We start from the raw sequence: 57,671 nt of genomic DNA on the forward strand, positions 1-57,671 counted from the left end.
GCGTGGAGGGTGAGGGCAAACTCGATGAGTGGTGTGCGGACAATGTAAAATGGTTGAGGGAAACCTATGGAGCAGATAATCTTGTTTCAGCAGTCTTGCACATGGACGAGGAAACACCGCATATCCATGCCACTATCGTGCCGATAGTACAGGGAGAACGTAGGAAGCAGAAAAAGGAAGAAAATGTGAAGCGCAAGTACAAGGTAAAAGCACCTGCCCCACGCCTGTGTGCAGATGAAGTGATGAGCCGTGCCAATCTTATACGCTATCAGGATAGCTATGGCGATCACATGGCAAAGTACGGGCTAAAAAGAGGCATCAGAGGCTCGGTTGCCAAGCACCTCTCCACGCATGAATATTATCGCAACCTTATCATACAGGGTGAGGACATACAGGCGAACATCGCTAACTTGTTGGCAAGGGAGGCAGAAGCACGGCGCATCATAGCAGAGGCAGAGAAAGCTAAGCAGGAACTCGCACGCATCAAGGCAGAGACAAAGACGGTGGAACTGAAGAACTCCGCTGCCAGGACTGCCACCGCAGCACTCAACGGAATTGGTTCTCTTTTGGGAAGCAACAAGATGAGCAGGCTCGAAAGCGAGAACAGGCAGTTGCACGGTGAGGTGGCGGAACTGAAAGAGAACATTGGACAGATGCGCATGGATATGCAGAATATGAAAGACAGCCACACCGCAGAGCGATTGCGAGCATCGGAGCAGCATCAGCGAGAAATCGGCAATCTCAGGCGCATCGTCGACAAGGCGAAGGAGTGGTTTCCCATGCTTGCCGAGTTTCTCAAGATAGAAAGGCTTTGCCGTTCGGTTGGATTGTCCGAGAAATACACGGACGAACTCTTGCAAGGCAAAGTTCTCGTTGTTACGGGAAAACTGCGGTCGGAGGAATACAGGCGTTCGTTCGCCGCTGAGAAGGTTCGTTTGCAGGTGGGTAGGACGGAGAAGGAAGGCAAGACCATACTCGACCTGCTTGTGGATAGAGTGCCGATTGCCGCATGGTTCAAGGGGCAGTGGGAGAAAATCAGACAGACGTCCATCCTTTCCTCAAAAGAAAACAGGAGCAAGGGAGTCAGGCTGTAACCATGTCTCCGCATGCTCCTTGTTTTCTGCATCTCATTCCATGACCTTTTCAGGCAAGGTTGCTTCCTTATAAGATATTTCCGCCATGATATGCTCTTCCATGTCATGCTCGTCAAGAAAGACAGGATAGATGAATTTCTCTTCATCCGGAAGTAGGCCGAGCTTTCCTAATTTCCCAAGCCTTTCCAAAGCCTCTTTCTTATTTTTCACTGTTAGGGTGAAATCACGGACAAACTCCTGTTTCTTGCTTTTCAGGCGCAAGTTCGTCGGAATGCCGTCTTTCATGACAATCTCATATACCCCCGAGAGAACGGCAGGCCCGACATGCCGATATACAGTAGGGGTGTAACGGCACAGATAAAAAGAATGCGCTGCGTTCTGGACAAGGAAAAGTCCCGAAACTCCGCTTCCTATTGACCATACAGGGTCTGAGCCTTCGTGAATTTCCAGTAACAGATAAGGCGGGAGGACTTTAACGGTCAGTTGCTGTCTTTCCTTTGTGAGGTTGTCGGTCAGTGAGACCTGAAATTCTCCCACTTGCAGGGCTTGGATTGAAAGAACACCTACATGCCCTGCCTGTTCGGGAGTTCTCGCATAGGCAATTCTAGCATAGTCCTTAAACGCATTGGAATTGCTTATCTGCAAGTCTCCACTGCCACTCGTGATGAACACACGGAGCGTAGAGCCTTGCATGATTTCCCTATAAGGTTTATCCAATTGAAAAGTCAACTTCTTATCCTCATCAGAAGAGGTGCAACTTATTATAAATGCAAACAAAAGGCAGGCCAAAGAGAATCTAAAATATCTACCCATAATAACTGTCAATCATTAGAAAGTGTGAAATGAATTTGGAATTATTTCCTTTTTACCATCGGAAATAAGCGAAGTCTTTGATTATAATGTCCTTCTACCGGTCTTGTATCGAAAGAGAGTGAAGTCTCATTTCTGTCAACCATATAGTATCCACTTGCATATCCTTTCCAACCAAAATTGGCATGAACATAGACATCGTGTGATTTTATCATTGCCTTTAGTTTTGTTGGGGTAGAACGCGTCCGTACCTGATAACCGTCTAAAATCCAGCAATGTCCCCCTTTCTTATTTCCAGAACTTCTTGTTTCGGAAGGCTCCTCATCTCCTGTTATCAACACAGGACAACCGCGGTCTAAAGATGCAATTATTATGGCCGCATCCATATCATATCCTTTATTTCTTTTTCCCAAATTAAAAGTTACTCCCATTGTTTCCAAATATTTATGACTATTAGTCATGGAGGCACCGCCTGTTCCATCCATATTCCATTCTGTTTTGATGCCGTATGCAACATGCTTGCAAAGCAGTGCGACTTGGTGTTGAATATCATCATCCGTTAAGGCATCTATGCCTGCGCGTTCTTTTATTAAATTCCAATCTAAAGTATGACCATATACAGAAGACATCGCCTCATAATGTGCAACAATCTGGGCAATAGCCGTCCCCACACATCCAACAACCTTTGGAATATCATTATTAATATATCCAAGTTCATTATTGTAAGGCCTATTTTGTCCCCATTCTGTACGCAACATGGGCTTAACTTCTTTTACCAAAATCCCCATTGTTGGTTCAGGTATCCATTGCCCACGAGTAAGAGGTGTTTGGACTACCTTTATTTTTTCTTTCACATCATGATATGTAATGTCATTTGTATGAAAAGCAGTTTTAAGTTTACATAATGTTTTATCATGAAGAGAGTCTCTAATAGCATTATAATAACGCAATTTGCTCTTGATGGCATTTTCTGCTTCCCTTACCATCAAAGCAACACTTTTATTTTGTGTTGTATCCGCTAAATTACCTTTTTCAGCGAATGCAATAACTGTTGCAAACCTCTCATCCCCAGCAACAAGAGCAAACCCTTCTTTTTCTGATAATTTTAACTGATATATAGGGATGGAAGAAACTGTGTCTTCTACGCTTTTGGAAGAAATTCCACCAATATAGTACTTCTTTTCGATGATAGGGGATTGAGATATACTTCTTGTCGCTTGTTTCCCCGAAAAGTCTTTGACAAGAGTTATCGCTTGGTCCTCTGTTATTTCTTTTGGATGTTCAAACGCTATACTAATATACTCTTCTTGAGAAAGGTTTAAGAAACTGCTGTCTGTTGCTTCTTCAAAACTTTCTTGTGTAGTGCAGGAATACAAATTTATTAGCCCACAAGCAATAATTCCTAATACTGTAAATTTTCTCATTAATTCCATATTAAATTAGATTAGATAAGTTATTTTGCAAAGATAGGCAATTTTTATATTTAATACAATCCCCATTGTTGGGTATTTTACAACATTTCAAAGCATTTTGTACAAGTTTTGCCCTACGAATGTTTTGAGTTTTCCAAACATCTTACTATCTTTGCTCACATAAAGAGTTCTTTGCAAGCAAAACAAAGCAGAACATAGCAAAAGGAACGGTTGCCAAATCGTTACCCGAAAATCAACCAATCGCATGGAACACTCTTGTATAAAGGGTTGTCGCTTTCCTATCCAAAGTTACTGAAATATTTTGTATGGCAGACGACTTCTGCAAGTTTTTTGATGCTATGACGGCAAAATATACGCTAAAACCTGCCGGGAAAAGAAAATATCATCGCAGTTCCACGATGTCAAAGGCCGAAGTCATGATGATAATGATTCTTTTCCACGACTCCGGTTATCGCTGCTTTAAACATTTCTATCTTGAAAAAGTATGCAAGCATCTTCACCATCTGTTTCCCAATGTTGTTTCTTATAACCGTTTAGTAGAATTGGAAAGGGAGGTAGCCGTACCCTTAACCTTGTTTATCAAGAAGGTCCTCTTGGGAAAATGCACGGGCATAAGCTTTGTTGACAGTACACTATTGCGTGTCTGCAAGAACCAAAGAATACATATTCACAAAGTTTTCAAAGGCATAGCCCAAAGAGGAAAATGCTCTATGGGTTGGTTCTTCGGTTTCAAATTGCATTTGATTTGCAATGAGAAAGGAGAACTTCTCAACTTTATGATAACGCCGGGAGATGTTGATGACCGTAAACCTTTGGAGTACAAAGCTTTTATCGAGTTCATACAAGGTAGGCTGTTCGGTGACAAGGGGTACATCGGCAAGAACCTCTTTCAAAGGCTTTTCGTTGACGGAATACAGCTTGTTACCAGGTTGAAAAGTAACATGAAAGGAGCTTTAATGAGTGTTTCTGACAAGCTGTTACTCAGAAAAAGAGCCATTATAGAAACGGTGAATGATGAACTTAAGAACATTGCACAAGTGGAACACTCCAGGCATAGATGCTTTGACAATTTCATCGTCAACTTATTAGGGGCTATTGCTGCCTATTGCCTGTTTCCAAAGAAACCGTGTATCAATTTACAAAGGACCATTGATACACAGCTTGCATTGTTCTGAATTCGTCGAACTCACGTTATTTATATAAGGCAGCAAAGCATACCATTCTTATTCATAGCTCATCAACTTTTCAAGAAACGAACCTGCCTCTACAAGACATTGAGACACAGCAGCTTACAAACCATCTTTTAAAAGCTAAGGTTTTGTAATGCATTTTCTTAGCTTTCACATTCCATTTTCTTAGCTTTTGCAACTCGAAAGCTAAGAAAATGGAATGTTCTTTGTAACACCGGCTAAAAATATATTTCAAATACGTTTGTGCTAACAATCGCATTGTGATGGGCCTGCATCCCTATTTGTTCGGGTTCAATCTCAAATATTTTTGCGTCAACAATCGCATAACGGTCGATCTGTTGGTAGGGTAGGCTTGACAAACGGAACGAGTCGACCCTGTCTCAACGAGCCGAATAGAGAACCATCTTATCGGGTTTGGTTTCTCCGAGTCCCTCAATTAAGGGATTGGAGGTCTGTTTTGACCTTCTGGGTTAGAGGAATGAACCGTCAAAACAGACCAACCTCAATGGAGTTGAAGAGAGTGACGAGAGGCGGAATGGTTAGCAACGACGACCAATTTCGTCGGCATGAATCATCACATTGGCCGGCGGACGTTGGTGAAGAAGTTCTCCTTTCATGAAGTCCATATAAGGGGCGGTGTGGCGATAGAAGCGGCGGTAGCCGGCGCAAAGATAGTTGAGACCGGGATTTCCATAGCGATCGTGTGCGAAACGGTTTTTGGGACATTCGCCGTGACAGGCAAACAACACGTCGCACTCTTGGCATTGCTGCGGCAGGGAGCGGTGTTTGAGCAGACTGAAACGTTGTTGTTGCTCGCCGTAGAGCATCTCGATGAGGGTGTTTTGATAGATATTGCCGAGCCGATACTCGGGAAAGACGAAGTGGTCGCAGGAATAGACGTCGCCGTTCTGCTCCATCACGCCAGCGTGTCCACAGTGTTCGGCATACACGCAACAGCCTGGAGAAAGGCCCATCCAGTTGGCCAGCGTGCAATCGAAGAGCTGAACGAAGACGCGCCCGACGTCGTGCCGCACCCATTCGTCGAAGATGGCACAGAGAAAGCGACCCCATTGCTCGGCCGACACCGAGAAAGGGGCGATGGCACAGGCCTCATCATCGTGCGGAGAGGCCAGATGCCGACCGTCTGGATGCGCCTTAATGCGTTCGACGATGGGAGTAAATTGCAGGTAGGTGCAACCGTGCTGTTTAAAGAAATGATAGAATTCGAGAGGATTGTCGGCATTAAAATCGTTGACAACGGCCATGGCATTCCATTCCACACGGTATTTTTTGAGCAGTCGGATACCGTTCATGACCTTTAGCCAAGAGGGTTTTCTACTCTGTGTCAGGCGGTATTCGTCGTGAAACTCTTGTGGTCCGTCGACAGAGATGCCCACCAGCCAGTGGTTTTCCTTCAAGAATCGGCACCATTCATCGGTGAGAAGCGTGCCGTTGGTTTGTAGAGCGTTATCGATTCTTCTCCCTCCGGCGTATCTGCGCTGTAGTTCCACCGCCTTTCGATAGAACGAGAGCGGGCGCATCAGAGGTTCTCCGCCGTGCCAGGTGAAGAGGATATCGGAGGAGGTTTGGGCTTCGATATACTCACGGGTGAACCGTTCGAGCAGTTCTTCGCTCATCACGTGCTGCGGAAGATGACCGTAGAGATGAGCTTTCTCTAAATAATAACAGTATTGGCAGGCCAAATTGCAATGTGCGCCCACGGGTTTGAGCATCACATAGAGCGGATGAGAGAAGGCCTGGTGGTTGATTCGTTCCATCATTCGTCTACACGGAGTTCCCTGCGATACTGCCGGAGGCGTTTCATGAGTTGGCGAGTGATGGCCTCTGTGCCTTTCTGTCCATAGATGTTATGCAGCTCGTTAGGGTCGGTTTGCAGGTCGTACAGCTCGTAATAGTCCACGTCGGCATCGTCGCGAAAATAGTGGATAGCCTTCAAAGCCTGGTAGGTGCCATATTCGCTTGTGCCCGGCATGCGCTGGAATTTGTTTTCCTGAACAGCTCTGTCGCCGCCTTTCCCATAGAAGTGGATGAGCTTATAGCGTTCGGTTCGCACGCCGTCGTGTTTGCGCACGAGGTGATAAGTGGGGTAATCGTAGTAATGATAATAGAGATCTTTTCGCCAATTTTTCACCGTCGTGCCTGCAAAGAGAGGTTCTATCGTGCGCCCCGGCATCTCTTTGGGTTGCTTCACGCCGGCCAGGGAGAGGAAGGTGGGCGCAAAGTCAATGTTCTGCACCAGTTGATGACAGACAGCCCCCTCCTTGATATGCCCCGGAAAGCTGATGATGAGCGGTGTGTGCATCGACTCTTCGTACATAAAACGCTTGTCGAACCATCCGTGCTCGCCCATGTAGAAGCCTTGATCGGAGGTGTAAATAACGATCGTGTTCTTGTCTAAGTCGTGCTGTTCGAGATAGTCGAGCAGGCGTCCCACACTCTCATCTACCGAGTGTATCACGGCTACATAGTCTCGAATATAGTTCTGATACTTCCATTTCACCAATTCCCGACCCGTGAGTTTAGCCTCGAGCAGCCGTTTGTTTCTTGGCATATAGTAGCGATCGAAGGCAAGTCGTTGCTGCGGCGTGAATCGATTGACTTCGCCCATGAGAGCGTAATACGAATCAAGACTCTCGGCATCGGTGGCATCGAGCGTCTCGGGCACCTTCAGGTCTTGAATCATTCGCAGGTCGTCGTCCACGCGCATCTTCTGCGTTCGTGCGGCCGAACCTCGTGTGGCATAGTCGTCCCAGAAAGTGTCGGGGAGCGGAAATTCCACATCGGCATACAGATTCATATATTTCTCCTCGGGCATCCAGTTGCGGTGCGGTGCCTTGTGGTGCACCAACAGACAGAAGGGTTTCGACTTGTCGCGATGCTCGAGAAAGCGAATGGCATGATCGGTGGTGAGCGTTGTGGCATAGCCCGTTTCCTCTTTGTAGTGGTCATACTGGCCTGTGGTGCAGAAAACAGGGTTATAGTAATGGCCTTGACCGCGAAGGATGTGGTAGAAATCAAACCCCTTGGGTCGGCAGTGCATGTGCCACTTGCCGACGACGGCCGTGGTGTAGCCCGCCTTTTGCAGCAGTTCCGAGAAGAAAACACGGGTGGTGTCGATGCCTTCGCCCAGCTGCCGCTGTCCGTTTTGATGACTGTAAAGCCCTGTCATCAGGCAGGCGCGACTCGGGGTGGAAAGCGAATTCTCCACGAAACACGAGTTGAACAACATGCCCCGACGAGCTAATCGGTCGAGATGGGGCGTTGGGGCGAGCCTGGAGATGGGACTTCCATACGCGCTGATGGTTTGCATCGAATGGTCGTCGCACATGATATAGAGAATGTTCGGTCGTGCTTGAGCAGTCTGTTCCGCCGCCTTGGTGGCCGTTGCACTCAGGACGAGGGTCGGCAACATAGATAATTTGATGTGGGTAGGTAGATTCATCTTGATGATATATAAAAGGATTGAACAGCTACAAAGATAGGGAATCATCCGGGTTCTGCGCTCGTTTGTCACCGGTTTTTCCGTCCTTCGCGTGCCTTTTCTGTGCTTCTGTCGGTCTTTTTCCTCTCTGTCGGTCGGTGAGAGTTCCTCCCTGTTTGGCGGAGATGACCTCCCGAGGTGCGGGAGATGACTTCCCGACACACGGGAGATGACCTCCCGCACCTCGGGAGGTCACTTCCGCCATTTCGAATGATGGCTGCGCGTAGCATGGCCTCCTGTCGCGCTACGCATCGATTGCAATAATTCACGCCGATTCTTCTCGTTTTCAACGTGCGTGCTGCTCAATCTGCCAACTCGTCAATCGATTCAGTCGTCTCACTTCTCATCGAAATCTCTTACCTTTGCACTCGTTATGCGGTACGTAGATGTTGTGTTGCCTCTGCCTCTGGAGGGATTTTTCACCTATTCGCTCCCCGATGCGATGAGCCGGGGCGTGGAGATGGGCGTGCGGGTGCTGGTGCCTCTGGGCCGATCGAAGACCTATACGGCCTTGGTGGCGAGGGTTCACGACGCCCCACCCGCCTTCGAGGTGAAGCCTGTCATGCAGATATTGGACACAAAACCGATGCTCCTACCCCAGCAATGGGCTGTGTGGCAGTGGCTCTCGAAGTATTATCTCGCGCCGATGGGCGAGGTTTACAAAGTGGCTTTGCCTGCCGGACTGAAGGCCGAGGAGGGCTTCCGACCCAAGACGGAACGGTATGTGGGACTGACTAAGGCCTTTAGCAACGAGAAAAGTCTGCACCTCGCCCTGGATATGCTCGCCCGAGCGCAGCGACAGCGGCAGGTGTTGGAGGCCTTTCTGAGGCTGTCTCACTGGGATTCGGCGGTCGGAGACATGCCGCAAAAGCCTCTTTCCGAGGTGACACGCGAAGAGGTGATGAACGAAAGTCGCTGTTCACTGGCCGCGTTCAAGGCTCTGACAGATCGCGGCATTCTTTATACTTATCAGAAAGAGGTGGGCCGACTGAATGATCATCGTCCGCAACAACTCGACCGAATCAAATCGCTCAACGAGGCGCAACTCGAGGCTTACAATCAGATTCGGTTCCAATTCCTAAAGAAAAATGTTGTTCTCCTCCACGGTGTCACCTCCAGCGGCAAGACAGAAATCTATATTCACCTCATCGCCCAGGCCTTGCAGAAGGGCCAACAGGTGCTCTATCTACTGCCCGAGATTGCGCTCACGGTGCAGATGATGTCACGATTGAAGAGCGTTTTTGGTAGCAGACTGGGCATCTATCACTCGAAATATAGCGATGCCGAACGGGTGGAGATTTGGCAAAAACAGCTCTCCGATTCGCCCTACGATGTGATTTTAGGGGCGAGGAGTGCAGTTTTCCTACCATTCCAACGGTTGGGACTGGTCATTATCGACGAAGAACACGAAACGAGCTTTAAGCAACAAGACCCTGCTCCGCGGTATCATGCCCGGTCGGTTGCCATCGTTCTGGCGCAGCAATACGGTGCCAAAACGCTTTTAGGCACAGCTACGCCCTCGGCAGAGAGCTATCAGAACGCACTGAAAGGCAAGTACGGACTGGTTCGACTCACGTCGCGCTATCAGGATATTGCCCTTCCCGAAATTCGTGTCATTGACGTAAAAGACCTGCGCCGACGACGAATGATGAACGGCGCGTTCTCACCTGCACTGCTCGCCGCTATGCGTTCGGCCTTGGAGAAAGGCGAACAGGTGATTCTTTTTCAAAACCGACGCGGCTTCGCACCGATGATCGAGTGTCGTGTTTGTGGGTGGGTGCCGCGATGTACCAACTGTGATGTGTCGCTCACCCTACACAAAACGCTCAACCAACTCACCTGTCATTACTGCGGTTTCACCTATACCCCTCCCTCGGAATGCCCCAATTGCGGCGGAACCGATCTGCGCGGACGGGGGTATGGCACTGAGAAGATTGAAGACCAGGTGGTCGAAATCTTTCCCGAAGCACGCGTAGCCCGCATGGACCTCGACACGACGCGCACCAAAAATGCCTATGAACGCCTCATCGCCGATTTCTCTTCGGGACGCACCAACGTGCTCATCGGGACGCAGATGATTAGCAAAGGCCTTGACTTCGACCGTGTGAGCGTCGTGGGCATCCTCAATGCCGACTCGATGTTGAACTTTCCCGACTTCCGCTCCTACGAATATGCTTTCATGATGATGGCTCAAGTGAGCGGTCGGGCTGGTAGAAAGGGCCGGCAGGGACTGGTTTTCCTGCAAACGGCCAACGCCGACCTGCCCGTCATCTCGCAAGTGGTTCGCAACGATTACGAGGCTTTCTTCAACGACCTCGCAGACGAACGCCGCCACTTTCACTATCCGCCTTTCTACCGGTTGATTGCCGTTTACATGAAGCACAATAAGGAACCTCTTGTCGAGACGGCTGCCATGGAGATGGGAAGCAGACTCAGACAGTTCTTCGGCAGTAGAGTTTTGGGCCCCGACAAGCCTGCCGTGGCACGCGTAAAAACCCTCCATATCCGCAAACTGATCATCAAAATCGAACCACAACTCGATGGCAACCGCGTGCGGGAGTGCCTCCGATATGCCCAAACGACCCTCTTGCAAGACAAGCGTTACGCTGCTCTACAGGTGTATTATGATGTAGATCCGATGTAAAAAGTGGGTATTTCTCTGCCAAAACTTGGCAAACGCCGAAACAATCGCTATCTTTGCAGCTATCAGCACTTGATGATATGTGGAAAGAGAAACCTGGAAATTATCTCATTGATGTATCCAAATACATCATCACCGGCGTTGTCATCACATCGCTGTTTAAAGATTTGGTGGATAAATTGGCCATCTATATCGTTGGTATCTCCTTGTCTTTCATTGCGTTGATAGCCGGTCTCATTCTCTTAAGTAGCAATCAACAGAAAGGAGGAAAGTAGAAATGGGAGTATATCTTGTAGCCATTGTCTATGGCATACCTTGTCTTTTGTTCATTCTTTTTAGCTTGACCCCTCAAGGCAAAAGATGGTTGGAGAAGCATTAACGGGCTATTATCGTATCGGTTGGCATTTCTTTGCCAACTTGTAAGTACGATTCAACAATCAAAAGAGAGGCAGAACCCGCGGGTTCTGCCTCTCTTTTCAGCTACTAATGAGATTAAAGCTTGCTCCGATCGAGAATGGTGATCTTCTTGCCTTCCACTTTGATGGCTCCTAAATCAGAAAGTTCGGACATGGTGCGCAGCAAAGAGAACTTCTGGATGCCGAAACTCTCGGCTATCTCCTGCCGCGACTTGTCCAGTTGCACCACGTTAGATCCCTGTTTGCCTGCGGCCTCTTTAATGAAATAGGACACCTTCTCGCGCACGGTGAAAAGACTGAGAATGCGCATTTTCTTGGTGAGAAACACGTCAATGTCCGAGAGAGCCTGAATAAAATTATGCCGCAACACGGGATCGGTGTCTATCAAACGCTCGAAACCTGCTATCGACATGCGCAGGATCACAGTAGCCGTTTCCGTCTCAACGCTCACCGGCATGAGATTGTCTTTGGCAAAGATGAAGGCCGGAGCCACGATGTCGCCCTGCTTCAACCGGCTTACTTCCACCGATTTGCCCGACAAACTCACCATCCTGGCCACCATTTCGCCCTCGATAACGATGTCGGCGTGCCGATAAGGCATACCGGCAAGAATATAAATATCTTTCTTGTCGAACTTCAGTATCTTGTAACCTACACTGTCGATCGTGGCTTCCAGTTGTCCCAAGGAGATGCCTCGGAACAGCGGGCACAGGCTCAATGCTTTTAATGTTTTCTGTTCCATCGACTGCAAATGTAGACAAATTTATCGAAACCCTCCTCGTTTTTCAGTCACAAATGTGATCCTTGTTTTTTGGTATAGTGTTTGCCTCATCAGTCCATAGATAGTTTTCCACATTTAATAACCCTCATAAAACCATCCCTATGGACCAGAAAATTGAGAAAGCCACAGTGCTTCGACCGAACGATGTGATTGATTATGCCGACGGCGGCATCGTTAGTAAAGAGTTTGCACATAGCCAAGCAGGCAGCATCACGTTCTTTGCCTTCGACGAAGGTCAAGGCCTGAGCGAGCATTCCGCCCCTTTCGATGCCACCGTACAGGTGATCGACGGTGAGGCCGAAGTGCGAATCGACGGCGTGGCACATACCGTTAAAGCGGGCGAGATGATTATCATGCCTGCCAACCACCCCCATGCGTTGCACGCTCACCAGCGTTTCAAGATGATCCTCACCATGATCAGAGGATAGACGCACACTTCTCGAGCAACAAGAAAAGCGTATTTCTTTTCCTGCTCGATATACCGACAGGCGATGGGCCGTCCGTTTTCAGCGGTCGGCCCATCGTTTTTTTGTTGTTTTAAGGGAACCATCCACCCTCCTATTGACGGTCATTCGGGGCCAAAACAAATGGACAGACGGGAAAAGCTTCTGTTAAAAATCACACGAAATACCTATCATCGAAGTGTTAAAACTGCGGCATCAAGAGGTCAAACCACGCCCATTTTTGCACAAAACTTTTTCTTTGTCCGAAAATAGGCGCGTATTTCGTCACTTCACTCAAACGTTATCTAAATACCTTACCTTCAATCTCTTAGCGTCGCATCAAAGCTATTCCTGTCTATTTTTTCATCCCTCGCAATGCAAAAGCTAAGCTTTTGATGTGCGTTTTCTTAGCTTTTACCGTCTCATCTCTAAGAGATGGTATCGCCATCACCGACTTTTAGAGAGCCCGAATGCGGTGTTTTCGGTCGCAAGCAGAGACTAATTTTATTTATTTTATCTGGTATAATGTTCTATTTTCCCGTCAATTATCTATAGATGACCAAAAGGAGAGGCGTTAAAGAAAGCCCTTCGAATAGATAAATAAGGTTAAGACCTGAGACTTTGGCCGGATGATTGCTACCGAGTGCAGCTCTGTATGACGTTTGCCTGGAACAGTTTTCATCGCCATTCCAACTGCGTCCGAACAACAATCGACAAAAGCCTCTGGCATCAACTTGAAGCACGAATCTTTTGTTTGATTAACACAAATTTTGTTATTTCAATCATTTTGTTGCTCCATTTACGCCTTATTCTTGTTTTTATTTCCTACCTTTGCAGACAGTTACACTTTAGACAACCTCTCTTTCTCCCTCCGTATGCAGCAAAATGCGTTGCTGTTTGAGGCGCGAGAAGAGAGCAGACATCATCTCACTTGCGATAAGAGGCTTGGTGTCTGTCTTTTGAATCTATTCATATGAACAGGAGGAAACTCTTGTTGTATTTATTAAACTCTCTTAAATTTTTCAACGACTGCGGCATGTGTATGTAGCAGTCGTCTTTTTTTATCTTTTTCTTTGTGGTCTCTTTGATTTGCACTACCTTTGCCTTCAAGAAAAGAGGAAGCATGAAGTCGTCTGAATTTTTCGGGAAATTCGCCAGCAAATACTTGTGGGGAAATCTCCTCGCAATGGCTGCGGTGGTGCTATTGCTATGCGTCGGGCTAAAAATTGGTCTCGATATGTACACCCATCACGGCGAAGCAATTGTCATTCCCGATGTCAGACACAAGCTGTTTGCCGACGCTGAGCGGATTTTAGCCGACCGAGGACTTCGGATCGAAGTGACCGACACAGGCTACGTCAAGACGCTTCCGCCCGATTGCATCCTCGAACAGTCGCCTCCGGCGGGCGATAAGGTGAAGTCGGGACATGTGATTTATGTCATTGTCAACTCCGCTAAGACACCCACCATCACCCTTCCCGACATCATTGACAACAGTTCGCTGCGCGAAGCTATGGCCAAACTCACGGCAATGGGCTTCAAAGTGGGCACACCACAGTTTGTAACAGGCGAGAAAGACTGGGTCTATGGCATCGTGGTGAACGGTCGACATCGCGTGGCCGGCGACCGAATTCCCGTTGATGCAGTAGTCATCATCTTAGTGGGCAATGGCTCAAGGTCGGCTTCCGATTCTACCATCGACTACGTAGACCCCGCAGAAGCAGGGAAAGAGGAGATGGAAGGCGAAGGAGAGGTGGACGAATTCGATGTTGTTCCACCTACAGAAACACCCACTCGGCCCGACCATCGCAACCCTCCCACCACGCCTTAGAGGCGACAATCAAGACACCGAGATGGCTGAATATATAGAGGAAATCGAAGAACAGGACGACGAGACGGGGCTGCTTTACGAGCATCTGCGCATCGTTGTAGACCGGGGACAGGAGCCCATGCGCATCGATCGTTTCATGACCGAACGACTGCAACACAGCAGTCGCAACCGCATTCAGAAGGCTGCAGAGGCCGGTTTCGTGCAGGTGAACGGTCGGTCGGTGAAGAGCAACTACAAGATTCGTCCTGAAGACATCATCACCTTAATGCTCGATCGGCCGCGACACGACAACACCATCGCGGCAGAAGACATCCCGCTCGACGTGGTTTACGAAGACAATGATCTCATGGTGGTCGACAAACCGGCGGGAATGGTGGTGCATCCGGGGGCCGGAAACTTTCATGGCACCCTCATCAATGCCGTGGCTTGGCATCTGAAAGACTTTCCCTCGTTCGACGCTAACGACCCTGAAGTGGGCCTGGTTCACCGCATCGACAAAGACACCAGCGGACTCTTGGTTGTCGCCAAGACAGCTGAGGCCAAGCGAAAACTGGGTTTGCAGTTCTTCAACAAAACCACTCACCGCAGCTATAACGCTTTGGTGTGGGCCAATTTCACAGAAGACGAGGGGCGTATTGAGGGCAACATCGGGCGCGACCCTAAGGATCGGCTGCGCATGACGGTGTTTCCGGCAAACTCGGAGGTGGGCAAACCCGCTGTCACACATTACCGGGTGCTGGAGCGTTTCGGCTATGTCACTTTCTTAGAGTGCATCCTCGAGACGGGTCGAACTCATCAAATACGCGCTCACATGAAGCATATCGGGCACCCGATGTTCGGCGACGAGCGATACGGAGGCACCGAAATCCTACGCGGCGAACGTTCTTCCAGTTACAAAGCCTATATTCACAACTGCTTCAAGCTATGTCCCCGGCAGGCACTTCACGCCCGAACATTGGGCTTTGTGCACCCTTCCACGGGCCGACAGATGGATTTTACCTCACCCATGCCTCAGGATATGGAGCTGCTTCTTGACAAATGGCGCAGTTATATAAAAGGCATCGGCTGACCTCTACCGAGTTCTTGGTCGCCGAAAGAAGAGATCGAAAGACTCGTAAATAGACATTTGAATTCAAAAAAGATAACAGGATATGAAGGATTTGAAGAGAAACATCGCCATCGTTTGTGGCGGAGACTCGTCTGAATACAACGTTTCGCTGCGTTCGGCGCACGGGCTTTATTCTTTTTTCGACAAGCAACGCTATAACGTTTACATTGTCGACGTCAAGGGAATGGACTGGCATGTAGACTTAGGCAACGGTCAAACGGCGCGCATCGACAAGAACAACTTCTCCTTTATGCAAGCCGACGAGGTGATTTTCTTCGATTATGCCTACATCACCATTCACGGAACGCCGGGCGAAAACGGTATCATGCAGGGCTATTTCGAGCTCATCCATATGCCCTATTCCACCAGTGGCGTGCTGGTAGAGGCGATGACGTTCGACAAATATGTGCTCAACAACTATCTTCGGGGCTTCGGTGTGAACGTGGCTAAGCACCTATTGGTATGTCGTGGAGAAGAAAGCAATATCGACGAGGCCCGCATTGAACGAGAGATCGGCATGCCTTGCTTTGTGAAACCCGCGTCGGACGGCTCGAGTTTCGGGGTCTCAAAGGTAAAAAACATAGACCAATTGGCACCAGCTCTTCGTGTAGCATTGATGGAAGGCAGTGAGGCTCTGATCGAATCGTTCCTCGATGGCACGGAGATCTCTGTGGGATGCTATAAGACAAAGCAAAAAACGGTGGTCTTCCCAGCCACAGAAGTAGTGAGTCACAACGAGTTTTTCGACTACGATGCCAAGTATAACGGACAGGTAGAAGAGATTACTCCCGCACGAATTGCTCCCGAAACGGCCCGTCGTGTGGCAGAGGAAACGTCGCGAATCTACGACATCCTGCGTTGCAACGGCATTATTCGCATCGACTATATCCTCTCAAAAGAACCCGACGGGACGGATAAAATCAACATGATCGAGGTGAATACAACGCCTGGAATGACGCCAACAAGTTTCATTCCACAGCAAGTTCGCGCCGCAGGCTTGGACATAAAAGATGTGCTCACCGATATTGTGGAGAATCAGTTTTAAGTTTTTCGAGTTCAGAAGTTTCTAAGTTCCTTTCCTCATGCCGTCACTAACCCACCCTTCTTCCTTCGATTCCATCCGTCCATTCGAGCCCAACGAGCTGCCCGAAGCTTTCGAACGACTCCTGGCCGATGCCCAATTCAGGTCGGCCATGGCCTATGTTTTCCCCGACATCCCTTTCCCTTCGTTTGCCGAAAAGCTGCGTTCCTGTCGCACAAGCATGGATGTACAGAAAACGTTTGCCTATCCCTTTCTCGCCCATCTTTTAGAAACCGCGAGCAAAGGTGGCAGTATGGACAGCACCGCCATCGACCCATCGCGTCGCTACACCTTTGTGAGCAATCATCGCGACATTGTGCTCGATTCGGCTTTCCTGGCCAAATTCCTCATTGACAACGGCTTTTCCACCACCTGCGAGATCGCCATCGGCGACAATCTGCTCTCCCTGCCGTGGGTGAAAGACCTCGTTAGGGTGAACAAATCGTTCGTCGTGGAGCGTCATCTGCCCGTCAGACAGATGCTCGAAGCCAGCAAACGCCTCTCGGCCTACATGCACTATGCCATCAGCAAGAAGAATGAAAACGTGTGGATTGCCCAGCGAGAAGGCCGGGCAAAAGACTCGGACGACCACACCCAGCAGGCCGTTCTCAAGATGATGGCCCTGGAAGGAGAAGGAGATGTGATAGATCGGCTGAAGGAACTTCACATCGTTCCGCTGGCCATCTCTTATGAGTTCGACCCCTGCGACTACCTCAAGGCGCAGGAGATGCAACTCAAACGCGATGTGCCCGGCTTCAAAAAAAGTGCGCAAGATGATGTTGTAAGCATGCAGACAGGCATCCTCGGCTATAAAGGATATGTGCATTATCAATGCGCTCCCTGTCTGGACGGCTTCCTCGACACGCTCGATCGCAACACGCCCAAGGCCGATTTGTTCGGCATCATCGCTCGTCGCATCGACCGGGAAATCTTTCTCAACTACCGATTCTACCCCAACAACTTCATCGCTTGCGACCTCTTGGCAGACTCCCATCAGTTGGAGCACCACTATACACCGCAAGACCGGTCTACTTTCGAGCAGTATGTGGAAGACCAACTCTCCAAAATCGACCTTCCAGAGAAAGACGAACCCTTCTTGCGTCGGTGCCTGTTAGAGATGTATGCCAACCCTTATAAAAACCATCTGTCGGCAAAATGAAAAAGCATCTCTCCCATTTCCGCTCTGCAACGCTCCTACTTGTGTCCGCAAAAATACTTCTGCTGGTAGCCAGCTCTCTGTTTTGCGCCTGCGAACACGACACCTACGAGTGGGGAGACGGCCGGTATTCGCATCTCACGGCTCGTTTTACCGAGGTGCATACCACAGCCCATTCCCTTTTAGACTATGCCGTGAGCGATGAGGGAGACACCCTTCGGTTTGTCCAAAAGAGGCAGATGGCGGGCCTTGCCGTAGCCGATACTGCCTACAGAGCCCTGCTTTATTACAACCCCAGCGGAGCGATGGTCCGACTGGTGAACCTCTCTCTTGTGCCCGTAGTGAAGCCTGTGGCAGACGAGACAGCCCTTTCCGACCCACTGACGTTTGAAAGTGCGTGGATCGGAAAGAATAAAAAATACTTGAATATCAGCTTTTATGTCAAAACCGGACAGAGCGGACTTTCAGACAAACGGCAGCAGATAGGTGTGGTATTGGATTCGGTTGTCACCGCGCCCAACGGCCATCCCACAGTCTACTTGCGTCTGTCGCACAGCCAAAACGGCGTACCCGAATATTATTCCGTGCATGGCTATCTCAGCATTCCCCTCAAAACGTTGCCTGCCGGTGCCACCATTCGCCTGCGCGTGGTCGATTATCGGGGTGTGAAAGTCAAACAGTTGAAAACCACTCACTAATCTTTCATCCCCTCTACATCCTGCGGCGGAACAGAAAATAGCCTTCTGTCCCGCCGCGCTTGCATGATTCCTACTCTCGTCTTCTCCCACTTCAACATCCCTCATCCAACTTGTCCAACCTTATCAGTACAACCCAAAACAAATGTCAACATACGTAGTATAAGCAAAAAAAGCCGCTCATCAAAATCAAGATGCAACATCTTCACTATCAATGGTTTACAAAACAGATTCCATTCTCTTAGCTTTTGCACCTCGAAAGCTAAGAAAATGACATGCGAAAGCTAAGAAAACAACGTGCAAAAGCTAAGAGATAGGAAGGCGTGAGCATTTTTTAAGGTGCCGACGGTCCGTCTTTTCTCTCTTCCATCCCTTCCTCTTCTTTAAACGGTAGCTCCAGTTCCACCCACCTTCGGGCGGGATTCTCCTCTTCCTCGTGCCTGTTGGAGACGGTCAATCCGAGCAGTCTGACAGGGTGTTCGGCATAATCCACTTCTTCAAGAAGTCTTTCTGCCAGCGGCAGAAGTTCTGCTTCGGTGCAGAGGTCGTAGGCTTTTGTGATGCTGCGAGTGATCTGGATGAAATTGTGGAACTTCACTTTCAGCGTCAGCGTTCTGCCTTTAAAACCTTTCCGGGCTAAACGTCCGGACAGTTCGAGCACAAGGAGCCGAAGTTCGTCGAGCAGTCTTCCTGCGCGATTGGTGTCTTCCATAAACGTGCGTTCGCACCCCACCGACTTCCGTATGCTCGTTGCCACGACGGGACGGAGGTCGATGCCGCGGGCGAATTGATGGTATACGGCTCCCATTTTCCCAAACACCTGCGTGAGCCGCAGTAGCGAATATCGGCGCAGGTCTTGCCCAATGAAGATGCCCATGTGGTGCATGGTGTAGGCTGTTTTATGCCCTACGCCCCAAAAATCGGTGATGGGGAGGTTGGAAATGAAGTCGAACGCACGGTCGGGATGTATCACGGTGAGTCCGTTGGGTTTGCGAAAATCGGATGCCACCTTGGCCAAGAATTTGTTGTAAGAGACACCTGCTGAGGCCGTGAGATGCAATTCGTCGTGAATGCGCTGCCTGATCTCACGGGCAATGTCCACTGCCAGAGCGATGCCCGGTTTGTTTTCGGTGACATCGAGAAAGGCTTCGTCGAGCGAAAGCGGTTCTACCACATCGGTATAATCGTGAAAAATGGCGTGCACCTGCTGTGAAACGGCCTTATATTTGTCGAAATCGGGCGACACAAGCACCAGTTCGGGGCACAGCTTCTTGGCTTTGACAACGGGCATTGCCGAGTGTACGCCGAACCGTCGGGCCTCGTAACTGGCCGTGGTCAGTACGCCTCTACACACGTCTCGACCCACTCCGACGGGTATTCCGCGAAGTTCGGGATGATCACGTTGCTCTACCGAGGCGTAGAAAGCATCCATATCGATGTGTATAATCTTTCTTTCCTTTGCTTTTTGCATTGTTCTGATGGTGCAAAGGTAGTGATTAGGGTGAAGAAAAAGCGAGCGTCCGTCTCGTTTCTGCTGATGTTGCAGAACGAGACGGACGCTCTTTTCTGAGACGACAACGATCGTAGAAGATCGCCGTCAGGAGTGAATGTGGTGAGCTATACGCTGCTCGGAAGGGGCGTTCTACTCGATGATTACTTGACGGTGATGAGCGAATAGTTCTTCTTGCCGCGCTGTACAAGGAGGTATTTGCCGGCAATGAGGTCGGCAGAGGTGACAGGACGGTCGGCGGCAGTGAGCTTTTCCTTGTTGAGTGACACGCCGCCGCCTTGCACCAGCTTACGCATCTCTCCCTTACTGGGGAAGATATGAACGTCGGTTTGCGTGAAAAGGTCTATGGCTGGAAGGCCCAAGGCATCAGCCGAAAGGGTGTAATGGGGCACACCTTCGAAAACATCGAGCAACGTTTGCTCGTCCAGTTTGAGGAGATTTTCTTTTGTGGCCTTGCCAAAGAGGATATTGCTGGCCTCTTTCGCTCCCTCAAGGGCGGCGCAGGAATGAACCATTGCAGTGACTTCTTCGGCAAGACGTTTCTGAAGAACACGTTGACCAGGGTCTTGACGGTGCTCCGAAATAAGGGTGTCGATGGTGGTTCGGTCGAGCGAAGTAAAGATTTTGATGTAGCGTTCGGCATCGTCGTCGCTCACATTGAGCCAAAATTGATAGAAAGTATAGGGCGATGTGCGCTTGGGATCCAGCCAAATGTTGCCACTTTCGGTCTTACCGAATTTGTTTCCGTCGGCCTTTGTGATGAGCGGACACGTGAGTGCGTAGGCCTCAACCTGATTGCCCAGGGTGCGACGAATGAGCTCTGTGCCAGTAGTCATGTTGCCCCACTGATCGTTTCCGCCTAATTGCAGTTGGCAATTCTTGGTTCGATAGAGGTGCAAAAAGTCGTAACCTTGCAGCAGTTGATAGGTAAATTCGGTGAAAGAAAGGCCGTCTCGGGCTTCGCCGTTCAAGCGTTTCTGCACGCTGTCCTTAGCCATCATATAGTTGACGGTGATGTGTTTGCCTACGGTTCGGGCGAAATCAAGGAAGGAGAAGTCTTTCATCCAATCGTAATTGTTCACCATCTCGGCGGCATTGGGCTCCGTTCCGTCGAAGTTAAGGAACTTTGCGACCTGTGCTTTGATGCATTCCTGATTGTGATAGAGGGTCTCGGCATCCAAAAGATTTCGCTCTTGGCTCTTTCCAGAAGGGTCTCCTATCATGCCGGTAGCACCTCCTACGAGGATAATCGGTTTGTGTCCGCAATGCTGTAGATGGCGAAGCATCATAATACCACAGAGATGTCCGATGTGCAAAGAGTCGGCAGTGGGATCGGTTCCGAGGTAGGCTGTGGCCATTTCTTTCTGTAGAAACTCTTCAGTTCCGGGCATAATCTGGGCTAACATGCCGCGCCATTTCAGTTCTTCGACGAAATTTTTGTTCATTATATACGAGCGTTTAATGGGATGAAAGATAAATGATGAGGAATGAATGCTTATTGATGCGTGAGGAAAAACGGATAGAACTATTGCCGGAAAGTAATCATACGATAGCGGATTCCTCCTTAACGATCTATTCTTTTAGGGCACAGGATCGTATCCACTGCCTCCCCATGGATGGCATCTTAGGATCCGCCAGAGGGCAAGGGCCGAACCTTTGAGAGGTCCGTGCTTAGCAATGGCCTGTCGGGCATACTCCGAACACGACGGGATAAAGCGGCAAGAGGGAGGTGTGTAGGGCGAGATAGCCACTTGATAGAGACGTATCGGAAGAATGAAAATCCAAACTACGGCAGTCCGAAACAACTGAAAGAGAGAGCGAAAGGAGGTCATAGTTTTTCGCTGATGCGTCTTAACAGGTTGACAACTCGGTTTTCTACCTCGCAACTATCATGCAACCGACCGTCCAACCACAGAAATCCCAGCACGGCTTTGTGCCCTTCCGGCACGCATTTCCAAAGGATGTGTTTGTGTTTTCGGTAGGCTTCGCGCACCTGTCGCTTCGTTCTATTGCGGTCAACGGCATGTCTCAGTCTGCGTTTCGACACGCTAATCAGAATCTCTACGGGAGCGAATGGCGTCTTCTTTCCCTCTTTCTGCTTCTGCAAAAGCCAAACAGCTCTTAACGGAAAGGCAGCCAACGACCGCCGTTCGTTGCTGTCAAAGAGCGTCTCTATGAGTTTTTTGCTGCATATCCGCTCTTCTTTCTTCAGTGTTTGAGGTGCTAATGCAGTGGGCATGGTTAGAGAAGAGAGTGCTTACTTCAGTTTTTCGAGATACGCTTTCAGGGCGCTCGACATCGAAGGATATTCTTTGGATGGGGCTTGGAAGTCGAGTCGCAAACCCTCATCGGTGATTGCTTTAGATGTTGCCGGGCCAAACGTACCGATACGGACGTCGCCTTGCTCAAAGTTGGGAAAGTCTTTCACAAACGATTTCACGCCTGTGGGACTCACAAAGATAAGCATATCGTAGTCGAAATTCTTGATTTCGTCGGGGGTAAAGTCGTTGGTGATGGTGCGATACATCACGCATTCGGTGTGATGCAGCTTCTTTGTGTTGAGCAGATTAGCAATATCGTCGGTGTGATTGTCGCTCATCGGCACGAGATACTTCTCTTGTTTGTGTTTCGCCATTGTGGGAAGGAGATCCTCCATCTTACCGGTTGTGCCGAAAAACACCTTTCTTTTGCGGTACTGAACGTATTTTTGAATATAGAGAGCGATGGTTTCAGTCACGCAGAAATACTTCAACGTCTCGGGAATCGTCACGCGTAGCTCTTTTGCCAGCTTGAAAAAGTGGTCGATGGCATGGCGGGATGTAAAGACGATGGCGGTATAGTTGGGGATACTTACTTTCTGTTGGCGAAACTCTTTGGATGTGATTCCTTCCACTTGGACGAATGGACGGAACACCAAACTCACTCCATATTCTCTCTCTATCTCAAAATATGGCGACTTGTCGCTCGTTGGTCGGGGCTGAGATATCAGTATCTTTTTTACCATCTATTACCTAAAAATTAATTTTCAAATAATTGGCAGCAATTGTCAATACGCCCCACAGGGCAAACAAAGGCACAATTTCGAGTGCGCAAAAGTACAAAATATTTTGCAGAAAAGCCCCCTTTCTGCGGAAAAAGATGAGGTATTGCTTATAGAAAGACAACAACTTGACCAACAGGATGACAATTGTAGTGTAGAGCACACTACTTTCGGTGGTAAGATGAAAATAGGTTTGCAGCATCACCAACGGGAGAAGGAGCACTCCTTCGGAAGAGACGATAAAGAGAAAGGACTTGAACCACTCGCCATTACTTTTCTTATCGAAGAACACCCAGTTGACCATTCCATAGCAAATAGCCTTCACCAAGAGATAGGCAGCCAGCAACGAGGCGACGATTCCTATAATTTTATACTGTTCAAGGATGAACGTATCTCCCTGAAAGGTACGCATATAGAAGAAGTAGAGAATAGAGAAGAGCAAGCAAGTTTGTACACAGAGGAACACCTGGAAGCGTATTTCGCTCGTGGTCTCGGCTATTTCGGATGTTCCGGAATTACGCACATGAAAGAAGTTTTTGAGCTGTCTGACGATGAATCCGCGCGACTGTGCGAACGAGATACAGCCCAAAATAAAGCAGCTCAACAACAAACCGGTGAGCAAATCGTCGCCGGCGATGGTGTAAGGAACGGGGTCTCCGGCCACGCCGGGTCGTCCACCGGGCAGCTCGGGGTGAAGAAGCGAATCGCCCGAGAAGAACGTCTCTTGATAATACAGTGGCAAACGGGCATCGCGATAGCTCTTTCCCACGGGATGACCGGGCAGATGTAGCGTATCGGGACGGTTGCTCCAACGGATTTCTGCGGGTTGGATGTGTGCCTGAATGGCAGAGTCTTGTTGTTCGGGCGTGGCATCACGGGGCAGCCAACTCAATATTTCACGAGGTGTTGGCTGCCCTTGATGGTTTGTTTTTGTCGTCTGTGCGCTGTCCGAGAGATGAAAGGCAACGCGCGTCGAGTCTGAATAAGTCATACGATTGTTGAGGAGTGAGGAGCCTACTCACCGACATGCTACCTCATCAACCCGGCAAACGCCCGTTTGATGTCCTCCACCCGGTCGAGTTTTTCCCAGGTAAAGAGCTCCACCTTCATCACCTTCGTTTCATGATAACGACTGGTGAAAGTCTTTTCCACCACCTCGTTCTTCCGGCCCATGTGTCCATAGGCAGCCGTTTCGAAGTAGATGGGCTGGCGCAGTTTCAGGGTTTGCTCGATGGCTTTGGGTCGGAGGTCGAACATCTCGGCCACTTTCCGGGCTATTTCTCCATCGGTCAGCTTCACGTTGCTGCGTCCATAAGTGTTCACATAGATGTTCACCGGCTCTGCCACGCCGATGGCATAACTCACCTGCACCAGCATTTCGTCGGCCACACCCGCAGCCACCATATTCTTAGCGATATGCCGTGCGGCGTAGGCAGCCGAGCGATCCACCTTACTGGGGTCTTTTCCCGAGAAGGCTCCGCCCCCGTGTGCACCCTTACCGCCATAGGTATCGACGATGATTTTCCGGCCTGTAAGCCCCGTATCTCCGTGCGGACCACCGATAACAAACTTGCCTGTGGGGTTGACAAAGTATTTGATGTCGTCGTTGAACAGGGCCAACACCCGCTCGCTACTGATTTGTGCTTTCACCCGCGGCATCAAGATAGCCATCACATCTTCTTTGATTTTGGCCAGCATGCGAGTGTCGTCGCTGTCGAAGTCGTCGTGCTGCGTGCTCACCACGATGGTATCGATGCGCAGGGGCTCGCCCTGGTCGGAGTATTCCACCGTTACCTGACTTTTCGAGTCGGGCCGCAGATAGGTCATTTCCCTACCCTCTTTGCGAATATCGGCCAGGGTTTTCATGAGCAGATGCGAGAGATCGAGCGACACAGGCATATAGTTCTCCGTCTCGTTGGTGGCATAGCCGAACATCATCCCTTGGTCTCCGGCTCCCTGTTCTTCCTCAACGGCGCGGCTCACGCCCCGGTTGATGTCATCGCTTTGCTCGTGAATGGCGGTGAGAACGCCGCAGGAGTCGCCGTCAAATTGGTATTCCGACTTCGTATAGCCAATCTTCTTGATGGTGTTACGCGCCACGGTTTGCAAGTCGATATAGGCCTGCGAGCGCACCTCGCCCATGATAACCACCTGTCCGGTGGTGACAAATGTCTCGATGGCGCAGTGCGCCTCGTCGTCGTAAGCCAGGAATTGGTCTACGAGTGCGTCCGAAATCTGATCGGATACTTTATCGGGGTGTCCTTCAGAAACTGATTCTGATGAAAATAAATAAGCCATAAAAAGAAACGTTTATGTGGATATATAAATAATGTGTTCACGCTTGGGCCGCGCTCCGCTCTCCCGTTTTCCGGCGTGAAGAGCAGCACACAACTTGATGTCTTGCAAAGTTACGGCAAAAAGAAATAACTGCAAAACAAAAATAGGAGAAAGGATGTAAAACGCCTTTCAGTATCGGCGGGTGGAGAAATGCCCATCGTCGGTCCGGCAGAAACGGACCTACAGTCGGAGGCATGTTGGCGAAAGAATCAAGAGTGAATCTATCAATAACCAAAAGAAAACTTGAAGGATGCACACAAGAGTGTTTCCGACAGATGAAAGGGAAGGGCATCAAAAAAGGGATTCCGCTGAATCCCAACCTTTTGTTAACCTTAAATCTAATACCATGAAAAACACGCTGCAAAGGTAATCTTTTTCTTTCAACATAGCAAGACCTAAGCCCGATTTTTCACTTTTATTATTATTTCATTCGCACAAGAAGGGCTATCCTCATTCGACGGTCATCCTATCGCCATTGCTTTCTAAGAAAAACAGATGCCATGAGAGGAGTCCAAAGAAACCAAGAAACAACACCTTCCTCCTTACTACTTCTCTCCTTACTACTCATTCTCTTAGCTTTCGCACTGCGTTTTCTTAGCTTTTGCATGGTGTTTTCTTAGCTTTTGAAGCCCAAAAGCTAAGAGATGAGAAATCGTTTTATAACCACCTGATAACCATCTCGTTATAAAGGTGTTCGAAAAATCGACTTCTGCTGTCCGAAATACGGAGAAAGACTCTGCCATCACTCCCGATGAAAAAACCATTGACAGACTTGCCTATTTACAACGGAATTTCTAACTTTGCATGAGATAGGAATGAACGAAAAGAATGTCTCAAAAACTCATACAGACACAAACGCAGAAGCTGGCACAGGTGCAGCGACTCTCACAACAACAAATGTTGCAAGTGAGACTCTTGGAGATGCCCCTCACCGAACTGGAACAAAGCATTCAGGCCGAACTCGACGACAATCCGGCCCTGGAAACCGAAACGACCGACCTGCCGGAGACCAATCCGTATGAGGAGACCGCTGCCGAAGAGACCGGCGCAGAGGAGGACTTCGACCGGCAAACCGAACGCGAGGAACGGGAACAAGCCCTCGATGCTGCCTTAGAAAACATCGGGCGAGACGACGAAATGCCCGAAACCTATACACGAGAAAACCACAACAATGCCGAATACGAGGAGATTGTCTATGGCGACACGACTTCGTTTTACGACAAACTCAAAGAGCAGGTGAGCGAAACCCATCTCTCCGATCTTCAGAAAGAGGTGATGGAATATCTCATCGGATCGTTAGACGATGACGGATTGCTGCGAAAAGATCTCGATACGATTGCCGACGAATTGGCCATTTATCACGACATCGACCTCCAACCGGAGGCCATCGCCCAGGTGTTGGCCATCTTACAAACGTTCGACCCAGCTGGCATCGGCGCGCGCTCGCTGCAAGAGTGCCTGCTGATACAAATCGGGAGGAAGCCCGAGAGTTGGCTGCGAGAGACGATGCAAAGGGTGATAGAAACGTGTTTCGACGCTTTTACAAAGAAACATTGGGACGTGATTCAAACCGAACTGCAACTCTCCGACGTGCAAGTGGCAACGGTGCAGGAGGAGATTAGAAAGCTGAACCCGAAGCCGGGCTCGGCAATGGGCGAGACGCAGGGCCGAAATCTGCAACAAATCACACCCGACTTCATCGTCGATACCGACGAAAATGGGAAGGTGTCGTTCTACCTTAACCGCGGGAATATTCCGTCGTTGCGCGTCTCTCCCTCGTTTGCCGACATGGTCGATACCTACAAACGCCACAAAGAGGGCATGAACCGGGGGGAGAAAGAGGCCCTGCTGTATGCCAAAGAGAAGGTGGACAAGGCGCAAGGATATATCGAGGCCATACGACAACGCCGCCAAACGTTGCGCACCACGATGCAGGCCATCATCGACATTCAACACAAATTCTTTACCGATGGCGATGAGGCCGACCTGCAACCGATGATTCTCAAAGACATTGCCGACCGAACGGGACTGGACATCTCGACCATTTCGCGCGTGAGCAATATCAAATACGCGCAAACGAAGTGGGGAACGTTCCCCCTGCGCTTCTTCTTTACCGATGCGTACACCACAGGCGACGGCGAAGAACTCTCCACTCGGAAAATCAAAATCGCTCTCCGAGAGATCATCGAGGCCGAAAATAAAAAGAAACCTTTGAGCGACGACCTTCTCAAAGAGGCCCTGACGAAGAAGGGATTCCCCATTGCACGCCGCACCGTGGCCAAATATCGCGAGCAACTGGGCATTCCCGTGGCCCGATTACGCAAGAAATAGCCGATGAAAGAGAAGAATATCATATTGGCTGCAAGGGTGATGAGCGTTTTGTTCACACCGTTCTACCTGCCCATCGTGGGACTGATTGCGCTGTTTGCCTTCAGCTACATGGCGTTGTTGCCCTGGACTTACAAGCTGGAAGTGCTACTACTGGTGTATATTGCTACGATTTTCATTCCTACGGTGCTCATCCATCTCTACCGCCGTTACCAGGGATGGACGCTCATCGAGCTGGGTGCCAGAGAACGACGGATGGTGCCTTACGTGATCTCCATTCTGTGTTACTTCGGCTGTTACTACCTCATGACGGTGTTGCAAATCCCCCGATTCATGGGAAGGATCCTGGTGGCGGCACTCATCGTTCAAGTATTGTGCGCCATCATCAACGTTTGGTGGAAGATTTCCACACATACGGCTGCCATTGGCGGAGTGGCGGGCGCACTGATGGCCTTTGCTTTCCTCTTTATGTTCAACCCCGTGTGGTGGCTTTGCTTGGTGTTCATCATCGGAGGAATGGTGGGAACGAGCCGAATGATTCTGCGTCAACACTCGCTTTGGCAGGTGGTGGCGGGATTTCTCGTGGGGATGGTCAGTGCGTTTGTGGCGATATAGTCTTGCTTCCCTGCCTCCTTTCCAAAAGAAAAGAGAGGTAGGAGCACGTTTCTTTGAAGTAGCAGGATACATTAAATGATTCATCAACAAGCCGAACCTATCGCTGCCCTAACGATGCAGCAACGTTTTCACTCTCCTCTTCCTTGTTGGAGAGCGGCGGAGGCAAGGCTGAATATTTTTTCTTATGACTCCATTAGTTAGCGTTATCATGGGTAGCACGAGCGACCTTCCGGTGATGGAAAAGGCGTGCCAGTTTTTAAACGATCTACAAATCCCCTTCGAGGTGAATGCGCTTAGTGCGCATCGCACGCCCGATGCCGTAGAAGCCTTTGCCAAAGGGGCTCAAGCGCGTGGCATCAAGGTGATCATCGCGGCGGCAGGAATGGCTGCTGCTCTGCCTGGCGTTGTGGCGGCATCGACCACATTGCCCGTTATCGGCGTGCCCATCAAGGGTATGCTCGACGGATTGGATGCGCTGCTCTCGATCGTCCAGATGCCGCCGGGCATCCCCGTGGCCACCGTTGGGGTGAACGGAGCACTGAATGCGGCCGTCTTGGCAACGGAAATGCTGGCTCTCACGAACGAGGATGTGGCGCAAAGACTGGCCGAGTATAAGTCGACCTTGGGCCGCAAAATCGAAAAAGCCAACCGAGAGCTCTCTGAAGTGAAGTATGCCTTTAAAACGAACTGACGCGATGACCGACCTTTTCTCTTTCCATCGCCGGGCCACCTCTACGACCGTCATCGGAAAACTCTGCCTCGGCAGCGATCATCCCATCCGAATTCAGTCGATGACCACTACCGACACCAACGATACCAACGCCTGTGTGGAGCAAGCCGAACGCATCATTCGTGCCGGAGGAGAACTCGTTCGGCTCACCACGCAAGGGAAACGCGAGGCCGAGAATCTTCGCAACATCAGTGCGGCTCTTCGACAAAAGGGCTACGACACGCCGCTGGTGGCCGACGTGCACTTCAATGCCAACGTGGCCGACGTGGCTGCGCGGTATGCCGAAAAGGTACGCATCAATCCGGGCAACTACGTCGATCCGGGGCGAACTTTCAAGCAATTGGAATATACCGACGAGGAATATGCCGAGGAAATCAAGAAAATCGAGGCTCGCTTTGTGCCCTTCCTGCGTATCTGCCGCGAGAAGGGCACGGCTGTTCGCATCGGAGTGAACCACGGTTCGCTTTCCGACCGCATCATGAGTCGTTACGGCGACACGCCCGAAGGAATCGTCGAGAGTTGCATGGAGTTCCTTCGCATCTGTCGTCGCGAGGCCTTCGAGAACGTCGTTATCTCCATTAAAGCCTCGAACACGGTGGTGATGGTGCAGTCGGTACGCCTCTTGGTACAGCAGATGGAAGCCGAAGGGATGTGCTATCCGTTGCATCTGGGTGTGACCGAGGCCGGAGAGGGCGAAGACGGACGCATCAAAAGCGCAGTGGGCATCGGCACTTTGCTCGCCGACGGCATAGGCGATACCATCCGCGTATCACTCAGCGAGGAGCCCGAAGCAGAGATACCCGTGGCGCGGGCCTTGGTAGATTACGTCTCGGCGCGGGCCCATCATCTGCCCATTCCGGCCACGACAGCCCCCGATTTCCACTTCCTCGCTCCCGAACGACGACCTACGCACACCGTGCTCAACATCGGCGGCGAGCAGGTTCCGGTGGTCATCGCCAGTAGAATGAAGCCCGAGGGTGTACATATCGTGACCCATGCCGACCTCACACCCGACTATCTCTACATCGGTAGCCACCTGCCCGAGCGTCTGTCTGAGGGTCGGCGGTATATCATGGACTATGAAGCCTACCTGCAAACAGTCGGCACCCGCCCGCAGATCTCCAATCAAGTATATCCCATCTTTCCGCATACGGCTATCCCGTTCCTCTCCCTGGTGCAGGCCGATGTGAAGTTCCTCGTGTTGCAATATGGGGCCAACAGCGACGAATACCTCGCCTGTCTGCGCCACCATCCCGAGGTAGTGGTGGTGTGTATGAGTACGCATAAGAATAAGGTAGCCGATCAGCGCGCGCTCGTTCACGAGCTTTGGACCGAAGGACTGACCAACCCCGTCGTCTTTGCCCAGATGTATCGCCACTCGGCCCGGGAGAAAGAGGCTTTCCAACTGGAAGCCGCCGCCGACATGGGTCCACTGATGATCGACGCACTCACCGATGGCATCTGGCTCATGAACGATGGCGACCTGCCCAACGAAGACATCGACGCCACCGCTTTCGGCGTTTTGCAGGCTGCCCGACTGCGTACCAGCAAAACCGAATACATCAGTTGCCCCGGTTGCGGCCGAACACTCTACGACCTTCGCACCACCATTGCCCGCATTCGCGAGGCCACCCGCGAGATGAAAGGTCTCAAAATCGGCATCATGGGTTGCATTGTCAACGGTCCGGGAGAGATGGCCGACGCTGACTTTGGATATGTTGGCGCGGGCCCAGGTAAGGTGTCGCTCTACCGAAAGAAAGAATGCGTCGAGCGCAACATCGACGAGAAAGACGCCGTAGAACATCTGTTGCGACTCATCCGAAGCTCTTCCGAGAAAGAAAAAAGGTGATTTTGATCATCCGAGGCCTCGGATGACTTAAAAATGAGACGAACAACATTTCTGAGGCCTCGGATCGCTCAAAAACGAGCCAAACTGCGCTTCTGAGCCCTCGGATGGCTCAAAAATGAGAAGAACAAGGCTTCCGAGCCCTCGGACGATTCAAAAATAAAAGGAAATGAGATTTCGGCCACAGCCGACCATTCAAAAAGGAACCAATCAGGCTTCCCAACCTTGGGAAAGCTCCACAACCCAGAAAAATGAGCTTCCCAACTTTGGGAAACCTCGAAAAGGACAAAAACAACGATTCCCAACATTGGGAACACTCAAAAATAAAACAAACAGATATTCCCAACCTTGGGAAAGCTCGAAAAGGAGAAAAACCGAGTTTCCCAACCTTAGGAAACAAAAAATGGAATTTAAACGAAACAAAAAAAGATGAGCAAACCCCTCCACCCTCAAAACAATCCTCTCTTCATCTACAACACTCTGAGTAGACAGAAAGAACGATTCGAACCCCTTCACGCCCCCAACGTTGGCATGTACGTCTGCGGGCCCACCGTCTACGGCGACCCACACCTGGGCCACGCTCGCCCCGCCATCACCTTCGACATCGTGTTTCGCTATCTGCAACACCTCGGCTACAAAGTGCGCTACGTGCGAAACATCACCGATGTGGGCCATCTTGAACACGATGCCGACGAGGGAGACGACAAAATCGCCAAGAAAGCCCGGCTCGAACAACTCGAACCTATGGAGATTGCCCAGCATTATACCAACACCTACCACGCCGCTATGCAGCTCTTGGGCGTGCTTCCCCCCAGCATCGAGCCGCAGGCCTCGGGCCATATCATCGAGCAAGAAGAACTGGTGAAGCAGATTTTGGCCAATGGATTCGCCTACGAAAGCAACGGATCCATCTACTTCGACATCGAAGCCTACAACCGAAAACATCGCTACGGCATCCTCTCGGGCCGCAATCTCGACGACGTGATCAACGCCTCCCGACAGCTCGACGGTGTGGGTGAGAAACGCAATCAGGCCGATTTCGCCCTCTGGAAGCACGCCCAACCCGAACACATTATGCGCTGGCCCAGTCCGTGGGGCGAGGGATTTCCCGGTTGGCACTGCGAGTGTACAGCCATGGGACGCAAATATCTGGGCGACCATTTCGACATCCACGGCGGTGGAATGGACCTCGTCTTCCCCCACCATGAGTGCGAAATAGCCCAAGCCGTGGCCGCCGAGGGCGAACAGATGGTGCGTTATTGGATGCACAACAACATGATTACCATCAACGGACAGAAGATGGGAAAGAGCCTGGGCAACTTCATCACACTCGAACAATTTTTCAACGGCTCGCATCCCGCCCTCGAAAAGGCCTACTCGCCCATGACGATTCGCTTCTTCATCCTCTCGGCTCACTATCGCGGAACGGTGGATTTCTCCAACGAAGCCCTGCAAGCCAGCGAGAAAGGACTCGAAAGACTGCTCAACGGCGTGGCCGATCTACAACGCATTCAGCCTGCCAATACAAGCGACGAAGCCACGGCCCAACTCGTCAGTCAGCTGCCCGGCAAATGCTATGAGGCCATGAACGACGACTTCCAAACACCCATCGTGCTGAGCCATCTCTTCGAAGCCTGCCGACTCATCAACACGCTTCTCGACCATAAAGCACAGATCTCGGCCGAGCATCTTGAGCAACTCTCTGCCACGATGCACCTTTTTGCCTTCTCACTCTTAGGACTCAGGGCCGAGAACGGCAACAACAACGATGCCCGCGAAGAAGCTTTCGGACAGGTGGTAGACATGGTGCTCGATCTGCGTGCCAAGGCAAAGACCGACAAAGATTGGGCCACCAGCGACCGCATCCGCGACGAACTCGCCGCCGCCGGCTTCGAAGTGAAAGACACAAAAGACGGCGCAACGTGGAAGTTGAATAAGTAATGAATCCTTGAAAAAGGCCCATCGGCCATCAGTCTAACCGTACCACCCCGAACAAAAGCAACAGAGGGAGATAATCTTTCAATCGCTCTCGAAGCATCGAGAGCATCTTTTGCCGGTATCGGTTCACCGTTTTCACACTCAAATCGAGCTCCTCGGCAATCTCCGCCTGCGTTTTTTCTTCAAGAAAACTCTTTAAGAAAACCTCACGGTAATTGCCGGGGAGCTCTTTGAGTAGGGCCGAAAGCTGTTCGTAAAGTTCGTTGAGTGTGTAGACATGGTCGGGCCTATCTGCCGCCATCTCCATCTTTCGGCGCAACAAGTCGACGTATCCCGTCTCGTATTCGCGATGCTTCATGTAGTTGATACACTGGTTGCGCACGGCCCGCTGAATAAATCCCACCGCCGTTTCGGGATCGAAATCGTCCTCATCCAGTTTCTCCCAAACCCGCACAAACACGTCCGACACAATGTCTTCCCTCACCTCTCGGTCGGCCACAAAGTGCCGAGCATAGAGGCAGAACGGAGCATAATAAGCCTCAAAGGTTTGTTGAAAAAACTGCTTCTTGTTGATAAGACGAGATGATGGAGCCATATTGTATTGCGGAGAAGCCTGATGGCGGGGAGATTCTTGCGTTTTTTAGAAAACTGAAAATGCTTTTTGAAAAGACTTTAGAAACCTTTAGGAAAAACACGAAAAGGCTTTGGAAAGACAGAGAAAGGAGAAACTCAGTGGCAAGAGGCCGTTGATGGATCAGCATCTTGGGGCAGCAGACCGGCTATTTCCTCCAGACTCTGAGCCACGGCAATGTGTTGGCGGTAGTCGCCACGAATCATTCCGGTTTGTTGCAGATGGTCGAGCAAAGCGAGCAGCGGATTCCAAAAGCCCTTTATGTTATAGAGAATCACCCGCTTGTCGTGATAACCGATGCAGCCCGAAGCCGCCAAGGTGAACACCTCGTCAAGCGTTCCCACGCCGCCGGGCAGAGCAATGGCCACGTCGCACTGCGTGTTGAGCAAGTCCTTTCGGTCGCTCAGATTCTCGCAAGGATATTCTACATCCATATTTCGAGACGTTTTTCCATCCTTTTCCACGATTCTCGGCACAATGCCAATCACACATCCGCGAGCCTCGTGAGCAGCTTTGGCCACACACTCCATCAATCCCTGATTGGTACCTCCAAAGAGAATCGTGTGCCCTTGCTCTGCACACCACCGGCCCAACTGCTCGGTTGCCGTGAAAAAGCAAGGGTCAATATGCTCGTTGGCCGAGCAAAAAATAGCAATTTTCATACAAATCGTTTTTTCGTTTCAGCAAAGTTACGCAAAACAGGCGAGACAACGCCCGCCTGTTTTGGAAAAATGCCGTGTCCAGAGTCCATCTCCGGCAGTTCTCCTCAATGCTTTTGAGAAATGGCAGAAGCCTTCGGCCTCTCCCGTCTCTTAGTTATTTCACCTCCCAGATATCGTTCGTTTCCAACAGTTCGGCAAAGTTATGATATGTAGCCTTGGCCTTCACATCGTCTATTTGCAGAGCTACGCACTGGTCGTAAGTAGGAGTTTCCACGTCGCGGATGATGCCTAACGCTACGGGAAATCCGTTTTCGTTGTTCATCAAGGCCAACTTCATTTGCAGCGTATGGTCTTCGGCGTGCGCATCGTGCACCAGAACGTCATCGATGGTAGCCCCGTTCTCGCCCGGTTTCACCACTTTCAGGCCGAAACCTTCCTGTGCCAGGCCATATTCATTGTTCTCGCCGAAGAGCATTTTCTCGCCGTGTCGCAGATAGATGGCATTGGTTTTCCGACCAGGACTGGAGTAGACCGGGTCGTAAACACCATCGTTGAAGATGACACAGTGCTGCAAAATCTCGCACACCGACGTGCCTTTATGTCGTTGTCCGGCCTTCATCAGTTCCATCACGCCCTGGTTATCGGTGGCCACAGCCCGTCCGAAGAAGTTTCCGCGCGCGCCGAAACACAGCTCGGCAGGGCGGAAAGGATCTTCCACCGTTCCATAAGGAGACGACTTCGAGACAAATCCTCGTGGCGATGTAGGCGAGTATTGTCCCTTGGTCAGTCCGTAGATGCGGTTATTCAGTAAGATAATGTTGATATCGACATTACGTCGCAGAGCGTGGATGAAGTGATTGCCGCCGATGGCCAGTCCGTCTCCGTCTCCGCTCACCTGCCAGATGGTGAGTTGAGGATTGGCCACTTTGGCTCCTGTTGCGATGGCAGCAGCGCGTCCATGGATCGTTTGCATGGCGTAAGTCTTCATATAATAAGGTAGCCTACTGGAGCAACCGATGCCCGAAATCACTGCCGTTTCGTGCGGTGCGATGCCAATCTCGGCCATGGCTTTCTGCAACGAGGCCAAGAAGAAGTGGTCGCCGCAACCGGGACACCATCTTGGCGTTCCCTGTTTATAATCTTGTGCTGTATAAGTCATAACGGTTGTTTTATGAGTTGACGAGTGAACAAGTTGACAAGTTGATGAGTTGGTTAGTGGGCGAGTGAACAAATTGCCATCCCGTCGATCTCTTTTCCTATTCTTTCGCCTCGATAATCTTTGTAAATGCCTCGACCAATTCTTCGACGACAAAGGGCTGTCCCTTCACCTCATTATACTGATAAGGCACGAATCCGTCTATTTTTCCGCGCAGATAGAGGGCAAACTGTCCCATGTTTTGTTCTGCCACGACCACCTTGGGATAAGCTTTGAGCACCGCTTCAGTGTTTCGGGGCAGCGGGTTGATGAAGCGGAACTGCGCCAGAGCCACTTTCTTACCCTGCTTGAGCATCTGCCCAAGAGCCGAGAAGAGGTGTCCATAGGTGCTGCCAAAGCCCACAATGAGCAGTTCGGCATGATCTTTATCACCCTGAACAACGACATCGGGCACCTCGATGCCCGCCACTTTAGCTGCGCGCAGGTGCACCATCTCGTTGTGATTAGTAGGATCGGTAGAGATACTGCCCGTCTTTCCGTCCTTCTCCAAACCGCCAAGGATGTGTTCATAACCCTCCTGTCCGGGCACAGCCCAATAGCGGGCCAGCGTCTTTTCGTCGCGTTTATAAGGCGTATAGCAGCCCTTCATCTCGGCCGTAGCAAAGTGTGGACGGATGGCAGGCATTGCGTTGATGTCGGGAAGACGCCATGCTGCAGAGCCATTTCCAAGGAATCCGTCGGTGAGAAGGATCACAGGTGTAAGATATTCGAGAGCGATTTTGGCGGCCATATAAGCCGAATCGAAGCAGTCGGTGGGGCTGGTTGCGGCGATCACCGGCATGGGCGACTCGCCGTTTCTGCCATAAAGAGCCTGCAACAAGTCGGTTTGTTCGCTCTTTGTGGGCAGACCTGTAGAGGGGCCACCCCGCTGAACGTCGACGATGACGAGCGGAATCTCATCGATAACGGCCAGGTTGATGGCCTCCGACTTCAGGCAAATGCCCGGTCCCGAGGTAGAAGTGGCCGCCAGCGCACCGGCAAAGGCTGCGCCGATGGCACTGGCACAGCCGGCAATTTCGTCTTCGCATTGCACCGTTTTCACGCCCAGGCTCTTGTGTTTGGCCAGTTCGTGCAGGATGTCGGTGGCCGGAGTGATGGGGTAAGAACCCAGATAGAGTTGCAAACCAGCCCTTTCGGCAGCGGCAATCAGTCCGTAGGCTGTAGCTTTATTGCCCGTGATGTCCATGTAACGGCCCTTCACTTTCTGCTTCGACTCGATGCGATAGGTAGCCGGAACGGAAGCATGCGTGTTATGACCGTAGTCGTAACCCGCCATCACCACCTTGATATTGCTCTCGGCCACTTGCGGTTTTTTGTGGAATTTCTTGCGGAGGAAGTCGAAAGCCAGCTCCATATCGCGGTTGAAGAGCCAGCAGACGATGCCCAGGGCAAACATATTGCGACACTTCAACATCGACTTGTTGTCCATACCGCTATCTTTCAGACATTCCTTTACCATCGTTGTGATAGGGCAAGCCACCACGCAGTCGGGGTCGATACCCAGTTCTGCGAGATAATCTTCGGTGGTAAACTCTGCCTTTTTCAAGTCTTTCGGCCCGAAACTGTCGGTATCGATGATGATCGTAGCCTGCGGACGGGCATATTGATATTGCGTTTTCAGGGCGGCAGCATTCATCGCCACCAGTACGTCGCAGTAGTCGCCGGGGGTGAGAACCTTGTTTTCGCCGATGTGCACTTGATAACCCGACACGCCGTTGAGCGACCCTTGCGGGGCCCGGATGTCAGCCGGATAATCCGGAAAGGTTGAAATGTCGTTTCCAACGGTGGCCGAAATGGTGGAGAAGATGTTGCCTGCCAACTGCATTCCGTCACCCGAATCCCCTGAAAAACGAACCACGACCTGGTCCAGTTCTTTCACTTCCAATTCTTCGGACATAATAAGTAGCGCGTTAGATTGTTTATTGTTGTAACATTCGCAAAAGTATAATAAATAAAGGATAGGCACAAATATTTCTGCGAAAAAAAAGAAAAAATATTTTCTCTGTTGAACCGATGAAGGAGTGGTGCGGAGCGACGGAAGTTTAAAAACAAATAGGGAAAGCAACCTTCTTTATTTTTTTGCCACTCGTGGTATGGCAAAAGGTTAGAGAAAAGCAGACTTCTATTGAAAAAAGTAAGTGGCTGCGAGTCGACTTTTCACGCTATTCGGGGTGGTTTCTGCAAGCCATTGAATTTCAGTCGGTTAAAAAGCGACTCCTCAAAGCATATTTTTGAGGAGTAAGGAGGGGAGTAGTAAGTAGTAAGGAGAGAAGGAATAAGTACCTTGGAGAAGAGAAGTAAGGAGTAGAGAGAAACTCTCCCCCCCTCACTTAGAGAGCCTGGAGAGACCAAGACCTACGGCCTTGTTTTCCCTTTGCATGCCGTAGACAGGGTAGGTTCATTCCATTCGCCAGCCCTACCCTACCTACAGACTAACCCCAATGGGGTTGTTGGCGCAAAAGAATGTGAAGGTTATGCCAGGTTGTGATAGATACTTGATTCTTAGCCCGTTATCAAACGCTTTCCGAAAGCTAAGAAAACGAAGTGCAAAAGCTAAGAGATGACATCGCAAAAGCTAAGAAAATGCATTGCAAAACCTTAGCTTTTGAGGAGGAAGGGGAAAAGTAGTAAGGAGTAAGGAGGGAAGAAGTAAGTCGTAAAGGAGAAAAGGATGACGGGCGAAACGGAAAAGCGCGTGCCGCCATTTGCCACACGCGCTGCTGTTTCTCCTTCGAAGGGGAAGAATCAAATGGGGGTTATGCTTGTTTCAATCCTCTGCTTGCCCACATCAACACGCCATACATCAGTGCGCCGGTGAGCAGACCTGCCAAGGCATCGATGGCATAATGGGCCAGAATATACACCGTGGAGAAGCACATCAGGATAAAGAAAGGCAGCAAAACAAGGAAGAGACGCTTGTTGCCGGAGTGCCAGGCGAGCAACAGAATGACGGTACTAATGCCCACATGACTACTGGGAAAGGCGGCCGTTGGGCGTTCGCCGGCTTCGTGAGTTTGCTCCACCAGTTGGTAGAAGAGGCCATCGGGATTGCCGGGACTGATCATTCGCTCGCTGTGCGTGTTGAAATAGTCGCCCAGATGGGGGAAAATGCCCGCTGCTATCTTGTCGAATCCTACGGCAGGATAGTAGTATTGCGGACCGGTTACGGGCAGTACCACGAAGATAACGTAGAAGATGAAGAAGGATGCGATGATGACGAACGATGCCCTTTCGAACTCAGCGTAACGATAAAAGAAGTAGAACAGCACCACAACGAGAATCATGGGGAAGTAAGAGGCATAACCCAGATCCATCAACTCGCTGAAAAGGTAGCTGGGAACGGCTTGATGGAACACCAATGCTGGCTGAAAGCCGAACAACGACTGCTCGATGCTGGCAAAAACATAGTCGAGATTGGGCAGAATACGGTTGATTTCGTAGGTGTCGGGATACCACCACGACAGCAGATAGAGCTGTGCCAGCACACGGGTAAACCGAGTAAAACGACACGGCACCAGTCTGTACACCAGCCATAGGGCCAGGGTGATGACGCCGATTCTGATTCGTCCCCATACCATCGCCTCGGGATTGGAGAGCTTCGTGTAGGTGAAGAACACCACCAACAGAGTTAACAGCATGTAAGCCAGCACTACCCACTCAAGCCAGAGCAGTCCGCGTTTCGGGTTTTTCTCGATAGAGAAGAGTGTTTTCATCCAGTTCATACTACAACCATCCGTTTTCTTGATACCATTTGATGGTGAGCTGGGTTCCACGAGCCAGGTCGTAGTGCGGATGGAAGCCCAGTTCGTCCATCGCCGGCTCGATGTTGCACCGCCAATTGCGTTGTTTGAGAATGTGATACTTGTCGTTGTTGAGGGCCGAAATCTTGCCTGTGGCGCGCCCTACATATTCACCTACGAACGTAACGAGCCGCAATACCCATACGGGAGCTTTGATACGCAATACCCAAGGCTTGCCCAGCTCTTTGCAAATGAGGTGACTGAAGTGGGAAGAACTGTATACGCCGCCGTCGCTTAAGAAGTATTTGCGACCGCTCATGCCTCTGTCTAATGCCAGAAACACGGCTTGCACCACGTCTTGAACGTAAATAAAGGTGAGGTCTTGCGGGCGGAAACCCACCGAAAAGTCGCTATGTCCCTTGATGCTTTTGGCCATCAGGAAGTAGTCTTTTTCTCTTGGACCGTACACTCCGGTAGGTCTGAGCACGATATAGGGGAAGAGACATTCGCCCGGTTCTCCGTCTTCGTCTTTCGGGTTCAGACTGTCTAAATATTGTTCTGCCTGCCATTTGCTGCGCCCATAAGCGGTGTTGGGCATGGGGAGGTCGGTTTCTTGAATTTCTTCGTAGGGCTGCGACTCTCTCACCGGTCCGAAGATGCTGAGCGAACTGATGAAGATAAACCGCTTCATCTTCATCTTCAGGGCGATGATGGCATCGGCCAGGTTTTTCGTTCCCAGGGTGTTCACGCGGTAGAAGTCGCGTTTGTGCAGACATTTGGTGGCCCCTGCGGCATGCACCACATAGTCGAAAGTGTGCGGTTGGAGCTGTTTCTTCAACCGTTCCACGTCGGAGAGGTCGAGTTCGATGAAATGTATGCGCGGATCTGATAGATATTGGCGCGAGCTCGACGGTCTTACGGCGGCCCACACTTCCATATCGCGCTTCAAAGCCTCTTCAACGATGAAGCTTCCGATGAATCCGCTGGCACCGGTAACAAGTATTTTATCCATAAATATTAAAATATGACAACGCAGAAGTCGGGTTCTCAACGAACCGACACACTGCGTTGTCGTGTATGTCTCTCTGCCTCAAAGTCATATTCGATGGTAGGTCTGGTCGAAAGGTTGCCGATAACGGTCGCCCCAAACGCCTTTCGGCAAACGGATTCCACAAGAAACCACCATGTTGATTTCCGCTCTGCAGGGGAGATGCAGTAGGCGTTTGATGCGCCAACTGTCGAAACCTTCCAGCGGACAGGTGTCGTATCCGGCCTCGCTCATGGCTAACATAAACGTCTGAGCAGCCAAAGCGCAACTCTTATGCACCACAACGCGTGTGTCACTCTCGGATACCTGTCGGGTGATAGGACGGAAAAGACCTACGCATTGAGCCAAGGCTTTGCGCACAAGTCCGAGCAATCCGAAGCAACGAGCATACAAAAAGGGAATCACCATGCCGTAATACATCGCCCAACGCCTCGAGCGTTTGTCGTGCTTCTCTACCGGACTGTTGCGTCGTACGTTCTCTAATTCAAACTCTACAGCCGCCTGTGCGTGCTTGCGATATAAGTCCTGGCGAGTGACAAAAACCACTAATTGCTGCGCAGTGGTGGCCGATTGCTGCGAAAGACAGGCCTTTCCCATAGCCGTAAGCACGTTTTTATCAGTGATATGGTAGCATTCCCACAGCTGCATGTTGGAACTTGACGGGGCAAGCGTGGCCAATTCGATACACGCTTTGACGCGTTCGGCATCGATAGGTTGTGCCGAATCATAGCAACGAACAGCTCTACGATGTTCCAGAATCTCTTTTAATGACATAAAATCAATATGAAATGATCGTTGAAAGTTGGTCTCACAACTCGTAATGAGTTGATGCTGGAAACCTGTATCCTGATTCTTTGTTGATTGATGGCAGGTCTTATTTTCTATAATTCCCCAGTCCCTGATTGAGGAAGTCGATGTAATGGGCAATATCTTCGTCGTAACTGTACGACTTTCCGAGCGGATTTCCTGCATTGTCGAGCGTCACATAGAAAGGCTGAGCATTAGCTCCGAACTTGCTTCTTTGCAGAAAACTCCACTTGTCACCTACAGTTCGCAGGGTGCGTTTTTGTCCATTCTCCTCTATTTCGATAGGTTGGGGCAGCGGTTTCTTGTCGTCCACATACAAAGAGATAAGCACATAGTCTTTGGTAAGCTTGTCTGCCACTTGCGGATCTGTCCAAACGGCGGCCTCCATCTTACGACAATTCACGCAACCGAAGCCGGTAAAGTCGATCAAAACAGGCTTTCCCTGCGCTGCTGCAGCAGCCATTCCCTCTTCATAGTCGGTGAATTGAGCGCGCACCTCATTGTGATAGAGGTTGAAGTCCTGTGTACTCATCGGCGGAGCGAATGCACTTACTGCCTTACAAGGGGCTCCCCACAAGCCGGGAACCATGTAAATGGCGAAGGCGAACGAGAAAAGACCCAGCATAATACAAGGAACGGGCATGGCATCGCTACTGCCTTGATCGCTGGCGAACTTGAGTCGGCCGATGAGATACAAACCCATCAGCGCAAAGATAACGATCCAAAGCGAGAGGAATACTTCGCGATCAAGCAAGTGCCAACCGTAAGCCAGGTCGGCAACGGAGAAGAATTTCAAGGCGAAAGCCAGTTCGATGAAGCCCAGCACCACCTTAATGGTATTCATCCAGCTACCCGATTTAGGTGCTTGTTTGAGCCATGTGGGGAAGAGAGCAAAGAGAGTGAAAGGCAAAGCCAAAGCAACGGCAAACCCAAGCATACCAATGGCCGGGCCAGAGATGCTTCCTGCCGTGCTCACCTGCACCAAAAGAAAGCCGATGATGGGGCCTGTGCACGAGAAAGAGACGAGCGACAGAGTGAATGCCATGAGGAAAATGCTAAGGATTCCGCTGGTAGATGAGGCCTTACTGTCCACTGCATTGCCCCACTTGTCGGGCAAACGAATTTCGAACCATCCAAAGAACGAAAGCGCGAAGACCACCAACAGAGCGCAGAAGAAGATATTGAAGACGGCGTTGGTAGAGAGAGCATTGAGCGAACTGGCCCCAAACAGAGCCGTGATGGCCAGTCCAAGGGTGAGATAGATCACGATAATGGAGATGCCATAGGTCACAGCGTCGCGTATTCCCTTGGCTTTGTCTTGCGACCGCTTGAGGAAAAAGCTCACCGTCATCGGGATAATAGGCCACACACAGGGTGTGAAGAGCGCGAGAAGTCCGCCGATAAAGCCCATCGCAAATATGTAAAGCAGCGAACTTTCGTCGCTGCCTTCACTGCCATTATAGGCCTTCAACTCTTTGATAACAGGCTTCCATAGATCTCCTTGGGCCGCGATGGCCGCCGTATCTACGGCTGCAGGTGCACCGGCGACGGTGTCTGCAGGCACATCAGTTTGCAAAGAGACGAGCGGATCCTCCTTTTCGGCCTCCACCTTTTTCTCCTCTTGCGCTTCAGGAGCATCTGCTGCGCCCTTTCCCGAGTAGTCGAACTCCACCTGTGTGGGCGGCAAACAGTTTTGGTCGTTGCAGGCCCCGTATTCCAAATAACCTTTTATCTTATACGTTTTGCCTGTTATTTTATACCGCTGCACGAAGGTAACAGCATTCTCAAAGTAGCGCAACTTCATCTCGAAGAGCTTATCATAGTTGCTGATTTCCTTGCCCTTGGCCTGCAATTTTCCTGCGGGCTGTGCACCTTCGGCCTTCTCTGTGGTGAGCGTTGCCGAGATCGGACCGCCGCTGGGCAGGCCGGTTGAGTAGACATGCCAGCCATTATCAATCTTGGCAGAGAAGATCACGTCTACCTCCGTAGGCGAAACCTGCTTCTGCTGCACGCTGAAATGCACTGGATTTTGCATCTGCGCAGCCGCCGAGAGAGCGAAAAATGCCATCAAAGCAGCCAGTAAAGAAAACTTCATCTTTGTCATATCACATTATCTTATATTGCAAATATAGCTTATTTTTCTTGTTCATCATTTTTCTTGAGCCCTTTCAGCAGCCCTTGTGCGTCATGATATCGAGCACGCAACGGTCCGTTTCATCCATTCCCTGCCTGCCGATGGTGGCCAGATTGCGGATGCTTCGGTCTACATCCTCATCGATAATACCCTCTACCGAACTAACGCATTTGTGCTGAATGGCGAGCATAGCGCTCATCACGGCCGTGCTTACGCCCGTGGCCAGTTTGAGAGCGCAACTGGGTTTGGCCCCATCGCAAATCATTCCCGTAACGTTGGCAATCATATTTTTCACCGAAAACGAAATTTGTTCGAAAGTTCCGCCCATCAGATAGGTGATACCGCAACTGCTTCCCGTACTGGCCACCACGCAACCGCATAGTGCTGAGAGCGGACCGAGGTGCTGTTTGATATAGATGGCCGTGAGATTGCTGATGATGAGTGCTCGGATGAGTTCTTCTTCGGTGTTATGATTCTCGCGAGCAAAGGTCGTTACGGGCACGGTTGTACAGATACCTTGATTCCCACTGCCGCTGTTGCTCATCACAGGAACCATCGCTCCCGCCATGCGAGCATCGCAAGCACCGCCCGTAGCCGAGAGAACGTGAGCAAAAATGCTGTCGCCCAGTACGCCCCGACCCAACGGACTGCACATCGTCTTGCCCAGTTGATGACCGTAGTTGTATTCCAATCCGCTCTTTGAGGCATTCTCATTCAGGCGTTTGGCTTCGAGAATAAAACGTAGGTCGTCGATAGAGGTTGTGGTAGCAAACTCGTAAACCTTCATCAACGACAGTTCTACAGTGGTTTTTCCTACTGTCTCGGCACTGCACGAGGCCTTGTCCAGCAGCACCTTCTCGCCCTTTCTAAGAAACACAAAGTTGGTGTGCGCCCCTTTGATGCGGGCTTCAGCCTCGCTGTTTCCGGCTCTGCACACCACGTCGATGTAGAGTTTGTCGGAGTCTTCTTTCTCCAAACCGATGTCGATGCGGTTCTCGGCGATGAGCACTTTGCCGCGTTCCACACTCTCGGGGGTGCAGGCCTGGAGCACTTCCAGTTGTTTTTCAGCATCGCCGATGAGAATTCCCAGGGCGATGGCGATAGGCAATCCAATCATCCCCGTACCGGGAATGCCTACTCCCATGGCGTTTTTCAGGATATTGGCACTCAGCTTCACCTCCACCCGTTCGGGCAGAGTGCCAAGCAGTTCTTTGGCTTTCGCCGCGCACAAGGCCACGGCTATCGGCTCGGTACAGCCAATGGCAGGCACCACCTGTTGGTGAATCAGGTCGAGAATGGCCTGTCTGTCGTCGTTGGATAACATGATGTCACGTCTTGTTTTTTCACCTTATTATATTACGGTAAGCAAATGTGGGGATGCGCCTCCTCGGGTTCTGTCAAGGCAAACGCGATCCTATTTGTTGCAAAGTTAGTGTAATTTGCGAAAAACAAGCGAATGAACTCCATTTATTTTACCTCAATTTCGAAGCGCGCTTGCAACTTATTGTTTATCAACATCTTACAGAATAAACTGTAAAAGCTAAGAAAACGACCTGCAAAAGCTAAGAGAATGGAATGCGAAAGCTAAGAAAACGCATTGCGAAAGCTTAGCTTTTAAGGAGTAAGGAGGAGAGTAGTAAGTAGTAAAGAGAGAAGTAGTAGGGAGAAGAGGAGGAGTAATAAAGAGGAAAAAGGGAAGTAGTAAAGGAGTAAGGGGAAAAGTAGGAAGGAGTAAGAAGGGAAGGAGTAAAGAGGAAAAAGGGAGAGAATTGGGCATGCATTCTCTGTGTGGCGTATACAATAAATGGCGGAGGGGAGCGTTATATGGGCGTGTTGAAACGTTTAACAACTCTATTACTGTTGGCTGCACTCGTCTCTGCGGAGGCAAGGGCACAGTATGACGCTGCCTTTTCGCATTACTTCCACCTCGAACCGGTCTTCAATCCGGCTGCTGTGGGGAAGCAATCGAAGCTGAATGTCACAGGAACGTATGCGCTGAACTTGGCCGGATTTGAACACAATCCTCGTGTGATGCTCCTCGCTGCCGATCTTCCCTTTCGCTTTGCCGGGGCTTTTCATGGAGCGGGCGTGCAGGTGATGAACGACCAGATCGGACTGTTTAAACATCAGAAAATCGCTGCGCAATATGCCTACAAACAACGATTGCTGGGCGGAGAGCTGGCCATCGGTCTGCAAGCGGGGTTTTTGCTGGAGAGCTTCGACGGCACGAAGGCCGATCCTGCCGATGCTTCCGATCACGCCATTGCCACCGCTCAAGTGACGGGAAACGGTTTTGATATGGGTCTGGGGCTGTATTACGTGCACGGAATGTGGTATGCCGGTGCATCGGCACAACACCTCACATCGCCCACCATCTTACTGGGCGAAAAACAAGAACTGCACATCGGCGCGGCTTATTATTTGACGGGCGGATGCAATATCCGGCTAAGAAATCCGTTTGTAACGATAAAACCCTCGGTATTGCTCCGCACCGACGGCACCGCTTACCGAGCCGATGTGACGGGACGCGTGGTCTATACGAGCGAGAAACGCATGCTCTATGCCGGCGTGGGGTATAGTCCTACGGTCTCGGTAACGGGCATGATCGGCGGCAGTTTCCATGGTATCGTGGTGGGATATGCCTATGAGATGTATACCACCGTTATCAAACCCGGCAACGGAAGTCATGAACTCTTCGTGGGTTATCAGCAAGACTTGAACTTCGCCAAAAAGGGAAAGAATAAACATAAAAGCGTTAGAATATTATAAACGAATGATGAACAATAGCAGAACGATCGCTGCCGGTTGCCTGTTGGGCCTGTCGTTGTTGCTCGCGGGCTGCTTTGGCGGTAAGTCGATATCGACCTCCGGGCGCGGCGGAGAGGTGGTGGGCGTAGGCGGAAGCAAGAGTTTTGCCGAGCCAACACCCTACGGAATGACCCGCATTGGACGCGGTTACCTGAAGATGGGCTTGGAAAAGAGCGACAGTCTTTGGGGAAAAGATACGCCGGTGAAAGATATCTCGGTAGACGGATTCTGGATGGACGAAACCGAGGTAACCAACTCGAAGTACAAGCAATTCGTGATGTGGGTGCGCGATAGCATCCTTCGCACTCGCTTGGCAGACCCGGCCTACGGCGGAGACGAGACCTATATGATTACCGAAGACAAAGATGGCAATCCCATTCAACCGCAGGTGAACTGGAAAAAACCTCTGCCACGCAAACCCAACGAAGATGAACAACGCGCCATCGAGAGTCTGTATGTCACTAATCCTGTGACGGGCGAGAAACTCTTGGACTATCGACAGCTGAACTATCGTTACGAAATCTACGATTATACTACGGCCGCGCTGCGACGCAACCGCATCCTTCCGCAGGAGCGGAACCTCAATACCGACGTGTCGGTGAACCCTAATGAGGTGGTGATGATTTCGAAAGACACGGCCTATGTCGACGATAATGGCAACATTGTGAGCCAAACCATCAACCGACCGCTAAGCGGCGCGTGGGACTTTCTCAATACTTACATCGTGAATGTCTATCCCGACACGACGTGTTGGGTGAACGATTTTGCCAATTCGGACAACGAAGTGTATCTTCGCAACTACTTTAGTAATCCTGCTTACAACGATTATCCCGTGGTGGGCGTTACGTGGGAGCAGGCCAATGCTTTCTGTGCATGGCGCACAGACTATCTCTTGAAAGGCCTGGGGCCCGTTGCTCGGTTTGTGCAACGCTATCGTTTGCCCACCGAAGCCGAATGGGAATATGCCGCACGGGGCAAAGGCGGCGCGGAGTTTCCTTGGGAAAACCCCAACGTAAAGAACGGCGAGGGCTGCTTTTATGCCAACTTCAAACCCGACCGGGGCGACTATACGCAGGACGGAAACTTGATAACGAGTAAGGTGGGAGCCTATCAAAGCAATTCGAACGGTTTGTATGACATGGCCGGAAACGTGGCAGAATGGACGAGTACGGTATTCACCGAGTCGGGCGTTGCTGCTATGAACGACCTCAATCCGCAACTCGACTATAAGGCTGCAAAGGAAGATCCCTATCGATTAAAGAAGAAAAGCGTGCGCGGCGGCTCGTGGAAAGATCCCGAATCGTATATCCGCAGCGCGTGGAGAACTTGGGAATACCAAAACCAACCCCGAGCATATATCGGCTTCCGCTGTGTGCGCAGTTTGGCAACAACGGCTACCGGCAAACCTAAAAAGAACAAAAAATAAGATGACGGCATACAGTAAATATAATTTTGTCTATCGTTTGCAGAAATGGATGGACAGCGTTCCGGGGCAAACCTTTCTGAATTACGGTTACAGTTGGGGAGCATCGGTCGTGATTCTCGGGGCCTTATTCAAACTCACTCATCTGCCCGGAGCCAACCTGATGTTGTATTTGGGCATGGGAACAGAGGTGATTGTGTTCTTCCTTTCAGCTTTCGACCGACCTTTTGACAAAACGGCCGACGGACTGGAACTGCCTTCGCACGTAACGGAAGAATATCTCACGGGTGTCGAGGCGGTAGCCCATGCCGTGCAGAGAGAGACTTCTGCGATGTCGACCACAGGGCAGAACACAATAAAAACAGATGCTGTCGCAACGAGTTCAACCTCTTTGCAACAAGCGGATGCCAAGCCTTCGGAGGGCATTCTTTCTTCTTCTCCATCATCAGATGTCGAAGTGGCCGAGGCCACCAGTCGTTATATCGACGAGCTGAACAGATTGACCGAGACACTGGAGAAGGTAAGTGAACAGAGCGCACGCCTCACTCGAGACAGTGAAGAGATGGAAAACCTCAACCGAACACTCACCGGTATTACCAAGGTTTACGAGATGCAGTTGAAGGGAGCCAGTCAACAGATAGGCACTATCGACCAGATTAACGATCAAAGTCGACGTATGGCGCAGCAGATAGAGCAACTCAACGCCATCTATGCCCGCATGATCGAGGCGATGACTGTGAACATGAAGATGCAGAATCCTTAACCGTTGCACCGATGGCAATCAAGAAACGGCCCATATCTCCACGCCAAAAGATGATCAACCTGATGTATATCGTGTTGATGGCAATGCTGGCTCTCAACGTCTCTACTGAGGTGTTGGAGGGTTTTTCGGTGGTGGAAGATAGCCTGAATCGCACCATTTCGGGCTCGATGAAAGAGAATGCAGCTCTGTATCAGCGGTTGGGCGACAAATTGAAGACCAATCCCGACAAGGTGAAAGCTTGGTTCGATAAGGCCGAAGGCGTAAAGGCGGCCAGCGATTCGCTCTATAACTTGGCACAAAGACTGAAAGAACAGATTGTCAAAGAGGCCGATGGACAAGATGGAGACGTGCGTAACATCGTGAATAAGGAGAATCTCGAGGCAGCCAGTAGGGTGATGTTGGCCCCCGTTTCAGGACAAGGGCAGCGGCTTTTCAAAGCGATCAATACCTATCGCGACTACATTCTGCGGATGGTGACAGACCCTTCACAGCGTGAAATCATTGCTCAGAATCTCTCGACGGCCGTTCCTAAAGCGCGACAGATGGGCAAAAACTGGCAAGAATACATGTTTGAGAGCATGCCAGTGTCGGCTGCTGTCACGCTGCTTTCTAAGTTGCAGAGCGACATTCGCTATGCCGAGGGCGAGGTTCTCCACACGTTGGTGGCCAATATCGACCTGAAAGACATCCGAGTGAACAAGCTCGACGCATTCGTTATCCCCGAGAAAACCACACTTTATCCCGGCGAAACGTTCTCGGCCGGCATCGTTATGGCGGCCGTAGACACCACGCAACAGCCCGACATCTATATCAACGGCAAGCGTGTAACGCTTCGCGGCGGTCGATATGCTTTCACTGCAGGCGGCATTGGCGAGCATTCTTTCAGCGGATATATCACCATGCGCAATGGGTCGGGCGAGGTATTGCGCCGCAACTTCTTGCAAAAATACGAAGTAGTAGCCATGCCTACGGCGGCAACCGTTGCTGCCGACTTGATGAATGTCTTATATGCCGGCTATTCAAACCCGATGAGTGTGAGCGTATCGGGCATTCCACAGAACGCTATTCGAATGTCGATGACAGGCGGAACGCTCACCCATAAAGGCAACGGACGCTACATAGCAGTGCCCGCAGCGGTAGGAAAAGACGTCACGTTCAGCATCTCGGCCAACGACAAAGGCAAGACACGCTCGTTGGGACAGGCTGTGTTTCATGTGCGAAAGCTGCCCGATCCGACAGCTTATATCGGTCTGGGCACCGACCGATTCAAAGGAGGAGCCCTACCAAAGGCCTCGCTCATGGGGGCAACCGGCATCCAGGCGGCCATCGACGACGGCATTCTCGACATACAATTCCGGGTGATTGGCTTCGAAACAGTGTTCTTCGACAACATGGGAAACGCTGTTCCGATGGCCTCTTCGGGCAGTCAATTCTCGGAGAAACAGCGCGAAGCGTTCCGCAAACTCTCCCGAAGCCGACGCTTCTACATCAGCAACGTCACCGCCATAGGCCCCGATGGGATCACCCGAAAACTGCCGCAGGCCATGGAGATCATCGTTAGATAAAACAAGAAAGACGACGGAAACGCCGGGAGATAGAGCCCGGTTGATGTTCCGTCTGAAAGAAATGAAGAAATAAGAACATTCAGAATCTCAACCCATTATGCTTCGATATCTATTTATATTTCTCATAGCATGCAGTGTCAGCTCGCTGTCCGCCCAGCCCAAAGCAAGGCGACAGGCGCAGCAAGCCGCACAAACGACAGCCAAAGACCAGGTGACGCTGCGGGCACGTCTGTCTTTTCCGACCGAAAACAAGATGAGTGAAGACGTGGTTTGGCGGCGCGACATCTATCGCGAGCTCGACCTCAACGATGCCGCCAACGCCGGATTGTATCACCCCGTAGAGCCTATTGGCAAGCAAATGAACCTCTTTACCTATCTCTTCAAACTGATGATGACCGGCCAGATACCCGTATACGAATATCGGTTGGACGGAAACGAAAGTTTTGAAGACTCTGCTCGCGTCAAGCCCAAGGCTTTTTTGGACAACTATCACATCTATTACGAGCGCAAAGACGGTCGCGTGCGCATCGACAACAGCGACATCCCCTCGCGCGAAGTCACTGCCTACTACCTCAAAGAGAGCACCTACTACGACCAGACCACCGCTACTTTCCACACCCAAGTCTTGGCTCTCTGCCCCATCATGAAGCGACAAGACGATTTTGGAGACGGCACAACGACCTATCCTCTCTTTTGGGTAAAGTACGAAGATCTCGTCCCCTTCCTCTCCAAACAAACCCTCATGACGAGCCATCTCAATAATGCTGCCACGATGACGCTGGCCGACTTCTTTACAATGAACAAGTATCGGGGAAAGATTTATAAAACCAATAACATGCTGGGCCAAACGTTGGCGCAGTATTGCAAAACCGATTCGGCCCTTACCCGCGAACAAAAGCGCATCGAAAGCGAGATTGCCGCCTTTGAAAAGAACATCTGGGGCGATAAGGTGCGTAAAGATTCGCTCGACAGTATCGCCAAAACGCCCCCGGTAAAGAAAGCCAAGAAAACGCCACGCACCACCCGTCGCACCACCGCCACCGTCACTACGCGCCGCACCAAGACCCCGTCTGCCCCGTCGACATCCGCCTCACCGCGTGTAAGCGTACGTCGCGAGCGTCATTAATCCTCGTAGACAAAGCACTGAACAACTGTTCAACGCTTTGTATTGGTAGAATAAAAACTCGAAATGGTATGAAAAAAATGATTCGTGCGGCTCTCTTAGTCGCAGTGATGATGTTGACAATCAGTGCTCAGGCACAAGTGAAACTTGGCGTAAAAGGAGGCCTCAGCGTCTCGGATGTGCGCGTTAGCGGCGACATCTTCAAGGCCGACAACCGCCTGGGTTACTTCATTGGTCCTACCCTCAAAGTCTCTTTCCCCGGCATTGGCCTTGGCTTTGACGTATCGGCTCTTTACGAACAGCGCGAAGCCCGCCTCACCGAGACCGCCATCAAAGCCCATTCCGTCGTGAAACAACAACAGGTGAGCTTTCCCCTCAACACCCGATACAGCATCGGACTGGGTCGTTCGACCAACATTTTCTTCTTTGCCGGTCCGCAGGTCAGCTTTAACGTAGGCGATAAGACGAAGAGCATCATCAACCGCGCCGCCGAATGGCGACTGAAAACCTCCAACTTCAGCGTCAATGCCGGTGCCGGTGCCACCGTTCTCTCTCAGTTGCAACTCTCCATCCATTATAATATCGCTTGCGGAAAAACCGGCGAAGTGACCATGGACAGCGGCACCTTCCGCTTCGATAGCCACAACAACGCCTGGCAATTAGCCCTCGCCTACTTCTTCTAAGTTTGAAGTTGACGAGTTTTTGGATCCTCTACCCCCTTCACTAAAAGGGGGTAGAGGATCTTTTCCGTCAATTGACGAATGCATAAGCAAACGAATTGACAAGGAAGTTGGTCTTTTGTCGAATGAAGAGCATCGTCTTTTGGTGAGCCCATCAACAAGCGGCGAATGTTCAAAAGTCTCTCCCTCCTTCCATACGACTTCCCTCCTTCCCCCTTATTACTTCTCCTCTTCCCCCTACTACTTCTCTCTTTACTCCTTACTTCTCACCTCCTTACTACCTACTACTTCCCCCTTACTACTTACTACTTCCCTCCTTACTACTGACTACTTTTCCCCTTCCTCCTCAAAAGCTAAGCTTTCGCAATGCGTTTTCTTAGCTTTTGCACTCCCATCTCTTAGCTTTTGCATTGCATTTTCTTAGCTTTTGCAAAAGCGATGGTTGCGAATCATAAAATGTAGGTATTGTCTTGTTGAGAGAGTTGTTGTAAATTTGCAGCACATTTTTAAAGAAACAAGATTGAAGTCGCACCCGATGACGGTAATAACTCGCTGTTCTTGCAGTCGCAACAAGACTGCAAGGCGTTTAGATTTATTCCTGAGCGAGGCGTCGAATCTTTTAAAAAACCAATCAATATGAGAAAAATTTTACAAGCAATTCTGTTTGCCGCTGCTTCGACAGCCAGCCTTTCCGCTTCTGCTTCCCAACAGAGCACAACGCGCATCGTAGGAAAATTCCCTTCCACCATTCAGGAAGCCCCCACGCCTATCCCATATGGCGTGAAGATAGAGAACCATATCGTGGTGAAATGGCCGGCCGAACTCATCCCCACAGACGGTCGAGTGGTGCTCGAAGAAGGCATCGTAGGCATCGGCGAACGGGCTTTTGCCGAGACACCGCTACATCATATCATCTTCCCCTCTACACTCCGCACCATTGCTAAGGAAGCTTTCTATGGGTGTAACGGCCTGCAAGCCATCGTTGTGCCCGAGGGAACTGAGACGATGGGCGAGAGTGCGTTTGAGGCATGTCATGCCTTGGTGGGTGTTTCGCTGCCGTCTACGCTCCGGGAGATACCCGATAAAGCCTTCGTTTATTGCTCTAAGCTTAAGAATGTGCAGCTCAAGGAGGGACTTACGCGCTTGGGCGAGAGTGCGTTCAACAGCTGTTCAGACTTGCAGAGCATTACACTGCCCGCCTCGGTAGAGTCGATGGGCAGTTATGTGTTTAAAGGTTGCACCGAGTTGAAGACGTTCACAGTTCCCGAAAAGGTGACCGAACTGAAGGATAACGCCTTTAACGAGTGCTCGTCGCTGACCCAAGTTCAGCTTCATGCCGGCATGACAAGCATCGGACAGTCGGCGTTTTACAACTGTAGCTCGCTGAAAAGCATCGATTTCCCGGCAGGTTTGAAAGTCATCGACAGTCAGTCGTTCCTCGGCTGCAAGGCTTTGACGTCAGTAGAGACGCCCGAAGGATTGCAAACGCTGGGGGCTTCGGCCTTCGAAGGGTGTTCGTCGCTGACCAACGTCGTGCTTCGAAAGGGCATTACCGAGGTTAGTATCAAGGCATTCAAGTTCTGTAAGGCCCTCAAAGAGGTGGTTGTACCCGAAGGAGTGACGAAATTGAGAAACTATGCCTTCCACTATTGCACGGCATTGGAGACCGTTGTGTTGCCCGCCAGTCTGGAGAGCATTGGCTTGAACGGCTTTGGCAATTGCTCGAAGCTCTCCAAAGTCACCTGCTATGCTCCGGTTCCGCCTATACAGACGGGCAACGTGTTCATGAAAACGCCCAATGGCAAAGCTCTGTTTGTGCCTGCCGGCAGCATCGCACAGTATCAAACCACGGCGAACTGGAAGGCCCCGAGCTTTGCTTCTGTCACCTCGGGTCTCGACAAAGTGGAGACTTCTGCACAAACACAACAAGCTACCGACGCCCCACAAGGCATCTACACACTGCAAGGCGTGCGTCTGGGCGAAGCCGAAATGTTGCCTTTGCTTCCCGCCGGCACCTATATCGTGAACGGAAAGAAAGTGATGAAATAACAACCGTCGGGAAATGAACAGACTTCTTCTTTTCTTTCTCTTCTTCGCCGTTGGGCATGGGCTTTTTGCAAAGCACATCACACCGACGAAAGCGCAGCACATGGTCGTACAGTTTCTTAAGGGATTGCGGGAAGACACGCGGGCTGCCATCGACGCAAGAGAGGTGAAACAGGTGAGATACGACAGTAGGTCGTGTTATGTCTTCAACGTAGGTCGGCGCAACGGGTTTATCGTTGTGAGCACAGACGACCGCATGGAGCAAATCCTGGGTTATGCCACAACGGGACGTTTCGATGCCGCCCATCTTCCTGCCGACCTGCAATGGTGGCTGGCTTGCTACGATGAGCAGATGGATCGCTTGCCGATCGCTCCGGCTACGCGCACCGTTACGCAAACGAATCCGGCCCGAGCGCGCATCGAACCGTTGGTTTCCACCCGCTGGGACCAGGGCAAACCCTACAATCTAAAGACTCCGAAGGTGGGTCATACGGCTACTTACACCGGCTGTGTGGCCACGGCGACAGCGCAGTTGCTGTATTATCATCGCTGTCCGACAGCCTCTACCACAGCCATTCCGTCCTACATCACCAGCACCAAGCGGCTGCCCATGCCTCAACTGCCTGCCACGACGTTCGATTGGACCAAGATGCGCCCCGTCTACGAGGAGGATGCCACGGGCGAAAGTGCCGATGAAGTGGCCAAACTGATGCTTTACTGCGGACAGGCGATGAAGATGGACTACAATATCGATGGCTCCGGGGCTTACGTCAACGAAGAGGTGTTTTCCAAATACTTCGGCTTTGCCAAAGGCACACGTGAGGTTTCGCGCTCGGACTACACGCTGGTGGCCTGGGAAAAGCTCATCTACAACGAATTGGAAGCTCGTCGGCCCGTGCTCTACACAGGCGGAAAGGTGAGCGGAGCGCATGCTTTCGTTTGCGATGGATACGACGGAAATGGCTATTTCCACATCAATTGGGGATGGGGAGGACAGTCGGATGGCTACTTCAAACTCTCCATTCTCAACCCTTCCGACCAGGGAGCGGGCAGCAGTAGCGGAGAAGACGGCTACACACTCTCGCAAACGGCATTACTGGGGCTCAGCACCACGCCCGTGACCCTTGAAAAGGAAACGCCCGATAACCGACTGACGGCCTCGGAAGTGTGGCTCTATCAGACTTTCGACACGCGCAAAAAAGCATCCGACAACTTCAACATCACCAACTTAGGGCTTTACACCTACAATCTCACCGCAGAGATGCAGAGTTTCGAACTCAACTGGGCTCTGTATCGAGACGAGACTCAATTGCAAACATTTTCTGCTGCCGCCATCAATAACCTCAAGCCTGAATATCGTGTGTCGACCAACAGCGACCTCTCTTTTGGGGCGAATCTGACCGACGGAACCTACCGACTCGTGCCCGTATGTCGACTAAAAGGCGAAACCGAATGGAGGCCTTGCATCGACGCCGACCTCCATTTTGTCGAACTGGAGGTGAAGGGGCTGCGCCTGAACATCAAGCTGCACAACGACGAGTCTGACAAGATCAAGGTGAACGACTTGACTTTTCACGGCAAGTTGCGGGTCAACCGCCCGGTAGAAGTTCGGCTTAGCGTCAGCAATGAGGGACGGGCCAACAATCCCGAACTCTATCTCTTCGTCAATGGAAAGGTGGTTTCGGGCACAGGATCCAGCATCGACCCGGGTCAGACGGGCGAGGTGTCGCTACATTTCACACCTTCGCAGGCCGGTGTTTATCGCATTCGCGTCTGTCAGACTTCGACGGGTCGGCGACTTTTGGCCTCGAAGGAGGTAACCATCACAGCCGGTAAGCCTGCCCAACTGGAACTGAAGGCCACCGTTACCAATGCCAATGCCACCACCCTCGTACTGAACGACAATGCTTTGCGCTGCCATGTCGACGTGACCAACAAGGGAACAGAGACTTATGCCGATCCCATTGTGGCCAAACTCTACAAGGTGGTGGGCGAATATGGCTACGGTCAGCAGACGAAGAGCCAGGAACTGACGCTGAATGTCAAAGCCACTGCGGGTGTAGACTTCGAGTTCGACGGATTGGAAGAGGGCGAACGCTATTTCCTCATCCTCCATTATCTCTCCGAAGATCAAGCCACCGGCGAGCTCTATTCTAAAATCTACACGACGTCCGGCACCAATGGCATCTCTACGCCCGATGTTCTTGACGGCGAACAGCCGTTGCCCGTCTTCAACCTACGGGGCGAACGGGTGGCCAGCATCAAGCCTTCAGACATTGATCAACTGTTGCACACGCTGCCCCGCGGCATTTACATCATCCGGGGGCGCAAGTATTGCAACTGACGCAACTCCCTCTTTCAATAGCAAACGCCATCTGCTTGGCCCCGTCGGGGCGGCAGATGGCGTTTGCATTGGAAGAAGCTGTGAGGAGTTATTTGATAGGATTGCCCTTAGCATCTTTCCGAGCGAGAGCGGAGATTTTCACTTCGAAGTCGGCTGTGGTGTTGTTGTCGTCTACGAATTTGCGCCCATCCCACTTACGGGTAAGAGCCAAACCCGAGTATTTGGGATATTCGCTCTGCTTCATGCTCGAGATCGAAGCGTCAGAGATGGCGTTGTGGCCTTTATCGAGCTTACAAGGGCGCATCTGGAACCTACTGCGAGGACAGATGGTGATGCAGTCGATGACGTGACTAAAGGGCACTTCGATGGCATAGAGATCGCCGAAGGCACTGCTGGTGACGGTGATGTAGTGTCGGTAGCCTCGTCGTTCTTTGGTGTCGGGATAATGTGCTTTGAAGTCGTCGGGCGTCCAGGGCAGTCGAATCAGTGCCAGACCGGCATGTTCGGAGAGCCCACCGAAGTCGAAAGCGGGAGTCACCTTCCCGCCGTTCTCTTTCTCTTCGAGGATAGCGTGGAGGTCGGGCACGTTGGGATTGTTTTTGTGTCCAGGGTCATATTGGATGTTGGTCCATTCGAAGTCGGCCTTCGAAAGGTCGAGAAAGGCATCGAGTCCTTTATATAGCGAGAGATCTTCGCCCTCGAGTTCTTTCTCGTACTGTGCTTTGTGGTCGATGGCGTATTTGGCTACCACGATCGATTGTCGGGGTTGAACAGGATGTTCCGTTCCCGATCCGGGGAAGTAGGAGATGCCCGAGGCACCGTAGTATCGGTTCACGAAGTCGTCTTTCGGAGCGAAAGTGACAGCCTGCGTGGGGTCGATAGCATTGGTGCAGAGAGCCAGTCCGTCGAGATATTTCACTTCGTCGGTGGGGTTATAAATCACGATATACTGGTCGTCGGTATACATTTGGTTGGTGTTCTTCCATCCCCAAGCGGAGAGGTCGCGCACCCAGTAATGCCCTACGTAGAACACTTCTTTGATGATGAGATGGTCTACCCGGCTTCTCGAGTTGGATTGTTTCACGGGTAGTTCGTTGCGCACGCAGCCCGCCAGGAGCACGAGCGCGGCGAAGAGAAGGGAATGTTTCATTTCTTTGTTGTTAGGAATAAGTGGTGAGGAGTAAGGAGGTCAAGGAGTAAAGGAGTAAGGAGGTAAGGGAATAAGGAGTAAAAGGGGGAGGAGAGAATTGAGGGCGGAGCGAAGGCAAACCTTTCTTTACTTCTTTACCTCCCTACTCCCTTACCTCCTTACTACTTTACTCCTTACTCCTTTCCTCCTTTCCTACTCCTAAAGAAACCAATTGCCGAATCCCGAGCCTCCGCCGATGCCATGCGTGCGGAGGTTTTGCGAAGCCTCGAGTGCCTCTTGGGAAGAGAGTCCTATTTCAAGACCGAGATAATAGTAATAAGGATCGTTGGGATCGATGGCCGTTGGGTCGGTATCAAAGCTACTGCAAAAGATTTTGATCGGAATATTGAAGCGCAGCACCTCTTGCCATTGCGAGTCGGCACCATAGTCTTTAGCCTCGTCGGGGTTGTAGGCCTCGGCGCAGATCAGCTTACTGATGAACTCGTAGGTAGAATGCCGGCGTAGATACTCGTCGCGGGGGATGAGAGCCTTCTTGCCCTTGGGGCATTTCATCACACGCACCGAGAGATAGAACCGAGGCAGAAGATAAGAGGGACGGGTGTAACGACCACCGCGACCAGTCGTGGGGTCGGTGCGGTGAGTAATCTCCAAGGGCCAATCGGAGTGGAGGGCATCATTCTCGTCGGCATCGATATCGAAATTGAAATGACCTTTCAGTCCCACGCGGTCTTGGTCGTAGGGAGCCACGGCCCAGTCGGCATCGCTGCGCGAGAGCGGCGGCAGGAGTCGTTGATTGAAGAGTTCGCGGGCACCGTCGCCCATTGCATCGTGAATCCAGGTGTCGCGGTAGGTATATTCGAAGATCTTCGGGGTAGCCTCGGCCCGTTGCTTCCACGAGGTCTTCCCCTCGAAGAAAGGCGAGCGCACGGGCGTGTGATCGATGGTGCCACCCTTCTTCCACTCGCCGTATCGGTCTTTGGCAGGATGCCAGGTGCCGCGGCAGTCG

At 51.0% G+C, this 57,671-nt stretch carries 46 protein-coding genes (2 of these 46 running past the window's edge); 23 read left to right on the top strand and 23 right to left on the bottom strand.

Annotation, left to right across the window (positions count from 1 at the left end; translation table 11 throughout):
• Positions 1-1,094, top strand: the 3' portion of a protein-coding gene (gene mobV / locus J5A66_RS09320; protein ID WP_023926653.1) for a MobV family relaxase. The gene continues 268 nt to the left of window position 1, outside the view; 1,094 of the gene's 1,362 nt are visible here — the last part of the coding sequence; its start codon lies off the left edge, out of view; the stop codon is at positions 1,092-1,094.
• A 33-nt stretch (positions 1,095-1,127) separates the two neighbouring features.
• On the opposite strand, the gene J5A66_RS09325 is transcribed toward mobV, so the two are convergent.
• Both J5A66_RS09325 and J5A66_RS09330 read right to left on the bottom strand, forming a co-directional pair.
• Positions 1,128-1,823, bottom strand: coding sequence for a hypothetical protein (locus tag J5A66_RS09325; protein ID WP_231410858.1), 696 nt, complete (start codon positions 1,821-1,823; stop codon positions 1,128-1,130).
• 125 nt (positions 1,824-1,948) lie between these two features.
• Positions 1,949-3,337: a C10 family peptidase gene (locus J5A66_RS09330; protein WP_004377333.1), complete on the bottom strand. Its 1,389-nt coding sequence runs from the start codon at positions 3,335-3,337 to the stop codon at positions 1,949-1,951.
• A 305-nt stretch (positions 3,338-3,642) separates the two neighbouring features.
• Here J5A66_RS09330 and J5A66_RS09335 point away from each other — a divergent pair, with 305 nt between their 5' ends.
• Positions 3,643-4,512, top strand: a complete 870-nt coding sequence (locus J5A66_RS09335) for an IS982 family transposase (protein WP_211790331.1) — start codon at positions 3,643-3,645, stop codon at positions 4,510-4,512.
• Between the two features lie 554 nt (positions 4,513-5,066).
• Here the strand turns inward: J5A66_RS09335 and J5A66_RS09340 are convergent.
• Positions 5,067-6,308, bottom strand: a complete 1,242-nt coding sequence (locus J5A66_RS09340) for an anaerobic sulfatase-maturation protein (RefSeq protein WP_371742857.1) — start codon at positions 6,306-6,308, stop codon at positions 5,067-5,069.
• Entirely contained in the window at positions 6,305-7,960 is a 1,656-nt protein-coding gene (locus J5A66_RS09345; protein ID WP_211791500.1) for a sulfatase, read from the bottom strand. The genes J5A66_RS09340 and J5A66_RS09345 overlap by 4 nt, the downstream gene beginning before the upstream one ends.
• Before the next feature lie 442 nt (positions 7,961-8,402).
• On the opposite strand from J5A66_RS09345, the gene priA reads away from it, so the two are divergent.
• Entirely contained in the window at positions 8,403-10,673 is a 2,271-nt protein-coding gene (gene priA, locus J5A66_RS09350) for a primosomal protein N' (protein ID WP_211790332.1), read from the top strand.
• A gap of 77 nt (positions 10,674-10,750) precedes the next feature.
• Positions 10,751-10,945, top strand: coding sequence for a DUF6722 family protein (locus tag J5A66_RS09355; RefSeq protein WP_211790333.1), 195 nt, complete (start codon positions 10,751-10,753; stop codon positions 10,943-10,945).
• Positions 10,946-11,162: 217 nt separating this feature from the next.
• Here the strand turns inward: J5A66_RS09355 and J5A66_RS09360 are convergent, their stop codons facing one another.
• On the bottom strand, positions 11,163-11,828 hold the full coding sequence (locus tag J5A66_RS09360; RefSeq protein ID WP_211790334.1) for a Crp/Fnr family transcriptional regulator: 666 nt from the start codon (positions 11,826-11,828) through the stop codon (positions 11,163-11,165).
• Positions 11,829-11,968: 140 nt separating this feature from the next.
• On the opposite strand from J5A66_RS09360, the gene J5A66_RS09365 reads away from it, so the two are divergent.
• From J5A66_RS09365 to J5A66_RS09390, 6 genes are all read left to right on the top strand, one after another.
• Positions 11,969-12,295 carry a cupin domain-containing protein gene (locus tag J5A66_RS09365; protein ID WP_211790335.1) on the top strand — a complete coding sequence of 109 codons (327 nt, stop codon included), beginning with the start codon at positions 11,969-11,971 and terminating at the stop codon, positions 12,293-12,295.
• A gap of 1,138 nt (positions 12,296-13,433) precedes the next feature.
• On the top strand, positions 13,434-14,141 hold the full coding sequence (locus J5A66_RS09370) for a PASTA domain-containing protein (RefSeq protein WP_211790336.1): 708 nt from the start codon (positions 13,434-13,436) through the stop codon (positions 14,139-14,141).
• 22 nt (positions 14,142-14,163) lie between these two features.
• Positions 14,164-15,210, top strand: a complete 1,047-nt coding sequence (locus J5A66_RS09375) for an RluA family pseudouridine synthase (RefSeq protein WP_211790337.1) — start codon at positions 14,164-14,166, stop codon at positions 15,208-15,210.
• Positions 15,211-15,292: 82 nt separating this feature from the next.
• Positions 15,293-16,294 (top strand): D-alanine--D-alanine ligase, encoded by a 1,002-nt coding sequence (locus tag J5A66_RS09380; protein WP_211790338.1) that lies wholly within the window; start codon positions 15,293-15,295, stop codon positions 16,292-16,294.
• Between the two features lie 37 nt (positions 16,295-16,331).
• Positions 16,332-17,489 (top strand): 1-acyl-sn-glycerol-3-phosphate acyltransferase, encoded by a 1,158-nt coding sequence (locus J5A66_RS09385; RefSeq protein ID WP_211790339.1) that lies wholly within the window; start codon positions 16,332-16,334, stop codon positions 17,487-17,489.
• Between the two features lie 41 nt (positions 17,490-17,530).
• Positions 17,531-18,184: a NigD-like C-terminal domain-containing protein gene (locus tag J5A66_RS09390; RefSeq protein WP_211790340.1), complete on the top strand. Its 654-nt coding sequence runs from the start codon at positions 17,531-17,533 to the stop codon at positions 18,182-18,184.
• 331 nt (positions 18,185-18,515) lie between these two features.
• Here the strand turns inward: J5A66_RS09390 and dinB are convergent, their stop codons facing one another.
• From dinB to metK, 7 genes are all read right to left on the bottom strand, one after another.
• Complete coding sequence (gene dinB / locus J5A66_RS09395) at positions 18,516-19,652, bottom strand: DNA polymerase IV (RefSeq protein WP_211790341.1); 1,137 nt, start codon at positions 19,650-19,652, stop codon at positions 18,516-18,518.
• 182 nt (positions 19,653-19,834) lie between these two features.
• Complete coding sequence (gene tyrS, locus J5A66_RS09400; RefSeq protein WP_211790342.1) at positions 19,835-21,136, bottom strand: tyrosine--tRNA ligase; 1,302 nt, start codon at positions 21,134-21,136, stop codon at positions 19,835-19,837.
• A gap of 135 nt (positions 21,137-21,271) precedes the next feature.
• Positions 21,272-21,523, bottom strand: a complete 252-nt coding sequence (gene yidD, locus J5A66_RS09405; RefSeq protein WP_211790343.1) for a membrane protein insertion efficiency factor YidD — start codon at positions 21,521-21,523, stop codon at positions 21,272-21,274.
• Complete coding sequence (locus J5A66_RS09410; RefSeq protein ID WP_211790344.1) at positions 21,520-21,930, bottom strand: ribonuclease P protein component; 411 nt, start codon at positions 21,928-21,930, stop codon at positions 21,520-21,522. The genes yidD and J5A66_RS09410 overlap by 4 nt, the downstream gene beginning before the upstream one ends.
• Positions 21,931-21,948: 18 nt before the next feature.
• Positions 21,949-22,695 (bottom strand): uroporphyrinogen-III synthase, encoded by a 747-nt coding sequence (locus tag J5A66_RS09415; protein WP_211790345.1) that lies wholly within the window; start codon positions 22,693-22,695, stop codon positions 21,949-21,951.
• A 7-nt stretch (positions 22,696-22,702) separates the two neighbouring features.
• Complete coding sequence (locus tag J5A66_RS09420) at positions 22,703-23,722, bottom strand: DUF4271 domain-containing protein (RefSeq protein ID WP_211790346.1); 1,020 nt, start codon at positions 23,720-23,722, stop codon at positions 22,703-22,705.
• A gap of 38 nt (positions 23,723-23,760) precedes the next feature.
• Entirely contained in the window at positions 23,761-25,029 is a 1,269-nt protein-coding gene (gene metK / locus J5A66_RS09425; RefSeq protein ID WP_211790347.1) for a methionine adenosyltransferase, read from the bottom strand.
• An 867-nt stretch (positions 25,030-25,896) separates the two neighbouring features.
• Between metK and rpoN the strand changes: the two genes are divergently transcribed.
• From rpoN to cysS, 5 genes are all read left to right on the top strand, one after another.
• The gene (gene rpoN / locus J5A66_RS09430; RefSeq protein WP_211790348.1) at positions 25,897-27,399 is read left to right on the top strand and encodes an RNA polymerase factor sigma-54; all 1,503 of its coding nucleotides are present in this window, start codon (positions 25,897-25,899) and stop codon (positions 27,397-27,399) included.
• A gap of 3 nt (positions 27,400-27,402) precedes the next feature.
• Positions 27,403-28,011 (top strand): phosphatase PAP2 family protein, encoded by a 609-nt coding sequence (locus tag J5A66_RS09435; RefSeq protein WP_211790349.1) that lies wholly within the window; start codon positions 27,403-27,405, stop codon positions 28,009-28,011.
• 184 nt (positions 28,012-28,195) lie between these two features.
• On the top strand, positions 28,196-28,702 hold the full coding sequence (gene purE, locus J5A66_RS09440) for a 5-(carboxyamino)imidazole ribonucleotide mutase (RefSeq protein ID WP_211790350.1): 507 nt from the start codon (positions 28,196-28,198) through the stop codon (positions 28,700-28,702).
• A gap of 4 nt (positions 28,703-28,706) precedes the next feature.
• Positions 28,707-30,590 carry a 4-hydroxy-3-methylbut-2-en-1-yl diphosphate synthase gene (locus J5A66_RS09445; protein ID WP_211790351.1) on the top strand — a complete coding sequence of 628 codons (1,884 nt, stop codon included), beginning with the start codon at positions 28,707-28,709 and terminating at the stop codon, positions 30,588-30,590.
• 426 nt (positions 30,591-31,016) lie between these two features.
• Positions 31,017-32,528: a cysteine--tRNA ligase gene (gene cysS / locus J5A66_RS09450; RefSeq protein ID WP_211790352.1), complete on the top strand. Its 1,512-nt coding sequence runs from the start codon at positions 31,017-31,019 to the stop codon at positions 32,526-32,528.
• Between the two features lie 28 nt (positions 32,529-32,556).
• Here the strand turns inward: cysS and J5A66_RS09455 are convergent, their stop codons facing one another.
• The 9 genes from J5A66_RS09455 to J5A66_RS09495 all read right to left on the bottom strand — a co-directional run bounded on the left by J5A66_RS09455 (position 32,557) and on the right by J5A66_RS09495 (position 44,087).
• Positions 32,557-33,120, bottom strand: coding sequence for an RNA polymerase sigma-70 factor (locus J5A66_RS09455; RefSeq protein ID WP_211790353.1), 564 nt, complete (start codon positions 33,118-33,120; stop codon positions 32,557-32,559).
• 134 nt (positions 33,121-33,254) lie between these two features.
• Positions 33,255-33,818: a TIGR00730 family Rossman fold protein gene (locus J5A66_RS09460; RefSeq protein ID WP_211790354.1), complete on the bottom strand. Its 564-nt coding sequence runs from the start codon at positions 33,816-33,818 to the stop codon at positions 33,255-33,257.
• A 154-nt stretch (positions 33,819-33,972) separates the two neighbouring features.
• The gene (locus J5A66_RS09465) at positions 33,973-34,977 is read right to left on the bottom strand and encodes a 2-oxoacid:ferredoxin oxidoreductase subunit beta (protein WP_211790355.1); all 1,005 of its coding nucleotides are present in this window, start codon (positions 34,975-34,977) and stop codon (positions 33,973-33,975) included.
• A 97-nt stretch (positions 34,978-35,074) separates the two neighbouring features.
• Positions 35,075-36,931, bottom strand: a complete 1,857-nt coding sequence (locus tag J5A66_RS09470) for a 2-oxoacid:acceptor oxidoreductase subunit alpha (protein WP_211790356.1) — start codon at positions 36,929-36,931, stop codon at positions 35,075-35,077.
• Positions 36,932-37,790: 859 nt separating this feature from the next.
• Positions 37,791-38,756 (bottom strand): phosphatase PAP2 family protein, encoded by a 966-nt coding sequence (locus J5A66_RS09475; RefSeq protein WP_211790357.1) that lies wholly within the window; start codon positions 38,754-38,756, stop codon positions 37,791-37,793.
• Position 38,757: 1 nt separating this feature from the next.
• Positions 38,758-39,786: an NAD(P)-dependent oxidoreductase gene (locus J5A66_RS09480; protein ID WP_211790358.1), complete on the bottom strand. Its 1,029-nt coding sequence runs from the start codon at positions 39,784-39,786 to the stop codon at positions 38,758-38,760.
• An 84-nt stretch (positions 39,787-39,870) separates the two neighbouring features.
• Positions 39,871-40,596: a nitroreductase family protein gene (locus J5A66_RS09485; RefSeq protein WP_211790359.1), complete on the bottom strand. Its 726-nt coding sequence runs from the start codon at positions 40,594-40,596 to the stop codon at positions 39,871-39,873.
• Positions 40,597-40,696: 100 nt separating this feature from the next.
• On the bottom strand, positions 40,697-42,733 hold the full coding sequence (locus J5A66_RS09490) for a cytochrome c biogenesis protein CcdA (RefSeq protein WP_211790360.1): 2,037 nt from the start codon (positions 42,731-42,733) through the stop codon (positions 40,697-40,699).
• A gap of 64 nt (positions 42,734-42,797) precedes the next feature.
• On the bottom strand, positions 42,798-44,087 hold the full coding sequence (locus J5A66_RS09495) for a serine dehydratase subunit alpha family protein (RefSeq protein ID WP_211790361.1): 1,290 nt from the start codon (positions 44,085-44,087) through the stop codon (positions 42,798-42,800).
• Between the two features lie 500 nt (positions 44,088-44,587).
• Here J5A66_RS09495 and J5A66_RS09500 point away from each other — a divergent pair, with 500 nt between their 5' ends.
• From J5A66_RS09500 to J5A66_RS09535, 8 genes are all read left to right on the top strand, one after another.
• The gene (locus tag J5A66_RS09500) at positions 44,588-45,532 is read left to right on the top strand and encodes a type IX secretion system membrane protein PorP/SprF (RefSeq protein WP_211791501.1); all 945 of its coding nucleotides are present in this window, start codon (positions 44,588-44,590) and stop codon (positions 45,530-45,532) included.
• Between the two features lie 7 nt (positions 45,533-45,539).
• Complete coding sequence (locus tag J5A66_RS09505; protein ID WP_211791502.1) at positions 45,540-46,997, top strand: SUMF1/EgtB/PvdO family nonheme iron enzyme; 1,458 nt, start codon at positions 45,540-45,542, stop codon at positions 46,995-46,997.
• 1 nt (position 46,998) lies between these two features.
• Positions 46,999-47,757: a gliding motility protein GldL gene (gene gldL / locus J5A66_RS09510; protein ID WP_211790362.1), complete on the top strand. Its 759-nt coding sequence runs from the start codon at positions 46,999-47,001 to the stop codon at positions 47,755-47,757.
• A gap of 11 nt (positions 47,758-47,768) precedes the next feature.
• Complete coding sequence (gene gldM, locus J5A66_RS09515) at positions 47,769-49,322, top strand: gliding motility protein GldM (protein WP_211790363.1); 1,554 nt, start codon at positions 47,769-47,771, stop codon at positions 49,320-49,322.
• Between the two features lie 97 nt (positions 49,323-49,419).
• Positions 49,420-50,448, top strand: a complete 1,029-nt coding sequence (gene gldN, locus J5A66_RS09520; protein ID WP_211790364.1) for a gliding motility protein GldN — start codon at positions 49,420-49,422, stop codon at positions 50,446-50,448.
• Between the two features lie 68 nt (positions 50,449-50,516).
• Positions 50,517-51,128, top strand: a complete 612-nt coding sequence (locus J5A66_RS09525) for a porin family protein (protein ID WP_211790365.1) — start codon at positions 50,517-50,519, stop codon at positions 51,126-51,128.
• 633 nt (positions 51,129-51,761) lie between these two features.
• A complete protein-coding gene (locus J5A66_RS09530) occupies positions 51,762-53,174 on the top strand; it encodes a leucine-rich repeat domain-containing protein (protein ID WP_211790366.1) in 1,413 nt (470 codons plus the stop codon).
• Positions 53,175-53,187: 13 nt separating this feature from the next.
• Positions 53,188-55,515 carry a C10 family peptidase gene (locus tag J5A66_RS09535; protein WP_211790367.1) on the top strand — a complete coding sequence of 776 codons (2,328 nt, stop codon included), beginning with the start codon at positions 53,188-53,190 and terminating at the stop codon, positions 55,513-55,515.
• Positions 55,516-55,603: 88 nt separating this feature from the next.
• Here the strand turns inward: J5A66_RS09535 and J5A66_RS09540 are convergent, their stop codons facing one another.
• Together J5A66_RS09540 and J5A66_RS09545 are read right to left on the bottom strand one after the other, a co-directional pair.
• Positions 55,604-56,665 (bottom strand): DUF4876 domain-containing protein, encoded by a 1,062-nt coding sequence (locus J5A66_RS09540; RefSeq protein WP_211790368.1) that lies wholly within the window; start codon positions 56,663-56,665, stop codon positions 55,604-55,606.
• Between the two features lie 198 nt (positions 56,666-56,863).
• Positions 56,864-57,671: the 3' portion of a hypothetical protein gene (locus J5A66_RS09545; protein ID WP_211790369.1), read on the bottom strand. It continues 599 nt past the right edge of the window; only the last 808 of its 1,407 coding nucleotides appear in the window; its start codon lies beyond the right edge, outside the window; it ends in the stop codon at positions 56,864-56,866.

The organism is Prevotella sp. oral taxon 475 (genome assembly GCF_018127805.1).
GTDB lineage: Bacteria > Bacteroidota > Bacteroidia > Bacteroidales > Bacteroidaceae > Prevotella.

What these genes read in the sequence shown, in the direction of transcription:
- J5A66_RS09330 (WP_004377333.1), bottom strand. Translation starts at nt 3,337, where the DNA reads ATGGAATTAATGAGAAAATTTACAGTATTAGGAATTATTGCTTGTGGG.
- J5A66_RS09335 (WP_211790331.1), top strand. Translation starts at nt 3,643, where the DNA reads ATGGCAGACGACTTCTGCAAGTTTTTTGATGCTATGACGGCAAAATAT.
- J5A66_RS09340 (WP_371742857.1), bottom strand. Translation starts at nt 6,308, where the DNA reads ATGATGGAACGAATCAACCACCAGGCCTTCTCTCATCCGCTCTATGTG.
- J5A66_RS09345 (WP_211791500.1), bottom strand. Translation starts at nt 7,960, where the DNA reads ATGTTGCCGACCCTCGTCCTGAGTGCAACGGCCACCAAGGCGGCGGAA.
- priA (WP_211790332.1), top strand. Translation starts at nt 8,403, where the DNA reads ATGCGGTACGTAGATGTTGTGTTGCCTCTGCCTCTGGAGGGATTTTTC.
- J5A66_RS09355 (WP_211790333.1), top strand. Translation starts at nt 10,751, where the DNA reads ATGTGGAAAGAGAAACCTGGAAATTATCTCATTGATGTATCCAAATAC.
- J5A66_RS09360 (WP_211790334.1), bottom strand. Translation starts at nt 11,828, where the DNA reads ATGGAACAGAAAACATTAAAAGCATTGAGCCTGTGCCCGCTGTTCCGA.
- J5A66_RS09365 (WP_211790335.1), top strand. Translation starts at nt 11,969, where the DNA reads ATGGACCAGAAAATTGAGAAAGCCACAGTGCTTCGACCGAACGATGTG.
- J5A66_RS09370 (WP_211790336.1), top strand. Translation starts at nt 13,434, where the DNA reads ATGAAGTCGTCTGAATTTTTCGGGAAATTCGCCAGCAAATACTTGTGG.
- J5A66_RS09375 (WP_211790337.1), top strand. Translation starts at nt 14,164, where the DNA reads ATGGCTGAATATATAGAGGAAATCGAAGAACAGGACGACGAGACGGGG.
- J5A66_RS09380 (WP_211790338.1), top strand. Translation starts at nt 15,293, where the DNA reads ATGAAGGATTTGAAGAGAAACATCGCCATCGTTTGTGGCGGAGACTCG.
- J5A66_RS09385 (WP_211790339.1), top strand. Translation starts at nt 16,332, where the DNA reads ATGCCGTCACTAACCCACCCTTCTTCCTTCGATTCCATCCGTCCATTC.
- dinB (WP_211790341.1), bottom strand. Translation starts at nt 19,652, where the DNA reads ATGCAAAAAGCAAAGGAAAGAAAGATTATACACATCGATATGGATGCT.
- tyrS (WP_211790342.1), bottom strand. Translation starts at nt 21,136, where the DNA reads ATGAACAAAAATTTCGTCGAAGAACTGAAATGGCGCGGCATGTTAGCC.
- yidD (WP_211790343.1), bottom strand. Translation starts at nt 21,523, where the DNA reads ATGACCTCCTTTCGCTCTCTCTTTCAGTTGTTTCGGACTGCCGTAGTT.
- J5A66_RS09410 (WP_211790344.1), bottom strand. Translation starts at nt 21,930, where the DNA reads ATGCCCACTGCATTAGCACCTCAAACACTGAAGAAAGAAGAGCGGATA.
- J5A66_RS09415 (WP_211790345.1), bottom strand. Translation starts at nt 22,695, where the DNA reads ATGGTAAAAAAGATACTGATATCTCAGCCCCGACCAACGAGCGACAAG.
- J5A66_RS09420 (WP_211790346.1), bottom strand. Translation starts at nt 23,722, where the DNA reads ATGACTTATTCAGACTCGACGCGCGTTGCCTTTCATCTCTCGGACAGC.
- metK (WP_211790347.1), bottom strand. Translation starts at nt 25,029, where the DNA reads ATGGCTTATTTATTTTCATCAGAATCAGTTTCTGAAGGACACCCCGAT.
- rpoN (WP_211790348.1), top strand. Translation starts at nt 25,897, where the DNA reads ATGTCTCAAAAACTCATACAGACACAAACGCAGAAGCTGGCACAGGTG.
- J5A66_RS09435 (WP_211790349.1), top strand. Translation starts at nt 27,403, where the DNA reads ATGAAAGAGAAGAATATCATATTGGCTGCAAGGGTGATGAGCGTTTTG.
- purE (WP_211790350.1), top strand. Translation starts at nt 28,196, where the DNA reads ATGACTCCATTAGTTAGCGTTATCATGGGTAGCACGAGCGACCTTCCG.
- J5A66_RS09445 (WP_211790351.1), top strand. Translation starts at nt 28,707, where the DNA reads ATGACCGACCTTTTCTCTTTCCATCGCCGGGCCACCTCTACGACCGTC.
- cysS (WP_211790352.1), top strand. Translation starts at nt 31,017, where the DNA reads ATGAGCAAACCCCTCCACCCTCAAAACAATCCTCTCTTCATCTACAAC.
- J5A66_RS09455 (WP_211790353.1), bottom strand. Translation starts at nt 33,120, where the DNA reads ATGGCTCCATCATCTCGTCTTATCAACAAGAAGCAGTTTTTTCAACAA.
- J5A66_RS09460 (WP_211790354.1), bottom strand. Translation starts at nt 33,818, where the DNA reads ATGAAAATTGCTATTTTTTGCTCGGCCAACGAGCATATTGACCCTTGC.
- J5A66_RS09465 (WP_211790355.1), bottom strand. Translation starts at nt 34,977, where the DNA reads ATGACTTATACAGCACAAGATTATAAACAGGGAACGCCAAGATGGTGT.
- J5A66_RS09470 (WP_211790356.1), bottom strand. Translation starts at nt 36,931, where the DNA reads ATGTCCGAAGAATTGGAAGTGAAAGAACTGGACCAGGTCGTGGTTCGT.
- J5A66_RS09475 (WP_211790357.1), bottom strand. Translation starts at nt 38,756, where the DNA reads ATGAACTGGATGAAAACACTCTTCTCTATCGAGAAAAACCCGAAACGC.
- J5A66_RS09480 (WP_211790358.1), bottom strand. Translation starts at nt 39,786, where the DNA reads ATGGATAAAATACTTGTTACCGGTGCCAGCGGATTCATCGGAAGCTTC.
- J5A66_RS09485 (WP_211790359.1), bottom strand. Translation starts at nt 40,596, where the DNA reads ATGTCATTAAAAGAGATTCTGGAACATCGTAGAGCTGTTCGTTGCTAT.
- J5A66_RS09490 (WP_211790360.1), bottom strand. Translation starts at nt 42,733, where the DNA reads ATGACAAAGATGAAGTTTTCTTTACTGGCTGCTTTGATGGCATTTTTC.
- J5A66_RS09495 (WP_211790361.1), bottom strand. Translation starts at nt 44,087, where the DNA reads ATGTTATCCAACGACGACAGACAGGCCATTCTCGACCTGATTCACCAA.
- J5A66_RS09500 (WP_211791501.1), top strand. Translation starts at nt 44,588, where the DNA reads ATGGGCGTGTTGAAACGTTTAACAACTCTATTACTGTTGGCTGCACTC.
- J5A66_RS09505 (WP_211791502.1), top strand. Translation starts at nt 45,540, where the DNA reads ATGAACAATAGCAGAACGATCGCTGCCGGTTGCCTGTTGGGCCTGTCG.
- gldL (WP_211790362.1), top strand. Translation starts at nt 46,999, where the DNA reads ATGACGGCATACAGTAAATATAATTTTGTCTATCGTTTGCAGAAATGG.
- gldM (WP_211790363.1), top strand. Translation starts at nt 47,769, where the DNA reads ATGGCAATCAAGAAACGGCCCATATCTCCACGCCAAAAGATGATCAAC.
- gldN (WP_211790364.1), top strand. Translation starts at nt 49,420, where the DNA reads ATGCTTCGATATCTATTTATATTTCTCATAGCATGCAGTGTCAGCTCG.
- J5A66_RS09525 (WP_211790365.1), top strand. Translation starts at nt 50,517, where the DNA reads ATGAAAAAAATGATTCGTGCGGCTCTCTTAGTCGCAGTGATGATGTTG.
- J5A66_RS09530 (WP_211790366.1), top strand. Translation starts at nt 51,762, where the DNA reads ATGAGAAAAATTTTACAAGCAATTCTGTTTGCCGCTGCTTCGACAGCC.
- J5A66_RS09535 (WP_211790367.1), top strand. Translation starts at nt 53,188, where the DNA reads ATGAACAGACTTCTTCTTTTCTTTCTCTTCTTCGCCGTTGGGCATGGG.
- J5A66_RS09540 (WP_211790368.1), bottom strand. Translation starts at nt 56,665, where the DNA reads ATGAAACATTCCCTTCTCTTCGCCGCGCTCGTGCTCCTGGCGGGCTGC.